Here is a 54,009-nt window from a genome sequence, read left to right as displayed (position 1 = left end):
ACCACGGCCGGTTATCTGGCGCCGACCGGCACCGTGGTGGCCGATGACGCGCTGGAGGACATCTTCACCGGCATGGTCGTCGGCATCGCCGGGATTGCGGCCGGCCTCGTGCGTCCACGCTGGCAGACCAACCCGCCACCGATCCCCGCGGCCAGCGTGAACTGGTGCGCGATCGGGATCACCACCACGACACCTGACGCCAACGCCGCCATCAGCCATTCGCCCGGGCTGGATGGCGAGGGCATCGACAACCTGCTGCGCCACGAGGACATCGAGGTGATGGCCAGCTTCTACGGCCCACAGGGCCAGGCCAACGGTCTGCGCCTGCGCGACGGCCTGCAGATCGCGCAGAACCGCGACACGCTGGCGCTGGCGGGCGTGTCGTTCGTGTCCGCCGGCATCCTGAGGAATGCGCCCGACCTCGCCAATCAGCAGTGGATCAGGCGCTACGACCTGCTGCTGACCTTCCGCCGCGCCGTCGCACGTACCTACAACATCCGCAACCTCCAGTCCGCTGACGGCAACGTTTCGGATGGAAGCACTTCCGTCGACTTCGCCGTGACAGACGGCCAACCCTAGAGGATTCACCCATGACCCTTTCCGTCAGCAGCGTCGTCAACGTCACGGTGAGCCTCTCGCCGACGGCGGCGGCAGAGCGCAACTTCGGCTCGATCCTGATTCTTGGATCGTCCGGCATCGTCACGACCGCCGAACGGCTTCGCGCCTACACGAATCTCGACGACATTGCGGTCGACTTCGGCACGACCGCGCCGGAGTACAAGGCCGCCGCGCTGTTCTTCGCGCAGAGCCCGCAGCCTTCGCTGGCCTACCTGGGCGAGTGGGCCCAGAGCGCGACCAGTGCGTCGATTCGGGGCGGCGTGCTGACGCTGGCTGATCAGGCCATCGGCCCATTCCAGGCGATCACCTCCGGTACGCTCAGCCTGTCCATCAACGGGACGGTAAAGAACCTCACCGCGCTCGACTTCAGCGACGACGACAATCTGAACGCGGTGGCTGGCACGCTGACCACTGCGTTGACCAGCGCGGGCACGGTGACCTGGAATGCCGCGGCGGCGCGTTTCGAGATCGTCAGCGCCACCACGGGCATCACCAGCACGATCACCGCAGCGGCTGACGGCGCCGTGGCCAGCCTGCTCAAGATGCAGGCCTCACAGGCGGAGGCGCCGGTCGCTGGCGTCGCGGCGGAAACCTTGGTCGATGCCGTGGCCGACCTGGCCGACAAGTCGTCGGACTGGTACGGCCTGGTGGTTGCTGCGGCGGGTGTCGATGATGACGATGTGCTGGCGGTTGCCGCCTTCATCGAAGGTGTCGGCACCTCCCGGGTGTATGGCGTCACGTCGCAGGATGCGCAGGAGCTGGTGACCGGGCAAACAACCTCGCTGGGCTACCGCCTCGCGCAGCTGAAATACCAGCGCACCTTCTGGCAGTACAGCTCCAGCAACCCGTATGCCGCCGCGTCGGCGTTCGGGCGCGCCTTCACCGTCAACTTCGACGGCTCCAACACCACGATCACGCTCAAGTTCAAGCAGGAGCCGGGCGTCGTCGCGGAAGACATTTCCGCCTCGCAGGCCGCCGCCATCAACGCGAACCACGGCAACGTGTTCGTGAAGTACAACAACGCGACAGCGATCCTGCAGCAGGGCGTGGTGGCCAATGGCTACTACTTCGACGAGGTGCACGGGCTGGCCTGGTTGCAGAACGCCGTGCAGACGGCGGTTTACAACCTGCTCTACACGAACCCGAAGATCCCGCAGACGGATGCCGGCGTGAACCAGCTGGTCACCACGATCAACCGCACGCTCGACCAGTCGGTGACGAATGGCCTGGTCGCGCCGGGCGTGTGGAATGCCGCGGGCTTCGGTTCGCTGAGCCAGGGCGACACGCTCTCGACCGGCTTCTACGTCTACGCGCCGAAGATCGCCACGCAGAGCCAGGCCGACCGCGAGGCCCGCAAGGCGCCGCCGATCCAGATTGCCCTCAAGCTCGCCGGTGCGGTTCACAGCGCCGATGTCCTCATCAACGTGAACCGATAAAAGGAGCTTCACGCCATGTCTCAGACCTACTCGTTTCTCGACGTCAACGCGACGCTTGCCGGCGTCACCGGCGTCATCGACCTGGGCGCCGGTGTCGGCAATGCCGCCGAGGGCATCACCGTGGAAATGGCCAACGACAAGAACGTCATGACCATGGGCGCCGACGGCAACGGCATGCACAACCTGATGGGCGACAAGTCCGGCCAGATCACCGTGCGGCTGCTCAAGACCTCGCCGGCCAACGCCAAGCTATCGGTGGCCTACAATGCCCAGACCATCAGCTCCCGCCTGCACGGACAGAACGTCATCACCATCACCAACCCCGTCAGCGGCGACACCATCGTCGGCCGTGGCGCCGCGTTCAAGCGCCAGCCGACCAACACCTATGCCAACGAGGGCGGCACGATGGAGTGGGTGTTCGACGTGATCAAGATCGACCAGCTGCTGGGCAGCCTCGCGGACGCCTTCTGATGAACTTCGAAATCAACGGCCACGAGTACTCCAGCCGCAAGCTCGACACGTTCAAGCAGCTGCACCTGGTCCGCCGCGCCGCGCCGGCCCTGGGCAGCATCGTCAAGGCCCAGCAGCAAGGCGCCAAGACAATCGTGGATTACGCCGGGCCGATGGCCGATGCCATTGCCGGCCTGCCCGAGGATGACTTCGACTGGGTGGTGCACACCTGTCTCGGCGTGGTGCAGCGCAAGCAGGGCAGCAATTGGACCGCGGTGGATACCAACGCCACGCTGATGTTCGATGACATCGAGTTGCCGGAGCTGCTGCAGATTCTCGGCAAGGTGATCATGGAGAACCTGGGGCGTTTTTTTCCACAGAGCGTTATCAGCGACTCGCAAGCCCCGCAGGCGCCCCAGCCGTAAGCCGTTGGCGAACCCTTCCCGGTGGCGAAGACTGGCTTCTTCGCCCCGTGATCAAGGGCATGTGCCGCTACGAAAGCTTGCTCGACTGCACCCTTGACCTCGCGGACATCGCTCTGATGAACGATGCGCTCGACGTGATGGACGACAACCGCACCCTGGCCGAAGAGGCATCGAAGTAATGGAATCGTCCGTCATCCGAGAGTTTCTCGTCAGCCTTGGCTACGAGGTAAACGGCACCCAAGAGCGCCAGTTCGTGCGCGGCGTGGAGAAATCCACCAAGGTGGTGGCCGGGCTGGGCGTGGCCCTGACTGCGCTGGTGGCCGGTACCGTGGCTGCCACCAATGCGATGGAGCGGATGTTCTTCGCCTCGCAGCGCTCGCAGGCGTCGGTGCGCGGCATCCAGGCGATGCAGTACGCCGTGGCCGATCTAGGCGGTTCCGCTGACGGTGCGTTGAACGCCATCGAGAGCATCGCGCGCTTCATGCGTGAGAAGCCGGGCGGCGAGTCGTGGATCAAGGCGCTGGGCGTGCAGACCCGTGACGCCAACGGCCAGATGCGCGACACCAGCGAGATCATGGCCGACATTGGCCAGCGGCTGGCGAAGATGCCGTATTACCGGGCGGCGCGGTATGCGCAGGTGCTGGGGATCGACGAAAAGACGCTGATCGCGTTGCGCAGCGGGGTGGGCAAGTTCTCCGACGAGTACAAGCGCATGGCCAAGGCCGTGGGCTACGACTCCGAGGGGGCGGCGAAGACCTCGCACGGCTTCATGGTGCAGCTGCGCGGCCTGGGTAGCTATGTCGACATCCTTGGCAAGAAGTTCTTCACGGCCTTCGCCGGCACGCTGACCCCTGTCATCGAGAAGGCGCGCCGATGGATTGAGCACAACGGCGGATTGATCAGCCGGGTGATCGACAAGATCGTGCAGGGCTTGGCCGCGTTCGGTCACCTCGTGACATCGATCATCACCCGTGCCGTGGAGATTTTCGGGAACCTTGCCGATGCCTACCGCCGCCTTGATCCGGAAACACAAGGGTTTCTGAAAGGGGTGATTGCCATCGTGGCGATCTGGAAGGTGATGAACGCGCTGTTCGCTGCCTCACCCATTGGCCGAGTCATCACGCTCGGGCTGGCCATCCTTGCGCTGTTCGATGACTACAAGACCTGGAAGGAGGGCGGCAAAAGCCTGATCGACTGGAAAAACTGGAAGACCGAGATCGACCTGGCCGTCGGCGCCGTGAACGTGCTGATCGAAGCGCTGAAGACCCTCAACAAGTGGCGCAAAGCCGCAGGCGACGCGGTGGGTGGATTCGCCGCGAAAAAGGCCGCCGAGATCGAGAATGGATCGACGGCGAACGACCAGCGCCAGCGTGGCAGCGCCATCCACCGCTTGCTCCAGAGCCTGGCCTACGGTGCCGGCTACGATCCGCGCACCGGGGAGAAGATTCCCGATCAGTACCTGACCGATCCGGAGGCGAGCGCCGGCCCGCGCGGCATCCGCAATAACAACCCCGGCAACCTCAACTACGCCGGTCAGCGCGGCGCCTCGCTGGAATCCGGACCCAATGCGCGCTTTGCGGCGTTCGGTACGCCGCAGGCCGGCTTGAATGCGCTGGCGCAGCAGTTGTCGCTGTACGGCAGCCGCGGCACCGACACGATCAACGCGATCGTGGCCAAGTACGCGCCGGCCAGCGAGAACGACACGGGCGCTTATGCCGCCAGCCTCGCCAAGGCGCTTGGCGTGGCGCCGGGCACCAAGCTCAACCTGCAAGACCCGTCCGTGATGCAGGGCCTGATGCGCGGCATCGTCAGCCACGAGAACGGTCAGAATCCGTATTCGTCCGACATGTACCGCCAGGCCGCGACCGGTGCCAGCGCCTCAAGCCGGACACTTCAGCAGGAGACGAACATCAACATCTACGGGGCCAAGGATGCGCAGGCCGCAGGCCAAGAAGTGGCACGCCGGCAGGATGGGGTGAACAAGCGCGCTGCCCGCAACCTGATGCCGGCGGCGTCATGAGCACGCTGTCTGGCCTGGTTAAGGCGGGCGCTGTCGGCGCGCTCGGCCAGTTGGAAGATGTGTTCCTGCATACCCGGCGGTCGATCAGTTACATCGTGCCGCAGGTGACAATTCAGGAGCATCACCGCGACGAGGTGGCGTTGACCGATCACCCGATCGACAGCGGCGCACCGGTTACCGATCACGCCTTTTCGCGTCCGTCCGAACTGCTGATGACGATCGGCTGGAGCGATGCTGCCTCGTTCTTCGATGTCGGTGGATCATCGAACAACGCCGAGGATGCCTATCCGGCCCTGTTGGAGCTGATGAACCAGCGCTCGCCGCTGGGTGTGGTTACTGGAAAACGCACCTACGACAACATGGTGATCGTGAGCCTCGATACCGTGACCGACGCCAAGACCAATAGCACGCTAGTGATCGAAGTGGGCATGCGGCAAGTGATCATCGTGGAGACCGCCACCACGACACTGGCGCCCGTGACGCAGCAGCAGGAGCCGGAGAAAACTGCCGAGTCAGTCGACCAGGGCATGAAGCAACCCGTGCAACCGAAGGAATCGGGGCTCTACCAGGTCGGCGGCTTTCTTGAGGGCTTGCTGTGAGCCAGGTACTTGAGATTCCACTGACCGCACAGAGTCAGTCGTTCCAGATCACCCTGTCCGGGCGGGCGTATCGGATGGCGGTGTCCTGGCGCGAGCCCTTCGGCTGGTTCATGGACATTGCGCTCATCGATGGAACGATGCTCGTGGCCGGCGTGCCGCTGGTGACGGGCGTCGATCTGTTGGCTCAATACGTCTATCTGGGCATTCCCGGGAAGCTTGTTGTGCTGTCCGATGGCAACCCCTTCGCGGCGCCCACCTTCGACAACCTGGGAGCGTCTGCCCATCTCTACTACGTGACCGACGATGCCTAGCCAGTTTGGACGAGCGCTGTCGCTCAAGGTGGGTACCGATGCGGGAGATGGGCTGGATCTATCGCAGCTGCGCGTCACGTTCGAGGTGCGAAACGCCACCATCAACACGCCGAAATACGCGCTGATCCGGGTCTACAACCTCGCCGCCGAGAAGATGGCCAGGATCATCAATGAGTTCACCCAGGTGGTGCTGCAAGCGGGTTACATCGATCCGGGGCCGTCGACCATCTTCGAGGGTCAGATCGTGATGACGCGGCGCGGACGCTACGACACCGACACCTTCATCGAGATCACCGCACAGGATGCGGACCAGGCGCACAATTACGGCGTGATCAGCACCACGCTGGTGGCCGGGTGGACGTGGGACGACGTGTACAACGCATTGCTGGGCGCGCTGGGAGCCTATGGTGTAACGGGCGGTAACAAGCCGTCCTTCAGCACCGAAAAGGGGCTGCGCGGCAAGCAGCTGGACGGCATGGTGAGCGCCCAGCTGACCATGCTGGCCAATAACCAGAACTGCGACTGGTACATCGAGGACAACAAGCTCACCTTCCTGGAAAAGGGCGCCACACTGCCGGGCGAGGTGCCCATGCTCAATTCTGGCAACGGCCTGTTGAGTGTGCCGGACCAGACGGTCGACGGCGTCATCATCTCCTGCCTTCTGCGCCCGCAGATCCGCGCCGGCATGATGATCAAGGTCGACAACAAGCAGCTTCTGGATGGGAGCGACGCGCAAGTGAAGGTGAGACAGGATGCTTTTCGGAGCAATGAATACGTCTACGTCCCTGACGTCAGCGCCGACGGCAGCTACAAAGCAGCTTGCGTGACCCACGTTGGTGATACCCGAGGCGACGACTGGGTGACTGAAATCATCTGCGTGAACCTGGCCTCGCCATCGCTCTCGGCGGTCACCACGGAAGCCGTCCCCGATGCTCGATAACCCGCAACGCTTCGACGATCTGCTGGCCACCCTTCAGGCATCCGCGGCCAGCGCGCTCGTGGACACGTGGACGGCGCTCCCGGGCGTCATCGTCAGCTTCGACCCGGACACCTCGCTGGCCCAGGTGCAGCCGGCCATCAAGGCCAGGATCACGGCGCCCGATGGCAGCACGTCAACCGCGGCGCGCGCGCTGCTGGTGGACGTGCCCGTATGCTTTCCCGGTGGCGGCGGCTGCACGCTGACCTTCCCGGTGACCGAGGGTGACGAATGCCTGCTGGTGTTCGCGGCGCGTGGCATCGATGCGTGGTTGGAATACGGCGGCGTGCAGGAGGCGATGCCCGATCACAGGCACGCCATGAACGACGCCTTCGCGTTCGTGGGCGTCCGATCCAAGGCGCGCAAGCTGGCGCAGCCGGCGGCCAGCACGACGCAGTTGCGCAGCGATGACGGCGCCACATACGTGGAGATCAACCCTGACGGCCAGATGGTCAACGTGGTGGCTCCTGGTGGAATCAACCTCAATGGCGTCACGATCGACGCCGCCGGCAATGTCACGTCACCGGCTACCGTCACGGCAGTAACGGATGTGCTCGCCGGTACCGTCAGCCTCAAGACTCACACCCATTCGGCTGTGATGTCGGGTGGTGGAACGTCAGGGCCGCCAGTGCCATGATGAGTGGCATCTGGGGAGGGTTGGCGAATGGAAATTGTGTTTTTGATCTGCGTGGTACTCGTGATCCTCACGCTGTTCGGATCATCGCCCACAAAGAAGATTTGCCGCTATTGCGGCCACGTCGGTAAGCCGGCGATCGCTCGCGGCGGAAGCATGGGCCTGGCGTGGTTCCTTTTCATCATCGTCAGCATGGGCCTTGGACTCATTTTCTACCTGTTTCGCGCGAGGGAGAAACGCGAGGTCTGCCAGTCATGCGGCCATGATGAGGTGATCCCGATCAACTCCCCTGTAGGTCGAGAGCTGATGCAACGATTCCACCAGTAACCGAATCCAACCCGCCCACGTGGCGGGTTTTTCATTTCCGGAGCCACCATGCGCTATCGACAGCTCGACACCTCCGGCGACTACACCCTGAATGCGTTCCTCGCCAACTCGCCACAGGCTGTGGGCCAGGCCATCAAGACCCGCCTGGCGCTGATCACTGGCGAGTGGTGGCTCAACACCAGCGAGGGCACGCCGTGGCGAACGCAGGTACTGGGCAAGTACACGCAGGGCGCCTACGACGCGGTGCTGAAGTCCCGCATCCTGAAAACCACGGGCATGCTGTCCATCGACGCCTACGACAGCCAGCTCGACCGTAACACCCGGGCACTGACCGTCACGGCAGCCGTCACCACGATCTACGGCGAAACCACCATCGAGGCCACGCTGTGACCATTACCACCGTTGCCCCCATCATCGGGCCCAATGGCGTGACCGCGCCAAGCTATGCGGACATTCTCAGCTTCATCCGCGGCCGCTATCAGCAGATTTTCGGCGCCGATGTCTATGTCGATCCAGACTCTCAGGACGGCCAGTTCCAGGCGGTTCTGGCCGAGGCGTTCTACGACATGGGGAGCGCGTGCGTCGCGGCCTACCGGAGCTTTTCGCCCTCTACGGCCGTGGGTGACGCGCTGTCGTCAAATGTCAAAATCAACGGCATCGTGCGGAACGTGTCCACCTTTTCGACGGTCGACGTGCAGATCGGCGGAACCGTCGGAACAACCATCATCAACGGTTCCGTGCAGGACGCGAACGGCAACACCTGGAACCTGCCGGCTACGGTCACGATCCCTGGCGCCGGCACCATCACGGTGACCGCGACGGCGCAGGCTGCCGGCGACATCGAGGCCAACCCCTACACGGTGACCACCATTGCCACGCCGAAGCGAGGCTGGCAGACGGTAACCAACGCCTCAAGCGCGGCGCCTGGCGCGCCGGTGCAATCGGATGCCGACTTACGTGCCGTGCAGGCGATATCAACCGCGCTGCCATCGCTGACGGTGCTTGATGGGCTGATCGGCGCCGTGGCGAACGTGCCGGGCGTCACGCGCTACCGGCCGTACGAGAACGACACCAGCAGCACGGATAGCCGCGGCATCAGCGCCAACTCCATTGCCGTTGTGGTCGAAGGCGGCGACTCGCAAACGATCGCAGCTACGATCGCGGCGAAGAAGACCCCGGGAACCGGCACCTTCGGCACCACCAGCGAGACGATCACCAACGTCTACGGAAACAGCCAGACCATTCACTTCAGCCGCCCATCTGAGGTGGTCGTCAGTTCGGTGATTTCGATCAAGGCCCTGGCTGGCTACTCAAGCACAACTGGCGCCGCCGCCGTGCAGGCGTTGATCGCCTACATCAACAGCGTGAGCATTGGCGGCGGCGACGCCGGGTCCATGGGCTGGGACAACTGCATGGAGGCAGTGAAGAGCGTGCCGGGCGCCATGACGTTTCGTGTCACGTCACTGACCTTGAGTCGAGATAGCGAAACCCCGGCGCAGGCTGATGTGGATATCGCTTACAACGAAGCGCTGACCACCGATGAAAGCCACATCACCCTCGCAGTGAGTTGACCATGGCCTACACCGACCGCATCACATCGGAGCATGCCGATAGGCCGAAGTTCATGGCGCTGGTTGAGGCGATGACGGGTTCAGCGCAGTCGCTCACCGATTTCGCTATGGCGCTTCCTCAACTATTCGATCTGGACGAGGCGTCCGGGGTCCAGCTCGATGCTGTTGGCGAATGGGTCGGGCAATCCAGGGGCCTCACATCCCCCATCGATGACGTCTATTTCTCGTGGGATACGGATGGCGTGGGCTGGGATGAGGGAGTGTGGAAGCGCGTCGGAGACCCATCGAGCGGCGTCACCGAGCTGGACGACACGACGTTTCGCCTGCTCTTGCGCGCCAAGATTGAGGCAAATCACTGGGATGGGTCGATGGAGAAAACCGTCACCATCCTGCAGAAGATTTTCGGACCCGTCGGACTCACGGCAAGCATCACCGACAATCAGAACATGACGATGACCATCACCATCGCTGGGGCAGGCCTTCCGGCTATCTACAAGGCGATTATCAACGGCGGCTATCTGCCCATCAAACCCATGGGTGTGCGCGTCATCTACGTCCTTCCTTGAACCCGTAACCAAGCCACCTTCCGCGGGCGCCATAAGGCGCCTTTTTTGTGCCCGGAGCCATCATGCCCATTCAAAACGATTTCCTGACGTTCGCGGCCGCCAGCGATGCCAACGTGCTGACGCAGGCGGAATATGCCGCGGCGTCAGCCACCGATACCGGCTACACCCAGGGCGTCGCTTCATCGGCAGCGGTAAACAAGACCTTGCGGCAAGCCACTCTCATGGCCGCCGTGATCGCTCAGTTCATCGTCGACAACACGGGTGAAGACGCCATCGACGATGGCACCACGGCAACGCTTCTTGACAACCTGAAGAAGGCCACCACGGGCCGCCTCATCGGTGTGCAGAAGTTCGCGGCAAGCGGTACATACACGCCGACACCTGGCACCAAGAGCGTCATAGTCGAACTTTCTGGTGCCGGTGGCGCCGGTGGCGGCACGGCGGCGTGCTCAGCATCGCAGGCTTCCGCAGGCGCTGGTGGTGGCGCTGGCGGCTACGCCAAGAGCCGCCTAACCACCGGCTTCTCCGGAGTGACGATCACCGTAGGCGCTGGCGGTACCGGCACCACCGGCGGCGCTGGCGGCAATGGAGGCGCATCATCATTCGGCGCGCTTCTGTCGGCACCGGGTGGCAGTGGCAGCGGCGCAACCGCCGCTCAAATCAGCTTCCCCTTCATCACGGGCTATGCCAACGGGGGTGGCGTCGGCATCGGCGGAAACATCCTCAACGCCTCCGGTGGCTTTGGCGCGACAGCATTCATGACCACGGGCGGCAATGTCATCTCCGGCTCCGGTGGTGCCTCGTTCTTCGGTGCCGGCGCTAACGCATCGATCAACGCCACCGCCAACGGCAATGCGGCCACGACACCCGGAAGCGGAGGCTCTGGCGCAACGACAGTCGCCGGTGGCGCCGCGAGGGCGGGCGGCAATGGCGCCCCGGGCATCTGCATCGTCTACGAATACGCCTAATCGGCTATCGCGACAGTCCGACGCGCGACACCTTGAGCGACAAGGCGCGCGTGTCGGGGCTGCTAGAGAATGTGCTCGGCGTGAACGAATGATCCGTTTGCAGTTCGACGAACAGTGGGGCCGTCATGCCCTGCAGCTGTTTGGGCAACACGCGGATATGGAAGAGCTCGTCACTGGTGAACGACTTTTCCGCTACCTGCTTGCCGTTGATCGTGGCGCGCAGAGAAATGGGCGCGTCTATGCCCGCCTTGCGATAGAGCGACACGGGCATCCACCCCGATATGTCAATGGACTGCCCGTCGCCCGGAAGGCTCCAGATGCGAGCGGATGCATCCGGCCCAACCCATGCAGAACCGCCATCAGCCACCCATGAACCACGCAGTATCGACGTGCTGCGCAGGCCGGCGGCAAGATAGTCGACGGATGCGTCGAAGCCGTCCGCAACGTACGGCGGCGCGAGGGTAAGGCTGAAACGCCCGATCTGCCCATCGATTCGTTCATCCGGGCGCGCTACGTCGCCACCGCCGTACCAAACGGTGAAGCTGCCGTCGTCATTGCCCAGAATCGTGCTGTCGCAAATGACCTTGTCGTTCCAGCCCTTTCTGTCGGTGAAGACACCCGCGGTGGACATTTTCTTCCAGCTGACGCCATCGCTCGATATCGCATAGCCGAGGTCGCGTGATTCGCTCGCGCTGCGTCCCGTGTAAATCATGTAGTAGAAGGGCGCGGAGAACACCACGCTGGGCTCACCCAAGCCGTTCTCGTCGAACGTGCTGGCGGCTCCCACGTCGAGGATGGGGTTGCCTGCGAACTTCGTCCAGCGCTCTCCATCGGAGGACATGGCCACGCCGAGGCGTTGGATGTTGTGCTCATCCATACCGAGGTAATACAGGTAAAGCTTGCTACCCCGCACGATCACGTACGGGTCGCCAACAGCCTTGCCGTCCCAGGCATGCGGGCGCCCCACATCCAGCACGGGGCGATTCGCCTTTGCCAGCCGCTCACCATCGCTCGTGGTGGCGAGTCCGATCCGGGTGATGCCCTGCGCGTCCTGCCCTTGGTAGAGGTACAGAATCCGCCCCTTCCAGGCGATCGCTGCGCCGTTGGCAGCGATGTACTGGCTATCCCACGAATGGCCGGGCGAGAGCACCGGGTTTCCGCCGAACTTCGCCCAATGCATACCGTCGTCTGACGTGGCCAGCCCGGTCCGCCAAGACTCGCCGTCGAAGCCCGAATAGAAATTGAGCAGCTTCCCCTTGAAGCGGATCACCGAGGGGTTAAGCACGTCGACGGAATCCCAGGCTCCCGCTGGTCCCCTGGTGAGCACCGGAGCGCCGGTCGTCTCGGAGATGCGGAAAGGTGCCTGCGTAGCCGGTTCCTGGGGCAGGGATGACAGTGTGAAAAATGCATCCCGGGGCGGTTCATTGCATCCAGCAAGCAACAGCATAGCCACGCAACCGCACGCCTTGTACCGCATCCTTTCGCTCCTCATTCCGAGGGTCAAGCGTAGCCTATTCTGACGCCGCGAGGCGTCTTCGCCTGACAGCGCTGAGGCTGACGCCGCGGGACACTGGTCACGCCCCAGCCGTCAGGCCTCATCCGGCGAGAGTCAGTTTCGGCGACCAGCGTTCAGGCGCGGGCCGATGACTGGGGCAACAAAAAGCCCGCACAAGGCGGGCCAGTTGTTCGAGAATTGCGGACCGGTTCCAGAATTGCGGACCGAAATCCGACCATCGAAAACCGCGCAAAGTGTTGGTACCGGTGATAGGACTCGAACCTACACGACATCGCTGCCAGCGGATTTTGAGTCCGCCGCGTCTACCATTCCGCCACACCGGCATGTGAGCGACGCATTATGCCGGGTTCGATGGGCGCGGTCGAGCCCCGTCAGCGGGTCAATCCGCGCCCAATCGATCGAGGAAGCCGCCGATGGCGCGGCTGTAGTTTTCGATGTCGACCAGGAACGCGTCGTGCCCCTGCGGCGAGTCCAGCGCCACGAAATCCACCGTGGCGCCGGCCGCCTCCAGGCCCTTGGCGATCTGCTCCTGCTGCTCCAGCGGAAACAGGATGTCGGTGCTGACGCCGATCACCATCGCCCGCTCGATGCGGATGCGCTGCAGCCCTTCGTGCACGCTGCCATTGCCGTATTCGGCGATGTCGAACCAGTCGCTGGCGCGCGACAGGTAGAGGTAGCAATTGGGATCGAAGTGGCGCACGAAGCGCCGCGCGTGCCCTTCAAGATAGGACTCGACCTGGAACTCGCGGCCGAACGGGTCGTCGTCCCGCTGCTCCGGATCGAGCCGGATGCGGGCGAAGCGGCCGTTCCACTCCATCGCCGAGCGATAGGTGATCACGCCCAGCTTGCGGGCGATGCTCATGCCGATGTCGGGGTAACGGTCGCCGTCCTGGGCGTGGATGTCGTAGCGGCCCTCGTCCCAGCGCGGGTCCAGCCGGATCGCCTCGCGCTGCAGCGAGCGGATGGCGATGGCGAACGGCTGCGCCTGCGGAGCGGTGTCCACGCTGATGTGCGCGCGCGCGCCGCCCGGGTGCAGCAGCATGTAGGCCAGCGCGCTCATGCCGCCCATCGAGCAGCCGATCAGGCACGCGAGTTGCTCGATGCCCAGGCTGTTGACGGTGGCGTGCGCGGCTTCGGCAACATCTTCCAATGCCAGCTCGGGGAAGTTCAGCCGGTACGGTTCGCCGCTGGCCGGATCGATCGAGGCCGGGCTGGTCGAGCCCTTGTCGCTGCCCAGCGAGTTCACGCAGATGACGAACCAGTGGGTGGTGTCGATCGCCTTGCCCGGCCCGATCATGCCTTCCCACCAGCCGGGCGCGGGATCGTCGACGGACGAGGCGGCGTGGGCGCTGGGCGACAGCCCGGTGAGAATCAGCAGCCCGTTGTCACGCGCCGCATTCAGCTCGCCCCAGGTCTCGTAGGCCACGCTGGCGCCGTGCAGTTCGCCGCCACGCTTCATGCGGAACGGCGAGGGCAGGGCGAAGTAGCGGCGCGCGTCGTGCGCGGTGCCGGGGCCGTTCATGGATGCACCTTGTCGATGACGAGGGTGACCGGCGTGCGGCGATTCACCTCGACGATGCCGGCGCTGCCTTCCAGGTCACCTTCGCGGGCAATGGGCTGGCCGTCGTGGCTGATGCGCGCGCCCACTTCCACCTTGGCCGCCGACGACAGCCGCGCGGCGGGCGTCATCGCCATGGCGTCGGTCAGGGTGACTTCGAGTGGCAGTTTGGCGGCGTCGCGCTTGACGGCAGCCAGCGGCATCGGTGGACCGCCTGCGGCGCGGGCATAGACGAACAACACGTCGCCGGGTTTCAGCTTCTTTTTCAGCGCCGGTGCCAGCGACACCTGCACCCGCAATCCGGGTTCCTGCGCGGCTGCCGCGGCGCCGACCGAAGACGCGCCGGCCGGCGATTTTCCGGCGCGGGATTGCGCTACCCCGATCTGCATGGCTACCGCTTCGGCCACCTTCGAGCCCGGCTCCAGCTGCGGCTGCAGCACGCGCCAGGTGGCGGCGGCGTTGCTGTAGTCACCTTGCTGGAATTGACCGATGCCGAGCAACCACAGGCCGCGCTGGCTGTCCGGCTGCAGCGATACGGCGTGTTTCAGCAACTCCAGCGCGCGGCCGGTGATCCGGTGATCGCTGCGCGCCATCGAGTCGGCCTCGACCCAGCCGACCATGGCCTCGGCATTGTTGGGCGCGAGCTTGAGCACGTGGTCGTAGGCGTCGCGCGCATCCGCGGGGCTGTGCAGCATGCTGTTGGTCTGCGCCAGCACCATCCAGCCCCGCACGTCATCGGGCTGCTCGGTCAGGTGCGTGCGCAATTGCACCAGTGCCTGCTCCATGCTGACCGGCGCCTGGGCCTGGATGGTATTGAGCGCTACCGGCGTTCCCACCATCAGATACAGGCTGGCAGTGCCCAGTGGCAGCGCCAGCGCGATGATCAGGGCCAGTGCGAAAACCGCGCGTGGCCTGGTGGACGTGCGGCCGTGTCGCATCAATGGCAGCAGCAATACCGCCAGCGCCACGGCGATCATCGCCGCGGCAGCAATGTAGAAAGCGATTTTCACCAATCATCCCCGTTGTCGATCGAGGGGCGCGGCCCCGACGATCCATTGGCCGGCATGCGGCCGCGTTTGCGTATCGCCACCAGCACCACGCCGGCACCGCCAAGCAGGATCAGCAGCGGACCGAACCACAGCAGCCAGGTGCCGCGTGTCAGTGGCGGGTCGTACAGCACGAACTTGGAATACCGCGCCACCAGGTATTGCTTGATCTCGTCGTCGCTCTTGCCCTGCTGCATCATCTTGAAGATCTGGTTGCGCAGGTCACGCGCGATCGGCGCGTTGGAATCGGCCAATGTCTCGTTCTGGCACATCGGGCAGCGCAGCTCATGGGTGAGGTGCTGAAAGCGCAACTCCTGCGCGTGGTTGGCGAACGGCATCGGCTCGATCGCCTGCGCGTGCAACGTGCCGGCAAACGCGAACAGGATGACCAGCAGCAGTCGCAGCAGAAACCCCTGTGGGAGCGGCTTCAGCCGCGATGCTCCTTGCGTGCTCCGACAAAAGGCATCGCGGCTGAAGCCGCTCCCACAGGACGAAAGGCGCATCACGGTGTCTCCTTGCGCAGCGCCGCGATGGCCGGCTTCAATTCCTTCGCCACCACCTCCGGCGTAAGCGGCCCGATGTGCTTGTAGCGGATGACGCCTTGCGCATCGATCAGGAAACTTTCCGGTGCGCCGTAAACGCCGAAATCGATCGCGGTCTGACCGGGTTCGTCCGCGATCACCAGGGCATACGGGCTGCCGTGTTCGGCCAGCCAACGCTTGGCATCGGCCGGGGCATCCTTGTAGTTGTAGCCCACCAGTTGCACGCCCAGCGTCGGACCTTCGGCCTGCAGCACCGGGTGCTCCACGCCGCATTCGATGCACCAGCTGGCGAACACATTGAGCAGGTAGGGCTTGCCCAGCAGGTCGGCCTTGCTCACTGTCTGCGTCGGCTCGTACAGCTTGGGCAGGTTGAACGCGGGAGCCGGCTTGTCCAGCAGCGGCGTGGGGATGGCATTCGGGTCGTGCTGGGTGTTCCACCAGATGCCGAAACCGAACAGCGCGGCCAGCAACATGAAGCCGATGAAGGGCAGCAGCCGACTCATGCGCGGGTTTCCTGCAGGCGCGTTTCGATGGCCGGCTCCGCACGGGTGACGGTGCGCTTGAGGCGGAAGCGCTTGTCGGCGGCGCAGACAAAGCCGCCCAGCATCATCAGCAAGCCGCCGGCCCAGATCCAGCGCACGAACGGCTTGTAGTACAGCCGCAGCGACCAGGCGCCTTCGATATTGCCCGCGTCCATCGGTTCACCCAGCGCCACGTACAGGTCGCGGGTGATGCCGGCATCCACCGCCGATTCGGTCTGTACCTGGCCGCGCGGATAGGTGCGCTTCTGCGGATGCATCACGGCGATGTCTTTGCCGTCGCGGGTGACCGTGACCACGCCCTGGTCGGCGCGCCAGTTCGGCCCGGTGGTGCGGTGCGCGCCATCGAAACGGAAATCGTAGCTGCCGATGTGCTGGGTCTGGCCCGGCGCCATGCGTACGTCGCTGGTGACGCTGAGCGATTCGGACAGCAGCACGCCGACCACGAACACCGCCACGCCGAAATGCGCCAGCAGCATGCCGGCCATCTCGGCCGGATAGCGGCGACCGCGCGGCACTTCGCGCCAGCGCTTGTATGCGTACAACAGCACGCCCACGCCGATCCACACCGCCGCGGCCACGCCCACGATCGCCTTCATGTGACCGTCCACGAAGAACGCCGCCACGATGGCGCAGGCCAGGGCGGCGACGGTCACGCGCAGCAGCATGCTTTTCAGCGCATCGGCATCGCCCTTGCCCCAGCGCAGGAACGGGCCGAACGGCAACAGCAGCACCACCGGCAGCATCAGCAGCGGGAACAGGAAACCGAAGTAGGGCGGGCCCACCGAGATGCGACCCATGTGCAGCGCATCGCCGATCAGCGGGAACAGCGTGCCCAGCAAGACCATCGCCGCCGCCACCGCGAACATCAGGTTGCCGATCAGCATCGCCGTTTCGCGCGACAGCAGGTTGAACGGCTTGCCCGCGGCGACCTTGGGCGCGCGCAGCGCATAGAGCAACAGCGAGCCGCCGACGATGATGGTCAGGAAGGCCAGGATGAACACGCCGCGGCGCGGGTCGGAGGCGAAGGCGTGCACCGAGGTCAGCACGCCCGAACGCACCAGGAACGTGCCCAGCAGGCTCAGCGAGAACGCGAAGATCGACAGCAGGATCGTCCACGCGCGCAGGCTGCCGCGCTTTTCGGTGATCGCCTGCGCGTGGATCAGCGCCAGCCCGACCAGCCAGGGCATGAAGCTGGCGTTTTCCACCGGATCCCAGAACCACCAACCGCCCCAGCCCAGCTCGGCATATGCCCACCAGCTGCCGGCGACGATGCCGCAGGTGAGAAAAGCCCATGCCACGTTCGTCCACGGCCGCGCCCAGCGCACCCAGGCCTGTTCCAGCTCACCACCCAGCAAGGCCGCGATCGAAAACGCGAATGCCACCGAGAAGCCCACGTAACCCATGTACAGCATCGGTGGATGGAACGTCATGCCCGGGTCCTGCAGCACTGGGTTCAGATCCGCACCGTCGCCGGGCATCGGCAACAGCCGTGCAAACGGATTCGAGGTGAAGATGATGAAGGCGAGGAAACCCACCGCGATCAGCCCCATCACCGCCAGCACGCGCGAAGCGAAAACTTCCGGCAGTTTCTGGCTGAATGCCGCCAGCGCCACGGTCCACACGTTGAGGATCATGATCCACAACAGCAGCGAACCCTCGTGCGCGCCCCACACCGCGGCGATGCGGTAATACCACGGCAATTCCAGGTTGGAGTTGTCGGCCACGTACTGCACCGAGAAATCGAAGCGAAGGAACGCCCACACCAGGATGCCGAACGCGATCGCCACGAACACCGCCTGTCCCGCCGCGGCCGGGCGCGCCACCGCCATCAAGGCGCGATTGCCGCGCCAGGCGCCGATCAGCGGCAAGATGCCCTGCGCCAGGGCCAGCAACAAGGCGAGGATGAGCGCGAGTTGGCCGAGTTCTGGGGTCATGCTTGGGGCCGGGAGTGGGGAATGGGGAATGGAAAATCGGAAGTCGCGCTGTATCGTGACCTAGCGGCAGGGATCGTGGTTTTCATGCTTCAACGATTCCCCCTTCCCGATTCCCCATTCCCCGCGTCTTCGACCTGCTTTCCTTCATGCGCTTTGGCCATGGCGTCCTTCAGCTCTTTGGGCATATAGGTCTCGTCATGCTTGGCCAGCACTTCGGTAGCGATGAAGCGGGCGCTGGACATGTGGCCGGTGGCGATGACCGACTGGTTGTCGCGGAACAGGTCGGGGAGGATGCCGGTGTATTCGACCGGCATGGCGCCGCCGGCGTCGACCACGGTGAAGGTCACCTTCAACGAATCGCTGCTGCGCTGGATCGAGCCGGCCTTGACCATGCCGCCCAGGCGGAACGTCTTGTAGCTCGCCGCCTGTCCCGACTGCACCTGGCTGGGCGTCAGCAGGTAATTCATGTTGTTTTGCAGCGCGTACACGCCAAGGCCGGCGGCCACGGCGGCGGCCACGGCAACCAGTACAACGATGGTGAGTCGGCGCTTGCGGGTGGGATTCATGAGGCTCACTGACCGTCGATGGCGGCTGGTGGAGTGGGAGAGGAACCGTTGCCGACGTGCGGCTGGCGGGCGCTTTGACGGGCAAACCGGGCGCGAAGTTCACGCAGCAGGCGCTGCCGGCGCAGGCGCGGCGCGATCGTGTCGGCAATCAGCACGATGAAGAACACCGCGTAGGCGGGCCACACATAGGCGGCATAGCCGCCCATCGCCAGAAAGCTTTGCACGGCATTCATCGCGCGTCCTCGTCCTGGGCAATTTGTCGCACCCAGTCCTTGCCGCCTTCCAGTGAAAGCAAATCGGTGCGCGCGCGCCGGAACAGGCTGGCGGCGTAATAGAACTTGGTGGCCAGCGTCATCGTCAGCAGCGGCCACAGCATGTCCCAGGACATGGTGGATTTGCCGAACACATTGACCGTGCTGCCCTGGTGCAAGGTGTTCCACCAGTTCACCGAGAAATGCACGATCGGCACGTTGATGATGCCGATGATGGCCAGGAAGGCGGCGGCGCGCGCGCCCTGGCGGCGATCCTCGAAGGCGCGGTAGAGACCGATCACGCCGAGAAACAGAAACAGCAACACCAGCTCGGAGGTGAGCCGCGCATCCCAGGTCCACCAGGTGCCCCACATCGGCTTGCCCCACAGCGAGCCGGTGACCAGGGTGATGAAGGTGAACGCCGCGCCGATCGGCGCCGACTCCATCGCCACCACTTCGGCCAGCTTGATCCGCCACACCAGCGCGATGAACGACGCCACGCCCATCACTGCGTAGATGAACATGCTCATCCACGCGCTGGGCACGTGGATGAAGATGATGCGGTAGGCGTCACCCTGCTGGTAGTCGGCGGGCGCCAGCACCAGGCCGCCATAAAGCGCGATCGCGCCCAGCAGCAGGGCCAGCGTCATCGCCCACGGCTGCAGCATTCCGGCGAAGCGATAAAAGGTTGGCGGCGAGCTGAGCCGGTGCAACCAGAGGGGGACCCAGTTAGCCATAGGGATCACGAATCCAGGGCAATGCGAAGGGCGGCGGCGCAGGCCAGCGGCGCCAGTACCACGGCCAATACGAGTGCGGCGGCAAGCCAGCTGATCGGTGCCAGCCAGGGCAGACCCTGCTGGGCGGCAGCTACCGCGCCCGCGGCGAAAATCACGGCCGGCACGCACAAAGGCAGCAACATCAAGGCGAGCAGCATACCAGAGCGTCGGGTGCCGACCGTCAGCGCAACCAGCACCGCGCCCAGCAGGCTGAGCAATGGCGTGGCCAGCAGCAAGGCCAGCAACAGCACCGGAATGACCGATGCGGGCAGGTGCAACAGCGCGGCCATCAGCGGCGAAATCACGATCAGCGGCAGGGCGATGGTGACCCAGTGCGCCAGGATCTTCATGCCCAGCATCAGCGCTAGCGGCTGCGGTGCCAGCACCAGTTGTTCCAGCGAACCGTCCTCGATGTCGCTGGCGAACATCGCATCCAGCGCCAGCAGCATCGCCAGCAACACGGTGACCAGCACCACGCCGCCGGCGATCCGCTGCAGCAAGGTGTCCTCCGGCCCCAGCGCGAACGGGAACAGCATGGTGACGATCAACGCGTACAGCACTGGCATCGCGATGTCGCCGCGGCGGCGCCAGGCGAGGGTGAGGTCGCGTCGCAGCATCGCGGCGCAGGCGGTGGTGAGGGTTGCGCGACTCATGGCTTTGCTCCCTCCCCTGCTCGCAGGGGAGGGCTGGGGAGGGGTAGAGCTTTTCCGCAAAGCTTGACCCCCTCCCAGCCTCCCCCTGCTTGCAGGGGGAGGAGCCCGCGCATGATGTGCTGTGCATTAGCCATGCATGCGGATCCGTCGCGGCTCGCCGCCGTGAAAGCTCACCGTGCCGTGGCTGGTGACCATGGCGGCGCCGCCGCCATTGGTGTGACGCTCCAGCATGTCGTTCACCAGCGCGATGCCGGCGCGATCGAGGTTCGCATAGGGTTCGTCCAGCAGCCAAAGCGTGGCGGGCAGCATCGCCAGCCGGGCCAGCGCCGCGCGCTTCTTCTGCCCGGCCGACAGGCGGCGCACGGGTTCGTCCTCATAACCACGCAGGCCGATCTCGGCGAGGAGGGACGCACTGTCCATGCCTTCGCGCGTGCCATGCAGGCCGGTGGCGACGCGCAGGTTCTCACGCGGGCTGAGGTCGGCCTTGAGGCCGAGCTGGTGGCCGAGGAACAGGATGTCGCCGGCGCAAAGGTCGCGCTGCAGCGCTTCGCCGCGCCACAGCAAATCGCCGGCGCCCAGATGGAGCAGGCCGGCGAGCATGCGCAGCAGGGTGGTCTTGCCGCTGCCGTTGTCGCCTTCCACCAGGGCCAGTTCACCCTCGTGCAGCCGGAAATCCAGCGGCGCGAACACCGGTTCGTCCTGGCGCTGGAAACTCACGGCCCGCGCTTCGAGCAGGGGCACAACGGTACGGACGGCAGTCATCCCCGTGATTGTCCGCAATGGCGTGGCCGCTTGTCCATGCGGCGCAGTGCCGCTAGCGCGACGGTAGAGCGAGGAACGGCTGTCTGGTGATCGATCCGATCCGGCCCGGCACGTCGAGGCCGGGACCGTGGCAAGCGAATCCGGCTCGATGAAAGCGAGCATCCGCGATGGTGGTGGAACGATGGCGGAACCGCCGGGGCCACCATCGCATCCAACGCAGCATGCAGCAAGCCGAGCCACCGCCCGCAAACGTCATATCGACCCATACCCCCGCGCTGGACGACGTCGCGCTGGTTGCATTGGTGAGAAGCGGTGACCGTGAGGCGTTTCGGCACGTCGTGCAGCGCTATGGCCCCCAATTGCATCGTATCGCGCACGGTGTGGTCGATGACGCTGCAGAAGCGGAGGACGTCGTGCAGGAGTCTTTCATGCGGGCCTATCACCGGCTTGATTCGTTCCGCGGTGATGCGCCCTTGCGTACCTGGCTGGTCAGTATCGTGCTCAACGAGGCGCGCAGCCATTTGCGCAAACGGCATGCTATGGTCGGGGTTGAACAGATCGACGCGTCGTCCGTGGATCCGCACTGGGTTGGCCCGTCCCGGTCCGCGCACGGCGATCCCGTTTCGCTCGCGGCCCAGGTCGAAGTTCGCCGTTTGCTGAAACGCGCGATCGATCATCTGCCAGACCCGTATCGCCAGGTTTTCACGTTGCGCGCGATCGAGGAGTGCAGCGTGGAGGAAACCGCTGCCCGGTTGTCGATCAAGCCGCAAACCGTAAAGACGCGGCTGTTCAGGGCGCGCCGGTTGCTGTGCAAATCGCTGTACAAGACGCTCGGCAACATGCTGTCGGAAACCTTTCCGTTCCTGGGTGTGCGCTGCGCCTGGTTGACGAAAGCGGTGATGGCACGGCTCGTGGGAGAAGCCACTCCTGGCTTCGGCGATCGTTTGCGTGTGGCACGGCCTGATGTCGAATCGCTCGTTCTGGCCCCGTCGGGCTCCCGTTGCCCGGGTGAGGGCTGATCCACGGTGCAAAACGGCAGTCCACGCTGAACTTGTGTGCGCGAAATGGGGGCGACCCGTACAAGGTCGCCCCCATTCCCCTCCCCGCGGTTGCACGTCGGCAGTCGTCTAGAGCGACTTCACGTATTGCGCGACATCCTCGACTTCCGGGCCGGTCAGGCCAAGCGACTGCTTGGCGTTGTACCTGTTGACCACGTCCACCAGCGTGTCGGCCGAACCATTGTGGAAGTACGGCGGATGCTGCCATGCACCCTTCAACGGGGCCGTGCGGTACATCCTGGTCGCCGTACGCGAGGCATAGCTCGTCACACCGGGCGCCTCGGGTTCGCTGGCCACTTCACTCGGACTGTGCAGGCGCTCGTTGGCGTCGGTGAATTCCGGGCCGCTGTGACAGGTGCTGCAACCGGCCTTGCCTTCGAAAAGCGCCTTGCCACGCGTGGCGGCGGCTGTATCGAAACTGCCCGCGGGCGCAGGCGGTGCTGCGATGGATAGCTGATAGGCCTGCAACGCGGGCAACTTGGCCGTTATCAGGTCGTCGGTTCCGTTGGTGATGTCTATGCCCGCGCCCACGCGCGCGTCGGTGAAGTTGCCATGGCCGCCCATCTGGGTCACGCCGACATAGCGGTTCCAGTAGGCGAGGTCGTCACCGTCGCCGGTGGCGATGATCTTGTGGATATTCTGCAAGCCATACGCCGGCGTGATCACCTGCGGGCCATTCAGCCCGTCGATGTTGAAGCGCGGATCGTAGAAGCCCGGCCCCCACGATTTGTAGACTGCCCTTTGTTCGGCGGTGAGTGCCGGCGACAGGGAGATGATGAAGCCTGGGTCCAGGTCGCGATTCGGCCAGCCGTCAAGCCGCTTGCCGATGCCGTGGTCAAATGAATTGTCGACGGTGGAGTGGCACAGCGCACAGGTGATGCCGACGCGCGTCAGCGTCATCTTGCCGTCGGCGGCGGTCGTCACCGTGCCCTTGATGCCCACCACCGCGTCGAGGCTGATCAGGGCGAGCGTGGTTTGCGGGTCGGTCAAGCTGATGCTCTTGTCCACGATGCCATCAACCACCGCTTGCGGCAGCGCCTCGGCGTCGACCTTCAGGCCGACCGCCAGCGCCGTTGTCGGGTCAACGGCAGTCTGGATGACCTCGTTCATCCTCAAGGTGTCAGTCCACGTGGTTTCATCGCCGAACGTGTCAAAGCGAAAAATCCGTTTGCCCTCATCAAGGAACGCCGTGTCCGTCACGGTGGAGAACGTCCACTCGAAGTTCGCCGCCAGCGCCGCACCGTCGGATCCCTTGACGCCAGTCGTGATGGTTGCCGTGCAGGTGACACCCGCCTGCATCGGTTCGGCCACCTCGGACTGCGGCAGATTGGTGGGTGACTCGGTAATGCGCACGAAGGTCGCCTTTCTGGTGGCGTCGTCGTAGACGACCGAGCCAAACGGTTCCGCGTCGGCCGGGCAGTTCACGCTGAAGTTTGCGTTCTTGAGTGTCGCGGTATCGATCGACTGGTCGAAGGTGGCGCTGACCTCGGCCGTGTTCAGCACGTCGGTGGCGCCGTCGGCGGGCATGGTGGAAACCACCTTGAGGGCGGGGGCTTGCGGGGCCGTGGGATCCGACGCCTGGCCGTTGTGACCGGAGCCGCCGCAACCGGCGAGGCCGACGCCGAGCGCGACGGACAAGGCCCCCGGCAACCATTTCTTTCGCATGTATCTGCTCATTTGCTTTCCCTCTCTATTGGACGCGATCAGTCAGGACGAAACATTTCTTGCGGCCGCAGCAACCCAGCCAGCCGATACCTGCTGGCCTCATGAAAAAATTTCGACGTGCGGACGAATCCGTGTGACACACGTGGCGCGACTTCCGAACGGCATTCCCCTGGCGTCGGATTTATCGCCCCCTGTTCACCAGCAGACGCAGCGGCACAGGGAAGGTTCCCGTTGTCGCGTCAGTCGACGCGGTGCGCGTTGTCTGGAGTGAATTGTTTTCGCGCTGGGTCGAGACATGTTTGCGTTTCGGGGAACCTGGGCGCGACGGCGTGCATCTCAGGACATAACCCACCGGGTCGCATCCATGCTCAACGCGATCGCGTGTCCCGGCCGTACTCCTACCGCGCATTCAGGGTGACGCCACCATGTCGATCCATGCTCCATCCCAACGTGGTTTCACGCTGCTGGAATTGATGGTGGTCGTGGTGATCCTCGGCATCCTCGCGGCGCTGGTGGTGCCCAAGGTGATGAGTCGGCCGGACGAGGCGCGCGTCACCGCATCGCGCCAGGACGTTGCCAGTTTGATGCAGGCGTTGCAGCTTTATCGGCTGGACAACCAGCGCTATCCGACGACCGAACAGGGCCTGCAGGCGCTGGTGAGCCGACCGGAATTCGATCCCGTTCCGCCCAACTGGAAACCCGAGGGCTACGTCGGTCGTTTGCCCAGCGATCCCTGGGGCCATCCCTACCAATACTTGAACCCCGGCATGCACGGGGAAATTGATGTCTACGGACTCGGCGCCGACGGTGCCCCAGGTGGTGAGGGCAACGATGCCGACCTTGGATCGTGGATGTTGTGAGGAGCGCACGCAGATGCTCAAGGCGACGGTCTGCCGTGATGCAGGCGGCTTCACTCTGGTGGAGATGCTGGTCGTGGTGCTGATCATGGGCATCCTGGCGGGCACGGTCGGTGCCCGGCTGCAGCCTGGCCATCGCGACGTGCTGCGCGTCGAAGCCGAGCGGCTGGCGCAGCTGTTCGAGCTTGCCGGGCAGGAGGCGCGCATCACCGGTGCCGCCATCGTTTGGACGTCCGATGGCTTTCGTTATGAATTCTCGCGTCTGGGCAGGAATGACGTGTGGTCGGAGATTCGCGATGACGACGTGCTGCGCGCGCGTCGACTGCCGCATGCCATGGTGATTTCGCAATTGCGCAATGAGGCCGGCGCGCCACAAGCGACCCTGCGACTGCAGTTTCCCGCCGGTGGTTCGATGTCCGCGTTCTCGATGGATCTGACGCTGGCCGACGAGCACTACGGCGTGGCGGCCTCTCCGGTGGGTGATTTGCGTATTGCGCCGGGGCTGGGGAAAACCTATGGCGACATGGCGGCGAAGTAACGCGCGCGGGTTCACCCTGATCGAAGTGCTGGTGGCCATGACCATCGTCGCGGTATCGCTGCTGGCCGCGCTGCGGGTGGCCGCGCAAGGCACGAATTACCTCGGCGAATTGCGCACCCGGCTGTTTGCCGGCTGGGTCGCAGCCGATCGCCTGGCCGAACATCACGCGCGTGGCGACTGGTTGCCGGTGGGTGAACAGTCGGGTGTCCAGCGTCAGGGCGATATCGACCTCGGCTGGAGTGAACAGGTATCCACGACGCCGAATCCGACGTTTCGGCGCGTCGACGTGTTCGTCTTCGTACCGGCACAACCGGCTCATTTTCTCGCGCATGCGGTGGGCTTCGTGACGAACCCTGCGGGAGGTGGACGGTGATCGCCGACAAAGCCCATGGATTCACCCTGATCGAGTTGCTGACGGCGCTGCTGGTGCTTTCGCTGCTCACGCTGATGGCTTACCGCGGGCTCGGTGTGGTTGTGGCATCGCGCGACCACATCCAGACGGAGTCCACGCGGTGGCGACAGACCGTGGCGTTCTTCACCCGCTTCGAAGGCGACCTGCGGCTGGCCGCACCACGTCCGGTGCGCAAGCCGTCGGGCATCATTCCGGCGTGGCTGGGTCGGGCCGATGCCGTGCGCGCGCCGCGGGTGGAGTTCAGTCGTTTCGCCGGGACCGACGGCATCGACACCCCGCGCCGCGTCGGCTATGGCATCAACGGTAACCACCAGGTCGAGTTGTGGATCTGGCCGGGGCTGGATCTTGCCGGCGCCGCGCAGCCGGCGCGTTACGTGGTGCTGGAGGACGTGCGCCGTTTCGACCTGCAATACATGGGCTCGGCGCTGATCTGGAGCCGTGTATGGCCAACGATGTCGAGCGACCCGGCGCTGCCGCTGGCGGTGCGTTTGCAAATCGAGTTCGACTCCGGCGAAACCGTGGTGCGCGTGTTCGCGCTGCACGCATGAGCCGGCATGAGCGTGGCGCGGCGTTGCTCATGGCGATGGCGATCATGACGTTTTCGGCGGTGGCGGCAGCGGCGATGCTGGTTGCCTTGAGTACCTGGTCGCGCCAGGCCGAACTGCTTGCCGACCAGGTGGAGGCACGGGAGCTGGTCGATGCCGGCGGCGACTGGGCCCGGGCGCTGCTGTATGACGATCGTCGCAGCAGCGGCGTCATCGATCATGCCGGGGAACCGTGGGCCTTGCAGCTGCCGTCGATACCGTTCGAGAACGGCGAACTCGGCGGTCGCATCGAGGACCAGCAAGGCTTGTTCAACCTCAACAACCTGATCCGCCACGGCAAGCTCGATCTCACCCAGTACGCGCGTTTCCAGCGCCTGTTGTCGATCCTCGGCCTGCCGGTGGAGCTGGCCGGCACCATGGCCGATTGGCTTGATGCCGATGATGTCCCGCAGCCGGCAGGCGGCGCGGAGGACGCGTATTACGCATCGCCTGGTCATCCCTATCTGGCCGCCAATCGGCCGCTGATCAACCTGGATGAACTGGCGCTGGTGCGCGGTTTCGACGGTGATGTGCGTGCGCGACTGGCGCCGTTTGTGACGGCGTTGCCCGGCACTACTGCGCTCAACGTCAACACGGCGCCGGCCGAGGTGCTGGCGGCGGTGGTCGACGGCCTGGACCTGGCGTCGGCGCGCATGCTGGTGGCGCGCCGCGACAGCGTTTTCTATCGCAACAACGCCGACTTCCTGAGTCAGCTCGGCAAGGACGCTGTCGTGCCGGCCGCGGACATTCGTGTTGGCAGCGACTACTTCCTGGTCAGCGTGCGGGTGAGCTACGGCAAGACCCAGGCCCGCGGCCAGTTGCTGCTGGCGCGAACCCGTGCGACGGACTGGCCTGATGTCGTCTGGCGGAAATACCCGTGAACCTGCTGCGCATCTTCTGTTCGCTGTCGGCGGTACCCGTGTCGTGCCGATGGGTGCTGTTCAACGATGCTGGTGCGCATCCTGGTGTGGGCGCGCTGGCCCAACTGCCGCAGGGTGCTGCGCGGATCGAGCTGGTGCTCGCTGCCAGCGACGTGTTGCTTGTGAGCGCGCGACTGCCGTCGACAGGCAACCGCCGATCCGCCGCGCTGCTGGCTTACGCGGTCGAGGAACGACTGGCTTCGGACCCGGATGCCGCCCAGGTGAGCATCCTGGGGCGGCGGGATGGCGAGGATGTGCTGGCGGTGGTGGATCGGTTGCGGTTGCAGGCATGGCGTGATGCGCTCGCCGCCGCCGGCATCACGGTCGACAGCGTGCATTGCGAGACGCTGATGCTGCCGCTGCAACATGGCGAGTGGAGTCTGTGCTGGAACGGTCAGGAAGGCCATGTGCGGATCGGTGAGTTCGAAGGCGGTGCCACCGATTGTGGCGACCGGCATACGCCGCCGCTGGCGCTGCAACAATGGCTGGCGGAAGCGCGGGCACACGCCATCGTGCCCACCACCATTGCGCTGTATCTGACGGCGCCCGCGGCGAAGCCCGATCTGGAGGCGTGGCAGAGCGAGCTGGGCGTGAGCCTGCGGATCGCTGTCGCACAGGATTGGCACACAACGGCGGTGCCCGTCGGGGCTCGACTCGATCAGCGGCGCCGGCGCTGGTATCCCTCCGCCGCGATGGTTGTTCGCTGGCGCCCGATCGGCTGGATGCTGCTGGTGGCGTTGTTGCTGCATTCGGCGGCATTGCTTGGCGACCGGATGCGTCTGGCCAGTGAACAACAACAGCTGCGCCAACAAATGGAAGCGCGCTTTCGCGCGCTGTTTCCCGATGCCGTTGCGGTGGCCGACCCCGTGTTGCAAATGCGCCGGCAACTGACGCGGGCGCGACACGCCGCCAACCAACCCGATGCCGGCGATTTCCCGATCATGCTCGGCAAGGTTTCGGCGGTGCTCGCCGCCGCACCGACCGCGCCATTGCACGCACTGTCCTATGAGAACGGGCGCATGACGCTGGAATGGACGGCACTCGATGACGTGCTTGCGCGCCGGACTCAGCAGCTTTTGATGGACGCCGGATTTGCCGTCGAGATGGTGCCGGCGGCACGCAGCGCCAACCGCGGCACGGTGACGTTGACGCTGAGGTCGCCATGAAAAAGCTCGCCTGGAAACACGGGTCCGGTCAGTGGTGGGCATCGCATTCGCCATCCGAACGCCGGCTGATGGTTGCGGTGGCGGTGTGCCTCGGGCTGGGCTTGTACGTGTGGTTGCTGCTGTCGGCGACGCATGCGCGGGCGAAGCTGCGGCCGGCAGTGATCGAACTGCAGGCGCAGGTCATTCGCCAGGAGCGGCAGGCAGAGGAAATCATGCAGCTTCGCGCGGCGCCAGCGCCCGCCCCGGCGCCAGCAGACCTGCGTCAGTTGGTGCAGCGGCAGGTGGACGCCGACGGGCTGAGCTCGTCGCTGGCAAGCATCGAGCGGGTGGATGCGGACCAGGTGAAGCTGGTGTTCGGCCACGTCGCCTTCGCCCAGTGGCTGGTGTGGGCAGACAACATGCGCGCGCAGCATCTGCGCTTTGCGCGGGTGCGGATTGAATCGCAGGACGCGCCAGGACAGGTAAGCGTCAGCGCCACCATCGAACGGTCGCGCCGATGAAGCGGCTGCGGACATGGCGCAACGGCATCGTCAGCGGCAGCGTGGTGCTGGCGGCGTATGGGGTGTTTCTGATCATGCTGGCGCCGGCCACGCTCGTCGATCGTGGTTTGCAGCGCGCAACGCACGGTGTGCTGCGGTTGGCACAGGCGCAGGGCACGCTGTGGTCCGGCAGTGGCCGGCTCGAGATTCGCGATCCGACCAGGCACGTCGGTATCGGCAAGGCCGTGAGCTGGGTGTTGCAGCCGCGCTCGCTGTGGCGTGGGCGGCTCGACTACCAGGTGAGCATCGACCACGCCGCCGACTTTCCGCTGCACCTTTCCGTGCAAGGCATCGACGTCGCCGGCGCGAATTTCTCGATGCCGGCGGCGGCGCTCGGGCTGGCGGTGCCGCGCATGGCGCCGCTGGGCTTGCGCGGCGATGTCGTCGTCCGGATCGCCCGGTTCAAGCGCGCGGGCGATGCTGTTTCGGCGGACGCCGTCGTGACCTGGAAAGACGCCAGCTCCGCCTTGACCACGGTGGCGCCGCTGGGCACGTACGAGCTTCGCGTTGACAGCGTGGCCGGCGCGTTGAACACGAGCTTGCGCACCCACAGCGGCCCGTTGCAACTGCGCGGTAGCGGGTCATGGCGCGGCGGGACGCCGCCGGAGTATTCCGTCACTGCACGCGTCGACACCAGCCACAAGGCGCAACTTGCGCCGTTGCTGCGGCTGATCGCCATCGAACGCGGCAACGGCGATTTCGCCCTGCAATTCGGCCCTCCGCTCGGCAACGTATCCCCACGGGGAACCTCAAAAAGCCGGTGACGGACACGCGCCACGGGAACCCGTCCGTTGCCGCCACCATCCAACCCATGTCACCAGAGGGAAGCCATCCGTGCCGTTCGGACGATCCAGACTCGCGCAAACGTCCATCGTCTTCACGATGAAGGTCGGTGCGCTGGCGTTGCCTGGTTTCGTGTGGGCGTACTGGACCTGGGCATGGTTTGCGCCGTCGCCGCTGCCGCCAGCGATGGACGTTGCCGAGCCGGCCGGCCGCCTGCTCGCCGCGGGCGATCTGTTTGGCGCGGTGCAAGGTGACGCCCATCCGAGCGCGCCGACCGCGCTGGCGATCACCTTGCTGGGCGTCATGGCGGGGGCGCCGGCGGGTTCCGGCTATGCGCTGCTGCAGCTCGGCGCGAAAGAGACCCGACTCGTGCGCGCCGGCGAGGATCTTGCCCCGGGCATCCGCGTCGAAGGCGTGCATCCCGGGCAGGTAATCCTGCGCCGCAACGGGGCGCGCGAAACGTTGGCATGGCCGCGTTCGGTCGCGACTCCCGTCATCACCACGAACCCTCCCGCCCGATGAAACATCGCAGGCCATCCATCCCGTGTCGATCCGCATGAAACATTACTGGCTGCAGATGGTTGCTGTGGCTTTGCTTGCTGCCCAGACCGCAGTGGCGGGTGCGGCCGTGCCCGCGTCGGCAAGCCCGGCGCTGACGCCGGACCAAACCGTCACGCTCAATTTCGTCAATGCGGATATCGAGGGCGTGGTCAAGGCGATGGCGGAAGTCACCGGCAAGAACTTCGTGCTCGACCCGCGCGTCAAGGGCACGGTCAACATCATCTCGGCCCAACCGGTAGCGCGTACCGCCGTGTATGACGTGTTTCTGTCGGCGTTGCGGTTGCAGGGCTTCACTGCTGTGGAAGACCACAACCTGGTGAAGATTCTGCCGGAAGCCAACGCCAAGCTGCACCGCAATGCGGTGGCCGGCCAGCCCGCCGCCCACGACGGAATACAGACGCGGGTATTCACTCTGACCCATCAATCGGCGGCACAACTGGTGCCCACGCTGCGCCCTTTGGTGGCGCCCAACAACACCATTACGGCGCTGCAGAACAGCAACACGTTGATCATCACCGATTACGCCAGCAACCTCGAACGACTGGCCGGCATCATCGCGGCGATCGATCAGCCGGAGGATGCGGGCGCGGCGATGATCGTCTTGCGCCACGCCTCCGCGCTGGATGCGGCGCGGACCATCAACCACCTGTTTGCGCCGGCCCCGCAAGCCGTTCAGACACTGCAGGGCACCGATCCCACGCAGCGCATCGCGGTCATCGCCGATGCCCGATCCAACAGCCTGTTGGTGCGCGCGGCAGATCCCGCACGGCTTGCCCAGATCCGGCAGTTCGCGGCGATGCTTGATTCGCCGACCAGCGCTGCCGGCAACGTGCACGTGGTCTACCTGAAAAATGCCGAGGCGGTGAAGCTCGCCGAAACCCTGCGCGGCATCCATACAGGTAATGCGTCATCGTCGGCACAGGCAACGGGCACGTCCACACCGGCGGACACGGCCGCAACGGGCGCGGGTGCCGGCATGAGTTTCGCCAGCGATTTGCAGACGCCGGCCGGCGGCAGCGGCATGCCGGTCATGGCCGATGCCGCGTCGCCGCCGGCGGTCAGCGCAGCGGGCATCATCCAGGCCGACGCGGCCACCAATTCGATCATCATCACGGCGCCGGATGCGATCTACAACAACCTGCGCGCCGTGGTGGAGAAGCTCGATGCGCGCCGGTTGCAGGTTTATGTCGAGGCGCTGATCGTCGAACTCACCGCGAGCAAAGCCGGGGAGTTTGGCATCCAGTGGCAGGATCTCGGTGGTATCGGTAAATCCGGCACACAAGTATTCGGTGGCACCAGTTTCGGTGGCGCCGGCCAGAACATCATCGGCATCGCGCAAAACCCGGCCAGTGCCGGTCCCGGGTTGAATATCGGCACGATGCGCGGAACCGTCACGGTCGGTGGCGTGCAGATTCTCAACCTGGGTCTGCTCGCACGCGCACTGGAAACCGACAGCAACGCCAACATCCTGTCCACGCCAACCCTGCTGACCCTCGACAACGAGGAGGCAAAGATCGTGGTCGGTCAGAATGTTCCGTTCATCACCGGCCAATACGCGGTCTCGGGGGCGGCGACGACGCCGTCGCCGTTCCAGACCATCGAGCGCAAGGACGTCGGCCTGACCCTGAAGATCCGCCCGCAGATATCCGAAGGTGGCGTCGTGCGCCTGCAGATCTACCAGGAAGTTTCGAGTGTGGCCGACACCGCCAATCCGGCCGGGGTGATCACCAATACGCGCTCGATCGAGTCCACGGTGCTCGTGGACGACGGACAGATCATCGTGCTGGGCGGCCTGATCCAGGACGCAGTCAACGGCGGCGTGTCCAAGGTACCCGTGCTGGGCAGCATCCCGTTGCTGGGTGGCCTGTTTCGCTACAACAACCATTCGCGCACCAAGACCAACCTGATGGTATTCCTGCGTCCGACCATCCTGCGTGATTCGCGGGGTGCCGACGCGTTGACCGGCGAGCGCTACGACTACATCCGCGGCGAACAACTGCGTGCCGATCCCGTGCCCGGTGCAATGCATCGCAACGATCCGCTTCCACTGCTGCCGAACCTGCCCGTCGCGGCGGGCGCTGCGGGCAACCCGCAATGAGTCGCGCATGCTGAGCAAGCCGCCCGTGTCGTATGCCTTCGCCAAGACCCATGGCGTGGCGGTCACCGCGCTTGGCGACGGCAGTGCCGCCGCGGTCATGCGCCACGGTGCGTCGGCCGGTGCGCTGGCGGAGTTGCGCCGCGCGTTGGGCGTGCCGGTTCGCGTGGAGCGCGTCAGTGTCGTCGAATTCGACGAGCGCATTGCCACTTTGTACAACGGTGCCGGCGAAGGTGCCGCCGCGCTGGCGGACGACCTGGCACAAGACCTCGACCTGTCTCGCCTGCTGCAGGAAATTCCCCGTGTCGAGGACTTGCTGGACAGCCAGAACGACGCGCCGCTGATTCGCCTGATCAACGCGTTGCTGACTCAGGCGCTGCACGAAGGCGCTTCGGACATCCACATCGAGCCGTTCGAGTCGCGTTCGGTGGTGCGCCTGCGCATCGACGGAACGCTGCACGACCTGATCGAGCCGGCGCAGGCACTGCACACGGCGATCGTGTCGCGCATAAAAATCATGGCGCAACTCGACATCGCGGAGAAGCGCCTGCCGCAGGATGGCCGCATCGCACTGCGTGCGGCGGGGAAACCGATCGACGTGCGCGTATCGACGATTCCCACCGGGCACGGCGAACGCGTGGTGTTGCGCCTGCTGGACAAGCAGACGGGGCGACTGGACCTGTCGCGGCTGGGCATGGCTCCGACCACGCTGGCGCGGATGGATGCACTGATCCGCGAGCCGCACGGCATCATCCTGATGACCGGCCCTACCGGCTCAGGCAAGACCACCACCTTGTACGCCGCGCTGTCGCGCCTGGACCCCAAGGCGCTGAACATCATGACCGTCGAGGATCCGATCGAATACGACCTCGACGGTATCAGCCAGACGCAAGTCAACAGCCGCATCGACATGAGCTTCGCCCGCGCCTTGCGCACCATCCTTCGCCAGGACCCCGACGTGATCATGATCGGCGAGATCCGCGATCTGGAGAGCGCCGAGATCGCCATCCAGGCCAGCCTCACCGGCCATTTGGTGATCACCACGCTGCACACAAACGACGCGGTGAGCGCGGTCACCCGGCTGGTCGACATGGGCGTGGAGCCCTTTCTGCTGGCCTCCAGCCTGATCGGCATTGGGGCTCAACGCCTGGTGCGCAAACTGTGTCTGGAGTGCCGCGAGCCATTGGATGACGACGCCGGGCCGTTGCGCAGCCTCGGGCTGGTATCCACGGCGGGCCATTTCCATGCGCCGCGCGGTTGCCCCGTGTGCAACCGCTCCGGCTACAAGGGGCGCACGGGCATCTATGAATTGCTGGCCGTGAACGACGAACTGCGCAAGCTCATCCACGACCGGATTGACGAACAGACGCTGCGCGAGCGCGCCGGCGCGCACGGCATGGGTTCGCTGCGCGAGGATGGCATGCGGCTGGCGGCCGAAGGCACGGTGAGCGTCGAGGAAGTGCTACGCGTCACTCGCGCGAGGTGACGCATGGAGGCGTTTCACTATCGAGCTTTCGACGTTGCTGGCCGCTCACGCTCCGGCGTGCTGCAAGCGGATTCGCCGCGTCAGGCGCGTGCCCAGTTGCGCGCGCAGGGCTTTTATCCGGAGCGCATCGATCGGGTGCGCAATCGGGAGCGTGCCGCGTCGCTGTGGTCGCGCAGCATTCCCGCCGCCGAACTGAGCTTGCTGACACGTCAGTTGGCCATGCTGCTGGCGTCAGGGCTGACCATGGAACACGCGCTGACGGCCTTGATCGAGGAAGTCACCGCGCCGCGGACGCGCGAGGTGCTCGGTGGCGTCAAGGCCGAGGTCACCGGCGGTCTTTCACTGGCCGCAGCATTGGGCATCTACGGCCGGAATTTCCCGGACTACTACCGGGCGCTGGTGCGCGGTGGCGAGGAATCCGGTGCACTGCCGGTGGTGCTGCAACATCTTGCCGATTACCTGGACGCCCGCCAGGCGCTGCATCAGAAAACCAGCCTCGCGCTGCTTTACCCGATGCTGGTCACTTTCGTCGCCATCTGCGTGGTCACCGGCTTGCTGGTCTACGTGGTGCCGCAGATCGTGCAGGTCTTTCAGCAATCGCGGCAAAGCCTGCCGCTGCTTACGCGCGGCTTGATCGCCGTTTCCGATTTCCTGCGCGGCGCGGGGCCCTGGCTTGCCGGCGCGTGCCTTTGCATGGCAATGGGCGCGCGTCTTGCGCTGCGGCTGGAGCGCTGTCAGCGTCGTTGGCATGCCCTTGTGTTGCGTCTGCCCTGGTTCGGTCCGGTGGTTCGCGGGCTGAACACCTCACGCTTTGCCAGCACGCTGGCAATTCTGGTCGGTGGTGGCGTGCCGTTGCTGGCGGCGCTCGATTACGGTGCCCGCGCGATGTCCAACCGGGTCATGCACGACGGTATCAGGGCGGCCATCGAGCGTGTGCGCGAGGGCGAAAGCCTGGCCCGTGCGCTGGCGGCGACGCACATTTTTCCACCGCTCATGCTGCACCTGGTCGGCAGCGGGGAAGCCAGCGGCAAGCTCGAGCCGATGCTCGAGCGCGCCGCACAGCTTGAAACACAAACGCTCGAACGGCGCCTGGCGGTCCTGCTGACCTTGCTCGAACCGGTGATGATCCTGGTGATGGGTGGCGTGGTGCTGATAATCGTTCTTGCCATCCTGTTGCCGATCATGGAGATCAACCAACTGGTGCATTAAGGCAACGCTGATCAAGTATCACCGCCGCCTTAAGTTAGCCGCACCATCGCCATCGGGTCATTCCAGCAATCGAAGCTGGGCGGGGCTGCCCGTCTGGCCGTGCACATACGCCAGTTGCGAGTGTTCCCGTGCCAGGCTGTCCAGCACGGTCACGTCGGGCCCGATCACGAACAGGGTCGGTTCGATCCATCCGCTGGTGCCGACCCCGATAGCGGGGTAGACGCTGGCATCGGGCTGGCCTTGCAACGCATCCAGCAATGCGTGCTGTGCGGCAAGGTTTTCTTCCGGTGAGCGACGGCGTGCCTGCGGGTTCCATGCCGTAATGAAGGCCCACGAGCGCATGCCGACCACGTCGGCCAGCGTGCCGGGCAACGGCAGGTCGACGCGTACCGTTGCCCAATTCACTGTGTCGATGCACATGTGGTAGGCGGTGGAGCGGAAAGCTTCGAGCAGGACCTCATCCATGACGCAGCTCCGGTAGCGGTGCCAGTGTGGAAACGAAGCGCTGCGCGGCGGTATCGATGTTGATCGTCGCCACGTCCGGGGTATCGCGCAGCAACTGCTCAAGCAGTTGGTCCTGCGCGCGACCACGTTCGAGTGCATAGGCATAAGGGAGATGGGTAAAGGTCACCATGCGGTATCGCGCCATGTAGTGGGAGGGAATGCGTGCGGCCAGCAGCGCGCCGAGCTCACGCTTGGCAAGATAATGCGGATCGGCCACCGAGTCGCGCATTTCGATGTAGTTTTCCAGCGCCATGTGGGCGATGGCGTCGGCGTTGGGTTGGCGTTGGCGCTGGAACTCGGCGAATGCCCCGGCGTGGTCGCCGCGTGCTTCGGCCAGCAGATTGGCCAGCACCACGGTGTCCTCGAAACCGCAATTCATGCCCTGGCCGTGGAACGGCACGATTGCGTGCGCCGCATCGCCGATCAGCAGGGCGCGACCGTCGAGATGCCAGCGTTCCAGGTACAGCGTGGACAGCGTGCCGATGGGGTTGTGTTCGAAATCCTCGGCGAAACGCGGCATCAGCGGCAGCAGGCCGGGAAATTGTTCCGAGAAGAACGCCGCGGCCGCCGCGGCATCGGGCAGGGTGGGGAAGCTTGGCGCGACACCCCGATTCGGCAGGAACAGGGTGACGGTGAAGCTGCGTTCGGTGTTCGGCAGCGCGATGCACATGTAGCTGCCGTGTGGCCAGATGTGCAATGCGTTCGGCTCCAGCGCGAAACCGTCGCGACCACCGCCGGCTTGCAGCACGGCAGCGGGCAGGTCGCTTGCGGGCGGGATTTCCAGTTCCTTGTAACCATGATCCAGCGGCTCGACCCGCTCGCCCAGCGGCGTGTGGGCGTTCATCGCGGCGCGCAAGGCCGAGCCGGCGCCATCGGCCCCGATCAGCAGGCCCGCCGACAGTTCGCGCTCGACGCCGTCGGCGTCCGCCAGCCGGATGCGCTGTCGGTCGAAGTCCGCGGTGGTGAGCGCCTGATCGAAATGGAACTTCGCGCCAGCGGCTTCCGCCGCGTCCAGCAGCAAGGTGTTCAACGCACCGCGGGAGACCGACCAGATCACTTCGCTGTCGTCGATGCCATAGCGCTGCAGGCTGTGCTGGCCATCGCGGTCGTGCACCATGCGTCCGCGCATCATCACCGCGCGCTGCAACACGTCGTCAGCCAGCCCGGTGCTGCGCAAGGCGTGCAGACCGCGTTCGGCCAGCGCCAGGTTGATCGAGCGACCACCGGCGAAGCCGGCATGGCGCGGATCGGGCCGCTTCTCGAACACATCGACCGCAAACCCGCGCTGCGCCAGTTGCTGCGCCAGCAGCGCGCCGACCAGGCCGCCGCCGATGAGGGTGATGGGGTGTTGCGACATGCTGCGATCCGTGGAGGGAATCCGCCCACTGTTCCGCAAGCGCGATCAGACTGCAATGCCGCGCTGGCCAATCCCGTTCGTACGGCCGCCCGCAGGCAGCGGCGCGGATCTCAGAAGCTCATGAAATAGCCGCCGTTCACCGGCAGGTTGGCGCCGGTGATGTAGCCGGCGTCGTCGGCGGCCAGGAAGCATACGGCGCGGGCGATGTCGGCGGGCGAACCGAGCCGGCCCACCGGGATGCCGGCGATGATCTGCGCGCGTACCTCTGCAGCCACGGCGGCCACCATCGGCGTATCGCAATAGCCGGGCGATACCGTGTTGACGGTGACGCCCTTGCGCGCCGTCTCGCGCGCCAATGCCATGCTGAAGCCGTGCACACCGGCTTTCGCGGCCGAGTAATTGGTCTGCCCGAACTGGCCGGTCTGGCCGTTGACCGAGCTGATGTTGACGATGCGGCCGAAGCCACGCGTGGTCATGCCCTCGATCGTGTTGCGGCACATGTTGAACACGCCGTCGAGATTCACCTGCATCAATTCATGCCATTGCTGCGGCGTCATCTTGCGCAGGCTGGCATCGCGGGTGATGCCGGCGGCGTTGACCAGGATGTCCACGCCGCCATGTTGTTGCTCGATGCGGGCGATCAACTGCTGGCAACTGTCGAAGTCGCTGATGTCGCCCGGCTCGAACGTGACCGTATCGGCGACGTCGGCCATTTCCTGACGGAAAGCGCCAATGCGCTCGTCGCGCGCGGCCAGGTCGACGGCGATCACCCGCCGACCCGCCTGCGCCAACTGGCGGCAGATTTCACTGCCCAGGCCACCGATGCCGCCGGTGACCAGCGCAACGCGTTTCGGGGAGGTCGCTTCGTTCATGGGGTGCTTTCCACGCGTGATCATGCCGCAAAGCAGCACGGATCATGCTGCAGTTGCGATAGGGGAAATCGGGTGCGCGGCACGCGTGGCGCGCCGCGCAGGTGACACGGATCAGCCGGCTTTCTTGCTGCCGCGGCCGGTGCTGCCGGGCGGGGTCGGGACGACCTGCGCGGCGGTGTTCATCAGGCCTTCCTGCATCGCCTTCCACGCGGCCATGTTGCGCTCGGTGAGGTCGTTCAGGGTGTTCCAGGGCGTTTGCCCCATCAGGCTGTTGAGCTGGCTGCGGAACTGCGTCTGCTGGTCGAGAAACACCTGCAGACTGCGCTCCAGGTAAGGCCCCATGAAGCCCTGCAGCGAATTGCCGTAGAAGCGGATGATCTGGCTGAGGAGCTCGGGCGACAACATCGGCTGGCCCTTGTCCTCGTGCTCGGAGATGATTTGCAGGAGTACCGAGCGGGTCAGGTCCTCGCCGCTCTTGGCGTCGCGAACCTCGAAATCCTCATTGTCGAGCACCAACTGGCGGATCTCTTCCAGCGTGATGTAGCTGGAAATTTCCGTGTCGTACAAGCGACGATTCGGATACTTCTTGATGATGCGTTTGGTTTGTGCCATGCGGGACAAGCTAACAGAAGGTATTGCATTGCACCAGTTCCAACGGGCTGGTCCATGTTGCACTTGCCGAGCGCAGCAATTGGTGGTTGGTCAATGACCTGCGGCACCGCTGGCGTTGCCGAAAGGCGGCTTGGCGAGCCACAGAAGCGGGATCATCGCCACGAACATCACGGCGCACACCAGGTACACATCGTTGACCGCCAGGGTGAGCGCTTCGCGGTTGATCAGCTGCTCGACCACGCCCAGACTTTGCGGCAGGGAGAAGCCGCCGTGCTGCAGTTGCTGCAGGAAGCTGTCGGCCGCCGGCGCGGCCGGTGAGATGTGCTCTGTCAGTACGGCGTGGTGGTAGTCGCCGCGGTGCTGCCACAGCGTCACCGTGGCCGCGGTGGACACGCTGGAGCCCAGCGTGCGGCAGAAGTTGGCCAGGCCCGACGCGCTGGCAATCTGGTCCGCCCCCAGTCCCGACAGATACATCTGGTTGAGCGGGATGAAGAAGCACGCAATGCCGATGCCCATCACGAAGCGCGGCCATACCAGGGTGGAGAACGAGGCCGAGCTGTCGAAGCTGGCGAACCAGAACGAGGTGGCCGCGAACACGATGAACGCGAACGTCACCACCGCACGCAGTTCCAGCCGCTGGATATTGGCGCCGATGATCGGCGCCATCAGAAACGCCAGCACGCCCACCGGCGCGCTGGCCAGCCCGGCCCAGGTGGCGGTATAGCCAAGCGTGATCTGCAGCCACAGCGGAAACACCACGTTGATGCCGAAGAACGCCATCATGCCCAGCGACAGCGCCACCACCGCCACGGTGAAGTTGCGGCTCTTGAACAGGGACAGCTCGATCACCGGATGCTTGGCGTACAGCTCCCACACGATCAGGAACGTCAGGCACACCAGCGCGGTGATGCCCAGCGCCAGGATCATCGGCGAGGCGAACCAGTCGTTGTCGTTGCCGTTGTCCAGCATGAACTGCAGCGCGCCCACGCCCACCACCAGCAGCACCAGCCCGATCACGTCGATCGGCATCTTGAAGGTCTTGGTCTCGCGCTTGCGCAGCAATGTCCAGGTGATGATCGCCGCCAGCGCACCCACCGGTACGTTGATGTAGAAGATCCACGGCCACGAGAAATTGTCGGTGAGCCAGCCGCCCAGGATCGGCCCGAAGATCGGCGCCACCACCACCGTCATCGCCCACAAGGCCAGCGCGATGCCCTGTTTCGCCTTCGGGTAGCTGGCCAGCAGCAGCGACAGTGACAGCGCCACCATCGGGCCGGAACCGGCGCCCTGCATCAACCGGCAGATCACCAGCATCGGCATGCTGGTGGCCAGGCCGCACAGCATCGAGAACAGCACGAACAGCAACACCGAGCCGACGAAGGTCTTCACCTCGCCGAAGCGGCGCGCCAACCAGCCGGTGAGCGGCTGCATGATCGCGCTGGCCAGCGCGTAGGAGCTGATGGTCCAGGTGCCCTCGCTGGGGCTCACGCCCAGGCTGCCCGCAATGTGCGGCACGGAGACGTTGACGATCGTCATGTCCAGCACCTCCATGAAGGTGCTGAAGGCGACGGCGATGGTCAGCAGCACCAGCGCGCCGCCCTGCAGCGGCTTCAGCGGTGGTGCGTCATCGTTGGGTGTGGCGGCCATGCGGTCGGCCCGGTTCAGTGGATGTCGTCGGGAAGATTGGCGCGGATGACCTGTTCGGCTTCCGCGTCGGCCTTGCTCGCCATCTGCTCATAGACGGTGGTTTGCGCCACCGGCTGGTTCGCCGCCGCCGCCAGCACTCGCCCATCGTCATGGGTGATGTCCACCGTAACCGTGGTGGAGAGGCCGATGCGCAGCGGGTGCTTGTCCAGTTCGTTGTTGTCCAGCGAGATGCGTACCGGCACGCGCTGCACCACCTTGATCCAGTTGCCGGTGGCATTCTGCGCCGGCAACAGCGAGAACACGCTGCCGGTGCCGGCGCCCAGGCCGACCACCTTGCCGTGGAATTCCGCGTCGCTGCCGTAGGTATCCGATTCGATGGTGGCGGGCTGCCCGATGCGGATGTGGCCCAGTTGGCTTTCCTTGAAGTTGGCCTCGATCCACAGGTTGTGCAGCGGCACCACCGTCATCAATTGCTGTCCCGGTTGCACGCTGTTGCCAAGCTGCACGCTGCGCTGGGCCACGTAGCCGGACACCGGCGCGTAGATGGCATTGCGTTGCGCCGCCACCCACGCGGCGCGGAAATTGGCGCGCGCCTGCATCACGGCGGGGTTTTTCGCCACATCGGTGCCTTCGATCGCCGCGTGCGCCGCGTCCGCCTGCGCCTGCGCTGCGGTGACGGCGGCGCGGGCCTGCTCCACGCCGTCGCGCAGGTGTTGCACGACCTCGGGCGATTCGGCGTGCGCGGCCAGCAGCGGCAGGTGGCGTTGAAGATCGGCTTCGACTTTCTTCAGGTCGATCCGGCGAGCCGCGAGCTGGGCGTCGGCGCCACTGGCCGAACTGGTCTGCTGGCGCACGCCGCGCACGGCCTGCGCCAATGCGCTGCGTGCCTGCTGCAGCCGGACTTCCGCGTCGGTGCTGTCCAGTTTCACCAGCACCTGGCCGGCTTCCACCCGCTGCGTGTCGTCGGCCAGGATCGCCACCACGGTGCCCGGCACCTGCGCCGATATCGCCACCTGGTTGCCGCCGACGTAGGCGTTGTCGGTTTTGACCCGCTTGGAAAGCACCAGCAGCCACAGCAGGAACCACGCCACGGCGGCCAGCACAAACAGGCCAGCGACGATCAGCAGCACGCGACGGCGTTTGCGCGGGTCGGTGGCCGCCATGCCGCTGTCGTCGGCCGCGGGGGACTTGTCGGACTCAGTGGCGCTCATGATCGGCGGCTCCGGTAACGGGGGAAATGGGGGCGGCATGCGAGGCGGTGGTGGGTGTGTCGGTACGCCGGTAACCACCACCCAGGGCCTTGATCAGTGCAAGGTCGTTGCTCAATGCCTGCGCCTGCAATTGCACGGCGGCATCACGCTGTTGCAGCAGTTGCGCTTCCGCGGCGAGGCTTTCGCGGGCATCGCGCACGCCCTGGCGGCGGCGGGCCTCGGCGTTGGCCAGCAGTTGCCGGTTGGCATCCACCTCGGCCTGCTGGGCCTGTCGTCGCGCGGCGATCTGTTCGGCGCTCAGGGCCTGGGTGGCCACTTCGCGCGCGGCGGCCAGCACGGTGCTGTTGTACTGCGCCACCGCGCTGTCGAGCTGGGCCTTGCTCAAGCCGTAATTGGCCTTCAACGAGCCGCCGTTGAAGATGGGCAGGTGCAGCGCCGGCGTCAGCGCAAACGTGCGGCTTCCGGCCGTGAGCAGTTTGCCCATGTCGATGCTGGACAACCCGGCCATGGCGGTAATGCCGATATCCGGAAAGAAGGCGGCACGCGCCGCATCGGTATTTTTCAGCGCCGCTTCCACCTGCCATCGGCTGGCCGCGATATCCGGTCGGCGGGCAATCAGGTCGAGGCGGGCATCGGCGGGGATGCCACGCACCACGCCGGGCAACGGGCGCGGACGCAGTTCGGGCAGTTGCTCAGGGGCGACTCCCAGCAAGGCAGCCAGGGCCACCTTGCGGATCTGCGCCGAGCCATCGATGGCAATGCGCATGCCGCGGATGGCGGCCACTTGCGCCTGCGCCCGCTGTGCTTCGTCGGGGAGATCCACGCCCTGGGTCACGCGCAATTGCGCGATCTGCGCCAGTTGCTGCTGGGTGGCGAGCAGTCGATCGATCAACTGCAGCCGGGCCTGATCGGCCTGCCAGCCGAAGTAGGTATCGGCGACGGCGTACTGGATCGCCAGCGCGGCGGCGCTGCGCTGCGCTTCCGCGGCGTGTGCCTGATCCAGCGCCGCTTCCACCGTGGCGCGCTTCTTGCCCCACCAGTCGAAATCGTATTGCAGCTGCAGCCCGATGTCGGCCTGGTTGTACCAGGTGAAACCCAGAAACTCGGCGGGAATCAACCCGTGCTCGCTCATCCGCTGGCGCGATACCTGCGCGTTGCCGTTGATCGACAAGCCCATCTGCGCGGCCGCCAGTCGCACCGATGCCTGGGCGCTCTGCACGCGGCTTTGTGCCAGGGCGATGTCCGGCGACTGCTGCAGCGCCCGATCCATCAGGCCATCCAGCTGGGGATCGTCGTAATGGCGCCACCACTGTGCCGCGGGCCAACCGGCGCGGGCGGGTGCGTTCAGGCCGGCCAGCGGTACGTCGTCGCGCAATACGGGGTGATCCAGTTTCGCGGGCGCCCGCGCACACGCGGCCAGCGCCAGCACGATCGTCGCGGTCAGCAATGGCCGGCCGCGGAGCAGGGCATGCTTCATCGAATGTCCTTCATGGATGGGAGTGCTCGCTCAACCGGTCGAGGTTGCCGGCCAGTTTGCGCAACAGGCGGTCGAGGTGGCGTTTATCGGTGGCGCTGAAGTTGTCGAACATGGTGTCGATGCGGGGAAACATCGGCGGCAGCATCTCTTTCACGAAACGCCGGCCGGCGGCGGTGATGCGGATCACCACGCGCCGTCGATCCGCCGCGCTGGCGCCGCGGGTGATCAGGCCGCGCCTGGCCAATGCGTTGGCGATGCGCGTCATGTTGGTGGCGCCCTGAGTCGCGAACTCGCACAGTTCGCCCGGCGTGGAACTGCCGTCGGGCCGGCTGTACAGGATCATCAAGGTCAGGAACTCGCTGTGGTTGAGCTTGTGCGGCTTGAGCTTGAACGCCAGCTCCTGGTCGATCCCTTCCCCCACCATCAGCAGCAGCCGGCACAACCGCGCCTCGGCGGCTGGCATCGTGGGGATGATCTGGCTGACGCGGTCGATGCCTTCGTCCATCAGATCAATGCATGTTGTCAGCTTGGCCATTTCACCAGCGGATATTTCATCGGTGAAGTAAACATAGCAAGGTGTGGCGAATCGGTGCAAACGCACCGGTCAGGCGCCGTGCCGCGCGAAGCCGAACAGCCGGCGTGCGTTGGCGGTGGTGACAGCGGCGATATCCGCTTCGGATTCGTGGCGCAGCCCGCCAATGCAGCGCAAGACGTCCGCGACCCGCGCCGGCTCGTTCCGCTGCCCCCGATGCGCCGCATCGGGTTGGTCGGGGGCGTCGCTTTCCAGCAGCAGGAACTCCAGTGGCATGTGGCTGACCATGCGGCGCAGGCGTTGTGCCCGTTCATAGGTCACCGGGCCGCCGATGCCGAGGTGGAAGCCGATGTCCCACAAGTGCCGGGCTTGCTGCTCGCTGCCCGAAAAGCTGTGCACCACGCCGCGCAGGCCGCCGACGCGACGCAGGGTGAGGATCACTTCCTCCAGCGCGCCGCGCGCGTGCACGATGACCGGCAAGTCGCGCGTGCGCGCGATGTCAAGCTGGCGCGCAAAGATGCGCCGCTGCAGATCGTGGTCGATGCCCTCGACGTGAAAATCCAGGCCGATTTCCCCCACGGCAATGGCGTGATGGTCGTCCAGCCATGAAGACAGTGCGTCCACATGCGCGGGCGCATCCTCGGTAAGAAACATGGGATGCAGGCCGTAGGCGGAGTGTGTCTGCGGGTAGTTGCTGCACAGGTCGTGGATGTGCGGCCAGCTGGTTGTGTCGGTGGCGGGTATCACGACGTGGGCAATACCGGCTTCGGTGGCCCGCGCCATGACCGCATCGAGATCGGATTTGAATCGTCCGTCATCCAGATGTGCGTGGCTGTCCACAATTTCGATCATGGTTTTATCCAGAAGGGCCCGAACTGCGAATTCGATGTGAAAATGAGGCAGGGGTGCAAGCTAGCCCCGATTCAGTTGATTCAATGTTCAATGGAAACACGGTTATGGCGACGCATGGGCGTCCCCGGGGATCGTCGTTCAGGACAGTCGTTCGAAAACAACCGTTCAAACAGAGGAGAGGGTCTGATGAAAAGTTTGACGATCAATGCACTGACTATCGGCATGGCTGCGGCGTTGTCGCTGGGCCTGTCCGCCTGCAATCGCAATGCCGACGCGGGCACGTCCGCTGACGGCGGCACGGCAGCCAGCGGCGCCGCGGCTCCGGCGGAGGCGGACAATTATGCGCGGGTGGTGAGCGTCGATCCGGTACGCAAGACCGTCAACAACCCCAAGCAGGTATGCAAGGACGAAGTGGTTACCCAAACCACGCCGCCCAAGGATGAGCATCGCATTGCGGGCACCGCGATCGGTGCCGTGGCTGGTGGCCTGCTGGGCAACCAGGTTGGTGGCGGCAAGGGCAAGACACTGGCGACGGTGGCGGGTGCGATCGGTGGTGGTTACGCCGGCAATCGCATTCAGGCCAGTCGTCAGCACGCCAACACCACGTCCACCGTGGAGCGGCACTGCGACACCGTCAACAACTCCAGCACCAAGCTGGTGGGCTATGACGTGCGCTACGAATACAAAGGTGTTACCCGCACCGTTCGCATGGATCACGATCCGGGCGATCGCGTGAAAGTGGAGGAGGGTGTGACGGCGGTTTCCGACGCCCGCTGAGTCGATCGAAATCATCGATCGGATGGCTTTTCCCTGAGGAGTGATCGACATGAATGCACTATCGAGCAAACTGGCGCTGGCAGTGGCCATGGCTGGCGGTCTCGCAATGGCTGGATGCGCCACCCCCTACAACAACAGCGGCAACTACGGTTATCAGGGGCAGCCAACCGGGCAAAGCAGAAACGCGCGCTGCAACAACTGCGGCGTGGTGCAGGAAGTGCAGCAGGTCTACACCCAGGGCAACAGCAGCGGCGGTACGCTGGGTGCCGTGATCGGTGCGGTCGCTGGCGGCGTGCTGGGCAACCAGGTCGGCAAGGGTGATGGCCGCAAGGCGGCGACGGTGGCCGGCGCAGTGGCTGGTGGCGTTGTCGGCAACCAGGTTGGCAAGCGCAATGGAAGTGGCGATGTGGCCTATCGCATCGTGGTGCGGCTGGACAATGGCCAGTACGCCACGGTTACGCAGCGGGAGAACCCGGACGTGCGCAACGGTGATTACGTACAGGTGCGTGGCGATCACGTTTACCGTCTGTAATCGTCCTGTTGTATGGACGTCCAGACGTCTGGACGTCCGAAACGCAAAAGGCCCTCATTCGAGGGCCTTTTGTTTCGGGTGCGGCTCGCAGTGTCAGTTGACGGCGTAAAAGCGATGCTCGCCGATGGTTGTGCCTGCGCGGTTGACCGACCATGTCGGCGTGATGGCGACGGTAGCGAAATGGTCGGCACGCGGCACCAGCATCTTTCGTTCGGCAACGGGCAGCTGCCAGTTCTGGATCGAGCGACCGGCAATCTGCCATGCCTTGTGGAAGGCTTCCAGGTTGGTGATGTCGAATGAACCCGGCGTCGTGGTGGTGGCGAATTGGTGAGGTGCCGTTACGACCTTGCACACGGTGTCGCCCCAGCGTCCGCGTTCGCGCCGGCGCATGGCGACTTCGGCGACCGCGAGCTGGCCGAGCGTCGGTTCGCTGCGTGCTTCCAGATAGACGGTGGTCGCCAGGCAAGCCTGGTCCGCAACGGGTTGCGGTAACAAGCTGGTGAACCACAACAGCATGGAAAGTTTCATGGATCTGCCTCCAACGTGCTGTACGCGCAGCCATTCAGGCCTGACACGCCGTTGCGGTGGACGGGCTGGCAGGCCGTTCCACCTGGATTGATCGCCAACCGGTGTATGCGGTTGAACGTTTTGCCACGGGTTTGTGGCGGGTCGAGCGGCGGGGTCATGCCGATCGGTGAGTGCTGCAATGGCGCTGCGCGTGCCGTAGGGCCGTGTTGCCTGCAACTGCCAGCTGTGGCGTCAGCTGGGTATTCCATCCGGTTTTTGGCCGGGTCGCGCCGATCCGGATTCATCCGGTTCGTCGCGTACATCGGCATCCCGTTTTCCGGATGCCGCGATAATCGATCGGCGGAGCCTAGTGGCGGATTTCACTAAAGGCAAGTGCCGGAGTGTTCCGTTCAGCGTGTCCTCACATTCCGTCTACATCGTTGAAAAATGCAAATAGACGTCTGGACGGCTGATGTTTCAGGCGGGCCAGCGTTCGATGGTTGTCATCAGTAATGAGGCGTCGCCATTCCGCAGCACGATGTTGTTGTCGGTGGCGTTATCGACGACGTCATCGCTGAGCACGACCAGTGCTTCGATGGTGTTGTCGCTGACGACGTTCAGCACGATGCCTACTTCCTGCTCGCCACGACGCAATGTTTCGCCGGGTGCGATGGCGCGCGATGCCGTGACGCTGCAGAGGTGGCGTTTGCAACCACCGCGAAAATGGAGTCGGGCCACGATTTCCTGTCCGGGGTAGCAGCCCTTGTCGACGGCGACCGCTTGCAGCCGCTGCAGCGACAACATCGGCGCGAGGCATTTGTTCAGGGCCTCATCGGGTAACCACGGCCAGCCAAGCTTCAACTGCATGGATTGCCATTGCGTGTCGCCGGCCGTAGTGGATGGCGCGATGTGCAAGGCGTGCGAGCCGCAGCCCAGCGACAGGGTCTCGCCTTCGATATGAACATCGTGCAGCGTCCGTGCTTCGCCGGTGGCCAAGGTGGCGGCAGGTGCTTCGCGAAGCGTTACGCGCGAACGGAAGACGAAGCGGCGCAGGCCATCGGCCATGTCCGCTGCCTTGCCGCCGCGCAACAGCAGAAGCAGTTTGTCGTCAGCGATGCGGGCGAGGTGAAACAGGGCGCGCACGCGTCCCTGCGGGTCGAGCCACGCACCGAACGCCCATCGGCCAACGGCCAGTTCATTCACCTTGCTGCTGAATTGCGCATGCGCAAATGCAACCGCATCAGGGCCTTCGATCAACAGGGTTTGGGCGTCGCGGGTATTGGATGGCATAGGTCGTCGATGTGTGGGCGTACGGTGCGCGGCACAAGCGTTCGCCCGTGATGCGGGGCAGAGGTCCAGGTTGTGCTGGTTTTGCGCAAGTATTAACCTTCGCTGGCTAACAAGACGACCATGTCCGAAACCCATTCCCCAGCACCGTCCTCACCTGCATCCGCTCCGGCGGAGGCAACCGTGCCGGCGAAACCGGATGCGGACAAGGCCCCGCCGGAACCGCCGGCACCGGATCCCACCCGCTACGGCGATTGGGAAAAGAACGGGCGCTGCATCGACTTCTGAATTCCGCTGTGGCGTTGTCGCCGCTGGCAGCGGCGGTACGGCACGGACATCAGCGATTCCACACAGGATAGCCGCCATGGCAGATATGCAACGACCGCTCTCTCCCCATATCCAGGTCTATCGATGGCAAGTGCAGATGGTCAGCTCCATCCTGCATCGCGCCACCGGCATCGCCTTGTCCGTTGGCAGCTTGCTGGTGGTCTGGGGGTTGCTGGCGCTGGCCGGGGGTGAGCAGAGCTTCGACCAGTTCAAGAGTTGCGCCGGCAGTCCGCTCGGCCTGGTGTTGCTGGTGGGCTGGAGCTGGTCGCTGTTCTATCACCTGTGCAACGGCATTCGTCACCTGCTGCAGGATGCGGGCGCCGGCTACGAGATCGTGCAGTTCGTGCGCTCGAGCTGGTTGTCGGCGGTGGGCAGCATCGTGTTGACCGTGCTGGTCTGGGCTTATGTGCTGACGGCCGGAGGTGCGGCATGAACGCGAAGAGTGACGTCGTGAAGGATCGCCGCCATCCGCTGAAGGCTGCACGCGGTCTGGGCTCGGCCAAGTACGGCGTGGGTCACTGGTGGACCCAGCGGGTGACCGCTGCGGCGCTGGTGGGGCTGGGCATCTGGTTCGTGATCCTGGTACTCGGCCTGCTGCATGCCGATTACGCCAGCGCGCGGGCGGCGGTGGCGCAGCCCTGGAATGCGCTGCTGCTGATCGCGTTCGTGCTCACCATGTTCTGGCATGCGGTGCTGGGCCTGCAGGTGGTGGTGGAAGATTACGTGCACACCCGCTGGAAGGAAGTGGTGCTGCTGGTGGCGATCAAGTTCCTCGCCGCGCTCGGCGCGCTCGCCAGCGTGCTGGCCGTACTGCGCATTGCGCTGACCCCTTAAGACGAATACGCGAGGCCACCATTTCATGGAAAGCTACAAGATCCAGCAACACCTTTATGACGTGATCGTGGTCGGCGCCGGCGGTGCGGGCCTGCGCGCCACCTTCGGTCTGGCCGAGAAGGGCCTCAAGGCCGCCTGCATCACCAAGGTGTTTCCCACCCGCTCGCACACGGTAGCCGCGCAGGGCGGCATTTCCGCCGCGCTGGGCAACATGGGCGAGGACGACTGGCGTTTCCATTTCTACGACACCGTCAAGGGCGGCGACTGGCTGGGCGACCAGGACGCGATCGAATACATGTGCAAGCACGCGCCCGAGGCGGTGATCGAGCTTGAGCATTACGGCGTGCCGTTCTCGCGCACCGAGGAAGGCAAGATCTACCAGCGCCCGTTTGGCGGCATGACCACGCATTACGGCAAGGGCACCGCGCAGCGCACCTGCGCCGCGGCGGACCGTACCGGCCACGCCATTCTGCATACGCTGTACCAGCAGGCGCTGGCACACGACGCCACGTTCTTCGTCGAGTATTTCGCGATCGACCTGATCTTCGACGAAGAGGGCGTCTGCCGCGGCGTGCTGGCGCTGGACTTGAATGAAGGCACCCTGCATTTCTTCCGCGGCCAGGCCGTGGTGCTGGCCACGGGTGGTTACGGTCGCGCGTATTTCAGCGCCACCTCGGCGCATACCTGCACCGGCGACGGCGGCGGCATGGTGCTGCGCGCGGGTCTGGCGCTGCAGGACATGGAGTTCGTGCAATTCCATCCCACCGGCATCTACGGCGCCGGCTGCCTGATCACCGAAGGCGTGCGTGGCGAAGGCGGCTTCCTCACCAACTCCGACGGTGAGCGCTTCATGGAGCGCTACGCGCCCAATGCCAAGGATCTGGCCTCGCGCGACGTGGTGAGCCGCGCCATGACGATCGAGATTCGCGAAGGTCGCGGCGTGGGCGAGCACAAGGACCACATCTTCCTCAACCTGATGCACCTCGGCCCCGAGGTCATCCACGAACGCCTGCCGGGCATCGCCGAATCGGCGCGCATCTTCGCCGGCGTGGATGTGACCAAGGAGCCGATCCCGGTGCTGCCCACCGTGCACTACAACATGGGCGGCATCCCCACCAACTACCACGGCGAAGTGGTGCAGAAGCGCGGCGACGACGTTGATGCGATCGTGCCGGGCCTGTTCGCGATCGGCGAGGCGGCCTGCGTCTCCGTGCATGGCGGCAACCGGCTGGGCTCCAACTCGTTGCTGGACCTGGTGGTGTTCGGTCGCGCGGTGGCACATCGCTGCGCCGAACTGATCGAGCCCGGCGCCGCGCACAAGGATCTGCCCACCAACGTGCTGGACAAGTCGCTGGCGCGCTTCGACGCGCTGCGCAACGCCGATGGCGGCACGCCGACGGCGCAGATCCGCATGGCCATGCAGCGCACGATGCAGAAGGATGCGGCGGTGTTCCGTACCGGCGAAACGCTGGCCGAAGGCAAGCAGAAGATCTCCGAAGTGTTCGACATGTTCCAGGACGTGAAGGTCAGCGATCGCTCGCTGGTGTGGAACTCCGACCTGGTCGAGACGCTGGAGCTTTCCAACCTGCTGGCGCAGGCGGTGGCCACCATGCATTCGGCCGAGCAGCGACCGGAAAGCCGCGGCGCGCATGCGCGCGAGGATTTCCCCGAGCGCGACGACGCCAACTGGATGAAGCACACGCTGGTGTGGGTCGACGAGGCGGGCAAATCGCGCTTCGATTTCCGCCCGGTGCACATGAACCCGATGACCGACGAGGTCAAGGCCGTGCCGCCGGCGAAACGCGTTTACTGATCCTGCGCTTGCAGGTGGCACCACATCACACGTTGCGCAGCCCGATAATCGTTGCGGCTGCCGAATGGAAGGGTCGAGGACATGGCTGAATTCGCGCTACCGAAGAACTCAAAGATCCAGCCGGGCAAACATTACCCGGCCAAGGATGCCAAGAAGCCGCGCACCTTCCGCGTCTACCGCTGGTCGCCGGATGACGGGGAGAACCCGCGCATCGACACCTACGAGGTCGATCTGGCCGCGTGCGGTCCGATGGTTCTGGACGCGCTGCTGAAGATCAAGAACGAGATCGATCCCACGCTGACCCTGCGCCGCTCGTGCCGCGAAGGCATCTGCGGCAGTTGCGCGATGAACATCGACGGCACCAATACGCTGGCCTGCACCTGCGCCATCGCCGATGCGGGCAAGGGCGGCGGCGACGTGAAGATCTACCCGCTGCCGCACATGCCGGTGGTGAAAGACCTGGTGCCCGACCTCACGCATTTCTACGCCCAGTTCGCCTCGATCAAGCCGTGGATCCGCACGCAGAGTCCGGCCCCCGATCGCGAGCGCCTGCAGTCGCCCGAAGAGCGCAAGAAGCTCGACGGCCTGTACGAATGCATCCTGTGCGCCTGCTGCTCCACCAGCTGCCCGAGCTACTGGTGGAACGGCGACAAGTACCTGGGCCCGGCCATCCTGTTGCAGGCCTACCGCTGGATCGTCGACAGCCGCGATGAAGCCACCGGCGAACGCCTGGACGACCTGGAAGACCCGTTCAAGCTCTACCGCTGCCACACCATCATGAACTGCACGCGCACCTGCCCCAAGGGTTTGAACCCGGCCAAGGCGATCGCGGAGATCAAGAAGCTGATGGTGGAGCGGCGCAGCGCTTGATCGGCAGATAGTCCCTTCTCCCCTCTGGGGAAGGTGCCCGGATGGCGGATGAGGGGCGGGTGCTCGCGGGGAAGGTGATCACAGGGAGTTTTTGATGATGGCTCGGCGCAAGGTTGTCCCCCTCTCCTTAATCCTCTCCCCGGTGGGGAGAGGAGGCGATGGTGGCTTCGCTGAGTATCTTCATTGAAGCGCCCTCTCCTCAATCCTCTCCCCGGTGGGGAGAGGAGGCAAACGAGGCGCTGCGCGCGGAGTTGGTATGAATAAGGGCAGACTCCAATGGCGCGCCCGTCGCGGCACCCGCGAGCTGGATGCGTTGTTGGGCGGTTGGCTGGACGAACGCTTCGACAGCGCCAGCGAGGCCGAACAGCAGGCGTTCGACGAACTGCTCGACGTGCAGGATCCGGACCTGTGGGATTGGGTGATGGGCCATGCCCGGCCCGAGCGGGCGGACTGGCAGGCGATCATCGATGACATCCGCGCCCGCCATCGGCTTTGAATACGCACCATCGCGGCTGCTGCGACGCTGCCTGATGGTGGTGGCGGCACTGGCGGCGGTCGCCGTGGCGCTTTCGGGTCTGGCCATCGGCCTGAAGCTGGTGTTGATCGCCGCAGTGGCGGTCGCGACCTGGGAAAACCTGCGCCGCGCGGCGCAATCGCCGCTGGCAGCTGCAGGCTGGGACGCCGAGGGCGGCTGGACCTTGCGCACCGCCGACCACGAGGACATCGCCGCCACGCTGGCGTCGTTCCGCGTGCTCGGTGGCTTCATCCTGCTGCGTTTGCGGGCAGAGGAACGCGGCATGCAGATCCTGCTGCTGGCGCCGGACAACACCGATCGCGACATTCGCCGTCGGCTGCGGATGCGTCTGGCCACCGTACAGCCTGGCGAAGCACTGCCGCGAATCTGACTGGCGCGCAACGTGTCGCAGCGCCGGGTTTCGGCGCCCCTGCCGCCGCTGCGCGCCATGCGCTAACGTATACCGTTCCGGCGGCCGTCCGTATCGGCTTTCCCTGCCGCTCCCACGAATCAGGTTGCCATGTTCCGACCGCTCGAACTCTTCATCGGCCTGCGCTATACGCGTGCCAAGCGACGCAACCAGTTCATCTCCTTCATCTCCACCGTGTCGATCGTATGCATCGCGATCAGCGTGATCGCGTTGATCACGGTGATGTCGGTGATGAACGGCTTCGACTACCAGATGCGCGCGCGCATCCTGGGCGCTATCTCGCACGCCACCGTGTCCGGTGTGAACCAGAGCATGGAGGACTGGCCGCGCGCACTGAAAGTCGCCACCGCCAATCCGCATGTGTTGGGCGCTGCACCCTACGTGGAAAGCGAGGCCATGTTGCTGGCCCGGCGTTCCAGCGGCGCGCTGGTGCGCGGCATCGAGCCCGCGCTGGAACCCAAGGTGGTCGATATCGACAAGCACATGGTGGAAGGCTCGCTCGATGCGCTGAAGCCGGGCAGCTGGAACATCGTGCTGGGCAAGGAGCTGGCGATGACGCTGGGCGTCAACGTGGGCGACCGCGTCACCATGGCGGTGCCGGAATTGCGCGCCACGCCGATGGGCGGCGTGCCGCGCATGCGCGGTTTCCATGTCGCAGGCGTGTTCGAGCTGGGCATGGAGCAGTTCGATTCCGGCCTGGCGCTGGTCAACATGAGCGACGCGGAAAAGCTCAACAGCCTCACCGGCCCCACCGGTATCCGGCTGCGGCTGGACGATCTTTTCAATGCCCGGCCGGTGGCACGCGAACTGGCCGATCAACTGGGCCAGGTGTACCGGGTGCAAACCTGGATGGATACCAACGCGAACCTGTTCGCCGCGCTGTCGATGGAGAAGATGGTGATGTTCATCATCCTGTCGCTGATCATCCTGGTGGCGGTGATCAACCTGATCTCGATGCTGATGATGCTGGTCACCGACAAGCAGGCCGACATCGCGATCCTGCGTACGCTGGGCGCCACGCCGCGCAGCATCATGGGTATGTTCATGGTGCAGGGCGTGTTGGTGGGTTTCGTGGGGATCGGTTTTGGCGTGGGGTTGGGCTCGCTGCTGTCGTGGAAGCTGCCCGGCATCATCAAGTGGATCGAGCACACTTTCCACGTGACCTTCCTGTCGCCCGACGTTTATTACATCAGCGAAGTCCCCAGCCGGCTGGACTGGCACGACGTGGGCTGGGTCGCCCTGCTCACGTTTACGTTCTCGCTGCTGGCCACCTTGTATCCCGCGTGGCGCGCTTCGCGCACGCAACCGGCGCAGGCGCTGCGCTATGAATAAGGCCGTCATGAATTCCACGACTGAAAACGTGCTGCGCGCCAGCCACGTCGCCAAGACCTATGAGGAAGGCGGCTTGCGCACCGACGTGCTGAGCGACGTCAGCTTTGAACTGAAACGCGGCCAGACCATGGCGATCGTGGGCGCATCCGGTTCGGGCAAGAGCACGCTGCTGCACATCATCGGCGGGCTCGATACCTCGAGCGCAGGCGAGGTGGAAGTGGAAGGCCGCCTGCTGTCCACGCTGTCCGATGCCGAGCGTGGCCGCGTACGCAACCGCTCGCTGGGCTTCATCTATCAATTCCATCATCTGCTGCCCGAGTTCACCGCGCTGGAAAACGTCTGCATGCCGCTGCTGATTCGCGGCACCGCGATTGCCGATGCGCAACGCCAGTCGGCCGCGCTGCTGGAGCGGGTGGGGCTGGGCAAGCGCCTGCAGCACAAACCCTCCGAGCTTTCCGGTGGCGAACGCCAGCGTTGCGCGGTGGCGCGCGCACTGGTGACACGACCGGCCTGCGTGCTGGGCGACGAGCCCACCGGCAACCTCGACGAAGACAACGCGGCGCAGGTCTACGGCTTGATGCTGGAGCTCAACCAGGAGATCGGCACCAGCTTCATCCTGGTCACCCACGACACGCGCCTGGCCGCGCGGATGGATCGCACGCTGGTGCTGCACAACGGCGTGTTGGTGGAGAAGGGAATCGGGAATCGGGAATAGGGAATGGCAACGGCAGGTCGCGACCGGAGTGCGCGACACGCTTCCGCAGAAGCCACGACTGCGCCGAATCCCTAATCCCTAATCCCT

Annotated in this window: 62 protein-coding genes and 1 tRNA gene (1 of these 63 only partly in view); 39 read left to right on the top strand and 24 right to left on the bottom strand. The window is 65.0% G+C overall.

Annotation, left to right across the window (positions count from 1 at the left end):
* The 15 genes from UU9_RS12360 to UU9_RS17965 all read left to right on the top strand — a co-directional run.
* Positions 1-579: the 3' portion of a phage neck terminator protein gene (locus tag UU9_RS12360; protein WP_040670966.1), read on the top strand. Its footprint begins 15 nt before the window's first position; 579 of the gene's 594 nt are visible here — the last part of the coding sequence; the start codon falls outside the window, past its left edge; its stop codon occupies positions 577-579.
* 11 nt (positions 580-590) lie between these two features.
* Entirely contained in the window at positions 591-2,054 is a 1,464-nt protein-coding gene (locus UU9_RS12355; RefSeq protein ID WP_007082090.1) for a DUF3383 domain-containing protein, read from the top strand.
* 15 nt (positions 2,055-2,069) lie between these two features.
* Positions 2,070-2,525, top strand: a complete 456-nt coding sequence (locus UU9_RS12350; RefSeq protein WP_007082089.1) for a phage structural protein — start codon at positions 2,070-2,072, stop codon at positions 2,523-2,525.
* A complete protein-coding gene (locus tag UU9_RS12345; RefSeq protein ID WP_007082088.1) occupies positions 2,525-2,929 on the top strand; it encodes a phage tail assembly chaperone in 405 nt (134 codons plus the stop codon). The genes UU9_RS12350 and UU9_RS12345 overlap by 1 nt, the downstream gene beginning before the upstream one ends.
* A 47-nt stretch (positions 2,930-2,976) precedes the next feature.
* A complete protein-coding gene (locus UU9_RS18525) occupies positions 2,977-3,108 on the top strand; it encodes a DUF6889 family protein (protein WP_007082087.1) in 132 nt (43 codons plus the stop codon).
* Positions 3,108-4,949, top strand: coding sequence for a phage tail tape measure protein (locus UU9_RS12340; protein WP_007082086.1), 1,842 nt, complete (start codon positions 3,108-3,110; stop codon positions 4,947-4,949). Before UU9_RS18525 ends, UU9_RS12340 begins: the two co-directional genes overlap by 1 nt.
* Positions 4,946-5,548 (top strand): phage baseplate protein, encoded by a 603-nt coding sequence (locus UU9_RS12335; RefSeq protein ID WP_007082085.1) that lies wholly within the window; start codon positions 4,946-4,948, stop codon positions 5,546-5,548. Before UU9_RS12340 ends, UU9_RS12335 begins: the two co-directional genes overlap by 4 nt.
* Positions 5,545-5,859, top strand: coding sequence for a phage baseplate plug family protein (locus tag UU9_RS12330; protein WP_040670948.1), 315 nt, complete (start codon positions 5,545-5,547; stop codon positions 5,857-5,859). The genes UU9_RS12335 and UU9_RS12330 overlap by 4 nt, the downstream gene beginning before the upstream one ends.
* Positions 5,852-6,799 (top strand): phage protein, encoded by a 948-nt coding sequence (locus UU9_RS12325; protein ID WP_040670946.1) that lies wholly within the window; start codon positions 5,852-5,854, stop codon positions 6,797-6,799. Before UU9_RS12330 ends, UU9_RS12325 begins: the two co-directional genes overlap by 8 nt.
* Positions 6,789-7,472 carry a Gp138 family membrane-puncturing spike protein gene (locus UU9_RS12320; RefSeq protein ID WP_007082082.1) on the top strand — a complete coding sequence of 228 codons (684 nt, stop codon included), beginning with the start codon at positions 6,789-6,791 and terminating at the stop codon, positions 7,470-7,472. Before UU9_RS12325 ends, UU9_RS12320 begins: the two co-directional genes overlap by 11 nt.
* Before the next feature lie 27 nt (positions 7,473-7,499).
* Complete coding sequence (locus tag UU9_RS12315) at positions 7,500-7,796, top strand: hypothetical protein (protein ID WP_007082081.1); 297 nt, start codon at positions 7,500-7,502, stop codon at positions 7,794-7,796.
* A 48-nt stretch (positions 7,797-7,844) separates the two neighbouring features.
* Positions 7,845-8,186, top strand: a complete 342-nt coding sequence (locus UU9_RS12310; RefSeq protein WP_007082080.1) for a contractile injection system sheath initiator — start codon at positions 7,845-7,847, stop codon at positions 8,184-8,186.
* A complete protein-coding gene (locus tag UU9_RS12305) occupies positions 8,183-9,367 on the top strand; it encodes a baseplate J/gp47 family protein (RefSeq protein WP_007082079.1) in 1,185 nt (394 codons plus the stop codon). The genes UU9_RS12310 and UU9_RS12305 overlap by 4 nt, the downstream gene beginning before the upstream one ends.
* 2 nt (positions 9,368-9,369) lie before the next feature.
* On the top strand, positions 9,370-9,933 hold the full coding sequence (locus UU9_RS12300; protein WP_007082078.1) for a DUF2612 domain-containing protein: 564 nt from the start codon (positions 9,370-9,372) through the stop codon (positions 9,931-9,933).
* 62 nt (positions 9,934-9,995) lie between these two features.
* Positions 9,996-10,901: a glycine-rich domain-containing protein gene (locus UU9_RS17965; RefSeq protein ID WP_007082077.1), complete on the top strand. Its 906-nt coding sequence runs from the start codon at positions 9,996-9,998 to the stop codon at positions 10,899-10,901.
* Between the two features lie 4 nt (positions 10,902-10,905).
* Here the strand turns inward: UU9_RS17965 and UU9_RS12290 are convergent, their stop codons facing one another.
* The 12 genes from UU9_RS12290 to ccmA form a co-directional block, all read right to left on the bottom strand.
* Positions 10,906-12,348, bottom strand: a complete 1,443-nt coding sequence (locus tag UU9_RS12290; protein WP_237710281.1) for a glycoside hydrolase family protein — start codon at positions 12,346-12,348, stop codon at positions 10,906-10,908.
* A gap of 306 nt (positions 12,349-12,654) precedes the next feature.
* Positions 12,655-12,740: transfer RNA gene (locus UU9_RS12285), tRNA-Leu, on the bottom strand.
* Between the two features lie 56 nt (positions 12,741-12,796).
* Positions 12,797-13,939, bottom strand: a complete 1,143-nt coding sequence (metX, locus tag UU9_RS12280; RefSeq protein WP_007082075.1) for a homoserine O-acetyltransferase MetX — start codon at positions 13,937-13,939, stop codon at positions 12,797-12,799.
* A complete protein-coding gene (locus UU9_RS12275; protein WP_007082074.1) occupies positions 13,936-14,985 on the bottom strand; it encodes a tetratricopeptide repeat protein in 1,050 nt (349 codons plus the stop codon). Before UU9_RS12275 ends, metX begins: the two co-directional genes overlap by 4 nt.
* Complete coding sequence (locus tag UU9_RS12270; RefSeq protein ID WP_007082073.1) at positions 14,982-15,524, bottom strand: cytochrome c-type biogenesis protein; 543 nt, start codon at positions 15,522-15,524, stop codon at positions 14,982-14,984. Before UU9_RS12270 ends, UU9_RS12275 begins: the two co-directional genes overlap by 4 nt.
* Positions 15,524-16,066: a DsbE family thiol:disulfide interchange protein gene (locus UU9_RS12265; RefSeq protein WP_007082072.1), complete on the bottom strand. Its 543-nt coding sequence runs from the start codon at positions 16,064-16,066 to the stop codon at positions 15,524-15,526. Before UU9_RS12265 ends, UU9_RS12270 begins: the two co-directional genes overlap by 1 nt.
* Positions 16,063-18,039: a heme lyase CcmF/NrfE family subunit gene (locus tag UU9_RS12260; RefSeq protein ID WP_007082071.1), complete on the bottom strand. Its 1,977-nt coding sequence runs from the start codon at positions 18,037-18,039 to the stop codon at positions 16,063-16,065. The genes UU9_RS12265 and UU9_RS12260 overlap by 4 nt, the downstream gene beginning before the upstream one ends.
* An 89-nt stretch (positions 18,040-18,128) precedes the next feature.
* Complete coding sequence (gene ccmE / locus UU9_RS12255) at positions 18,129-18,605, bottom strand: cytochrome c maturation protein CcmE (RefSeq protein ID WP_007082070.1); 477 nt, start codon at positions 18,603-18,605, stop codon at positions 18,129-18,131.
* 5 nt (positions 18,606-18,610) lie between these two features.
* A complete protein-coding gene (ccmD, locus tag UU9_RS12250) occupies positions 18,611-18,838 on the bottom strand; it encodes a heme exporter protein CcmD (RefSeq protein ID WP_007082069.1) in 228 nt (75 codons plus the stop codon).
* On the bottom strand, positions 18,835-19,593 hold the full coding sequence (locus UU9_RS12245) for a heme ABC transporter permease (protein ID WP_040670943.1): 759 nt from the start codon (positions 19,591-19,593) through the stop codon (positions 18,835-18,837). Before UU9_RS12245 ends, ccmD begins: the two co-directional genes overlap by 4 nt.
* Before the next feature lie 5 nt (positions 19,594-19,598).
* Positions 19,599-20,285, bottom strand: coding sequence for a heme exporter protein CcmB (ccmB, locus tag UU9_RS12240; protein ID WP_007082067.1), 687 nt, complete (start codon positions 20,283-20,285; stop codon positions 19,599-19,601).
* 126 nt (positions 20,286-20,411) lie between these two features.
* A complete protein-coding gene (gene ccmA / locus UU9_RS12235) occupies positions 20,412-21,047 on the bottom strand; it encodes a cytochrome c biogenesis heme-transporting ATPase CcmA (RefSeq protein WP_007082066.1) in 636 nt (211 codons plus the stop codon).
* Positions 21,048-21,268: 221 nt separating this feature from the next.
* On the opposite strand from ccmA, the gene UU9_RS12230 reads away from it, so the two are divergent.
* Positions 21,269-22,066 carry an RNA polymerase sigma factor gene (locus tag UU9_RS12230; RefSeq protein WP_083838983.1) on the top strand — a complete coding sequence of 266 codons (798 nt, stop codon included), beginning with the start codon at positions 21,269-21,271 and terminating at the stop codon, positions 22,064-22,066.
* Between the two features lie 108 nt (positions 22,067-22,174).
* Here UU9_RS12230 and UU9_RS12225 read toward each other — a convergent pair whose 3' ends face one another.
* Complete coding sequence (locus UU9_RS12225; RefSeq protein WP_007082064.1) at positions 22,175-23,770, bottom strand: Ig-like domain-containing protein; 1,596 nt, start codon at positions 23,768-23,770, stop codon at positions 22,175-22,177.
* Positions 23,771-24,195: 425 nt separating this feature from the next.
* On the opposite strand from UU9_RS12225, the gene gspG reads away from it, so the two are divergent.
* The 12 genes from gspG to gspF all read left to right on the top strand — a co-directional run bounded on the left by gspG (position 24,196) and on the right by gspF (position 34,920).
* Positions 24,196-24,630 carry a type II secretion system major pseudopilin GspG gene (gspG, locus tag UU9_RS12220; RefSeq protein WP_007082063.1) on the top strand — a complete coding sequence of 145 codons (435 nt, stop codon included), beginning with the start codon at positions 24,196-24,198 and terminating at the stop codon, positions 24,628-24,630.
* A gap of 13 nt (positions 24,631-24,643) precedes the next feature.
* On the top strand, positions 24,644-25,165 hold the full coding sequence (locus UU9_RS12215; protein ID WP_007082062.1) for a GspH/FimT family pseudopilin: 522 nt from the start codon (positions 24,644-24,646) through the stop codon (positions 25,163-25,165).
* A complete protein-coding gene (gspI, locus tag UU9_RS12210) occupies positions 25,143-25,538 on the top strand; it encodes a type II secretion system minor pseudopilin GspI (RefSeq protein ID WP_007082061.1) in 396 nt (131 codons plus the stop codon). Before UU9_RS12215 ends, gspI begins: the two co-directional genes overlap by 23 nt.
* Entirely contained in the window at positions 25,535-26,125 is a 591-nt protein-coding gene (locus UU9_RS12205) for a type II secretion system protein GspJ (protein ID WP_007082060.1), read from the top strand. The genes gspI and UU9_RS12205 overlap by 4 nt, the downstream gene beginning before the upstream one ends.
* Positions 26,122-27,042, top strand: coding sequence for a type II secretion system minor pseudopilin GspK (gene gspK / locus UU9_RS12200; RefSeq protein ID WP_007082059.1), 921 nt, complete (start codon positions 26,122-26,124; stop codon positions 27,040-27,042). The genes UU9_RS12205 and gspK overlap by 4 nt, the downstream gene beginning before the upstream one ends.
* Complete coding sequence (gspL, locus tag UU9_RS12195; RefSeq protein WP_007082058.1) at positions 27,039-28,247, top strand: type II secretion system protein GspL; 1,209 nt, start codon at positions 27,039-27,041, stop codon at positions 28,245-28,247. Before gspK ends, gspL begins: the two co-directional genes overlap by 4 nt.
* Complete coding sequence (gene gspM, locus UU9_RS12190) at positions 28,244-28,747, top strand: type II secretion system protein GspM (protein WP_007082057.1); 504 nt, start codon at positions 28,244-28,246, stop codon at positions 28,745-28,747. Before gspL ends, gspM begins: the two co-directional genes overlap by 4 nt.
* The gene (gene gspN / locus UU9_RS12185) at positions 28,744-29,550 is read left to right on the top strand and encodes a type II secretion system protein N (RefSeq protein ID WP_007082056.1); all 807 of its coding nucleotides are present in this window, start codon (positions 28,744-28,746) and stop codon (positions 29,548-29,550) included. Before gspM ends, gspN begins: the two co-directional genes overlap by 4 nt.
* Before the next feature lie 70 nt (positions 29,551-29,620).
* On the top strand, positions 29,621-30,091 hold the full coding sequence (locus UU9_RS12180; protein ID WP_040670939.1) for a type II secretion system protein N: 471 nt from the start codon (positions 29,621-29,623) through the stop codon (positions 30,089-30,091).
* 34 nt (positions 30,092-30,125) lie between these two features.
* Positions 30,126-32,228: a type II secretion system secretin GspD gene (gspD, locus tag UU9_RS12175; protein WP_156804275.1), complete on the top strand. Its 2,103-nt coding sequence runs from the start codon at positions 30,126-30,128 to the stop codon at positions 32,226-32,228.
* A gap of 7 nt (positions 32,229-32,235) precedes the next feature.
* Positions 32,236-33,711 (top strand): type II secretion system ATPase GspE, encoded by a 1,476-nt coding sequence (gene gspE, locus UU9_RS12170; RefSeq protein WP_007082053.1) that lies wholly within the window; start codon positions 32,236-32,238, stop codon positions 33,709-33,711.
* Between the two features lie 3 nt (positions 33,712-33,714).
* Positions 33,715-34,920, top strand: coding sequence for a type II secretion system inner membrane protein GspF (gspF, locus tag UU9_RS12165; protein WP_007082052.1), 1,206 nt, complete (start codon positions 33,715-33,717; stop codon positions 34,918-34,920).
* 57 nt (positions 34,921-34,977) lie between these two features.
* On the opposite strand, the gene UU9_RS12160 is transcribed toward gspF, so the two are convergent.
* From UU9_RS12160 to UU9_RS12120, 9 genes are all read right to left on the bottom strand, one after another.
* Complete coding sequence (locus UU9_RS12160) at positions 34,978-35,385, bottom strand: DUF3293 domain-containing protein (RefSeq protein WP_007082051.1); 408 nt, start codon at positions 35,383-35,385, stop codon at positions 34,978-34,980.
* Positions 35,378-36,781 carry an FAD-dependent oxidoreductase gene (locus UU9_RS12155; RefSeq protein WP_007082050.1) on the bottom strand — a complete coding sequence of 468 codons (1,404 nt, stop codon included), beginning with the start codon at positions 36,779-36,781 and terminating at the stop codon, positions 35,378-35,380. The genes UU9_RS12160 and UU9_RS12155 overlap by 8 nt, the downstream gene beginning before the upstream one ends.
* 110 nt (positions 36,782-36,891) lie before the next feature.
* Complete coding sequence (gene phbB / locus UU9_RS12150) at positions 36,892-37,653, bottom strand: acetoacetyl-CoA reductase (RefSeq protein ID WP_007082049.1); 762 nt, start codon at positions 37,651-37,653, stop codon at positions 36,892-36,894.
* Between the two features lie 111 nt (positions 37,654-37,764).
* Entirely contained in the window at positions 37,765-38,265 is a 501-nt protein-coding gene (gene phaR / locus UU9_RS12145; RefSeq protein WP_007082048.1) for a polyhydroxyalkanoate synthesis repressor PhaR, read from the bottom strand.
* Positions 38,266-38,355: 90 nt separating this feature from the next.
* A complete protein-coding gene (locus UU9_RS12140; protein WP_007082047.1) occupies positions 38,356-39,912 on the bottom strand; it encodes a DHA2 family efflux MFS transporter permease subunit in 1,557 nt (518 codons plus the stop codon).
* A 14-nt stretch (positions 39,913-39,926) separates the two neighbouring features.
* A complete protein-coding gene (locus UU9_RS12135; RefSeq protein ID WP_007082046.1) occupies positions 39,927-41,123 on the bottom strand; it encodes an HlyD/EmrA/EmrK family protein in 1,197 nt (398 codons plus the stop codon).
* Positions 41,110-42,600 carry an efflux transporter outer membrane subunit gene (locus UU9_RS12130; protein WP_007082045.1) on the bottom strand — a complete coding sequence of 497 codons (1,491 nt, stop codon included), beginning with the start codon at positions 42,598-42,600 and terminating at the stop codon, positions 41,110-41,112. The genes UU9_RS12135 and UU9_RS12130 overlap by 14 nt, the downstream gene beginning before the upstream one ends.
* Before the next feature lie 10 nt (positions 42,601-42,610).
* Positions 42,611-43,135 (bottom strand): MarR family winged helix-turn-helix transcriptional regulator, encoded by a 525-nt coding sequence (locus tag UU9_RS12125; RefSeq protein WP_007082044.1) that lies wholly within the window; start codon positions 43,133-43,135, stop codon positions 42,611-42,613.
* A 69-nt stretch (positions 43,136-43,204) separates the two neighbouring features.
* Positions 43,205-43,984, bottom strand: a complete 780-nt coding sequence (locus UU9_RS12120; protein ID WP_007082043.1) for a TatD family hydrolase — start codon at positions 43,982-43,984, stop codon at positions 43,205-43,207.
* A gap of 186 nt (positions 43,985-44,170) precedes the next feature.
* Here UU9_RS12120 and UU9_RS12115 point away from each other — a divergent pair, with 186 nt between their 5' ends.
* Both UU9_RS12115 and UU9_RS12110 read left to right on the top strand, forming a co-directional pair.
* A complete protein-coding gene (locus UU9_RS12115; RefSeq protein ID WP_007082042.1) occupies positions 44,171-44,761 on the top strand; it encodes a glycine zipper 2TM domain-containing protein in 591 nt (196 codons plus the stop codon).
* A gap of 49 nt (positions 44,762-44,810) precedes the next feature.
* The gene (locus UU9_RS12110; protein ID WP_007082041.1) at positions 44,811-45,293 is read left to right on the top strand and encodes an outer membrane lipoprotein; all 483 of its coding nucleotides are present in this window, start codon (positions 44,811-44,813) and stop codon (positions 45,291-45,293) included.
* Between the two features lie 93 nt (positions 45,294-45,386).
* Here the strand turns inward: UU9_RS12110 and UU9_RS12105 are convergent, their stop codons facing one another.
* Both UU9_RS12105 and ygfZ read right to left on the bottom strand, forming a co-directional pair.
* On the bottom strand, positions 45,387-45,809 hold the full coding sequence (locus UU9_RS12105; RefSeq protein ID WP_040670938.1) for a cell wall hydrolase: 423 nt from the start codon (positions 45,807-45,809) through the stop codon (positions 45,387-45,389).
* Between the two features lie 468 nt (positions 45,810-46,277).
* Positions 46,278-47,090 (bottom strand): CAF17-like 4Fe-4S cluster assembly/insertion protein YgfZ, encoded by an 813-nt coding sequence (ygfZ, locus tag UU9_RS12100; protein ID WP_007082039.1) that lies wholly within the window; start codon positions 47,088-47,090, stop codon positions 46,278-46,280.
* A 180-nt stretch (positions 47,091-47,270) separates the two neighbouring features.
* Here ygfZ and UU9_RS18410 point away from each other — a divergent pair, with 180 nt between their 5' ends.
* The 9 genes from UU9_RS18410 (at position 47,271) to lolD (ending at position 53,922) form a co-directional block, all read left to right on the top strand.
* A complete protein-coding gene (locus tag UU9_RS18410) occupies positions 47,271-47,375 on the top strand; it encodes a DUF1674 domain-containing protein (RefSeq protein ID WP_007082038.1) in 105 nt (34 codons plus the stop codon).
* A 76-nt stretch (positions 47,376-47,451) separates the two neighbouring features.
* Complete coding sequence (sdhC, locus tag UU9_RS12095; RefSeq protein WP_040670937.1) at positions 47,452-47,847, top strand: succinate dehydrogenase, cytochrome b556 subunit; 396 nt, start codon at positions 47,452-47,454, stop codon at positions 47,845-47,847.
* A complete protein-coding gene (sdhD, locus tag UU9_RS12090) occupies positions 47,844-48,248 on the top strand; it encodes a succinate dehydrogenase, hydrophobic membrane anchor protein (RefSeq protein WP_007082036.1) in 405 nt (134 codons plus the stop codon). Before sdhC ends, sdhD begins: the two co-directional genes overlap by 4 nt.
* Positions 48,249-48,273: 25 nt before the next feature.
* Positions 48,274-50,061: a succinate dehydrogenase flavoprotein subunit gene (gene sdhA, locus UU9_RS12085; RefSeq protein ID WP_007082035.1), complete on the top strand. Its 1,788-nt coding sequence runs from the start codon at positions 48,274-48,276 to the stop codon at positions 50,059-50,061.
* 81 nt (positions 50,062-50,142) lie between these two features.
* The gene (locus UU9_RS12080) at positions 50,143-50,931 is read left to right on the top strand and encodes a succinate dehydrogenase iron-sulfur subunit (RefSeq protein ID WP_007082034.1); all 789 of its coding nucleotides are present in this window, start codon (positions 50,143-50,145) and stop codon (positions 50,929-50,931) included.
* A 256-nt stretch (positions 50,932-51,187) separates the two neighbouring features.
* Positions 51,188-51,427: an FAD assembly factor SdhE gene (locus tag UU9_RS12075; RefSeq protein ID WP_007082033.1), complete on the top strand. Its 240-nt coding sequence runs from the start codon at positions 51,188-51,190 to the stop codon at positions 51,425-51,427.
* Entirely contained in the window at positions 51,399-51,836 is a 438-nt protein-coding gene (locus UU9_RS12070) for a protein YgfX (RefSeq protein WP_007082032.1), read from the top strand. Before UU9_RS12075 ends, UU9_RS12070 begins: the two co-directional genes overlap by 29 nt.
* A 129-nt stretch (positions 51,837-51,965) precedes the next feature.
* Positions 51,966-53,207, top strand: a complete 1,242-nt coding sequence (locus UU9_RS12065) for a lipoprotein-releasing ABC transporter permease subunit (protein ID WP_007082031.1) — start codon at positions 51,966-51,968, stop codon at positions 53,205-53,207.
* Between the two features lie 7 nt (positions 53,208-53,214).
* Positions 53,215-53,922: a lipoprotein-releasing ABC transporter ATP-binding protein LolD gene (gene lolD / locus UU9_RS12060; protein ID WP_007082030.1), complete on the top strand. Its 708-nt coding sequence runs from the start codon at positions 53,215-53,217 to the stop codon at positions 53,920-53,922.
* Positions 53,923-54,009 lie beyond the last annotated feature (87 nt).

This window comes from Rhodanobacter fulvus Jip2, assembly GCF_000264315.1.
GTDB classification, from domain to species: Bacteria; Pseudomonadota; Gammaproteobacteria; order Xanthomonadales; family Rhodanobacteraceae; genus Rhodanobacter; species Rhodanobacter fulvus.
Note: the sequence above shows the minus strand (reverse complement) of the source record. Positions and strands in the feature narration are given on the sequence as shown.

What these genes read in the sequence shown, in the direction of transcription:
- UU9_RS12355 (WP_007082090.1), top strand. Translation starts at nt 591, where the DNA reads ATGACCCTTTCCGTCAGCAGCGTCGTCAACGTCACGGTGAGCCTCTCG.
- UU9_RS12350 (WP_007082089.1), top strand. Translation starts at nt 2,070, where the DNA reads ATGTCTCAGACCTACTCGTTTCTCGACGTCAACGCGACGCTTGCCGGC.
- UU9_RS12345 (WP_007082088.1), top strand. Translation starts at nt 2,525, where the DNA reads ATGAACTTCGAAATCAACGGCCACGAGTACTCCAGCCGCAAGCTCGAC.
- UU9_RS12340 (WP_007082086.1), top strand. Translation starts at nt 3,108, where the DNA reads ATGGAATCGTCCGTCATCCGAGAGTTTCTCGTCAGCCTTGGCTACGAG.
- UU9_RS12335 (WP_007082085.1), top strand. Translation starts at nt 4,946, where the DNA reads ATGAGCACGCTGTCTGGCCTGGTTAAGGCGGGCGCTGTCGGCGCGCTC.
- UU9_RS12325 (WP_040670946.1), top strand. Translation starts at nt 5,852, where the DNA reads ATGCCTAGCCAGTTTGGACGAGCGCTGTCGCTCAAGGTGGGTACCGAT.
- UU9_RS12320 (WP_007082082.1), top strand. Translation starts at nt 6,789, where the DNA reads ATGCTCGATAACCCGCAACGCTTCGACGATCTGCTGGCCACCCTTCAG.
- UU9_RS12315 (WP_007082081.1), top strand. Translation starts at nt 7,500, where the DNA reads ATGGAAATTGTGTTTTTGATCTGCGTGGTACTCGTGATCCTCACGCTG.
- UU9_RS12310 (WP_007082080.1), top strand. Translation starts at nt 7,845, where the DNA reads ATGCGCTATCGACAGCTCGACACCTCCGGCGACTACACCCTGAATGCG.
- UU9_RS12300 (WP_007082078.1), top strand. Translation starts at nt 9,370, where the DNA reads ATGGCCTACACCGACCGCATCACATCGGAGCATGCCGATAGGCCGAAG.
- UU9_RS17965 (WP_007082077.1), top strand. Translation starts at nt 9,996, where the DNA reads ATGCCCATTCAAAACGATTTCCTGACGTTCGCGGCCGCCAGCGATGCC.
- UU9_RS12290 (WP_237710281.1), bottom strand. Translation starts at nt 12,348, where the DNA reads ATGCTGTTGCTTGCTGGATGCAATGAACCGCCCCGGGATGCATTTTTC.
- metX (WP_007082075.1), bottom strand. Translation starts at nt 13,939, where the DNA reads ATGAACGGCCCCGGCACCGCGCACGACGCGCGCCGCTACTTCGCCCTG.
- UU9_RS12270 (WP_007082073.1), bottom strand. Translation starts at nt 15,524, where the DNA reads ATGCGCCTTTCGTCCTGTGGGAGCGGCTTCAGCCGCGATGCCTTTTGT.
- UU9_RS12265 (WP_007082072.1), bottom strand. Translation starts at nt 16,066, where the DNA reads ATGAGTCGGCTGCTGCCCTTCATCGGCTTCATGTTGCTGGCCGCGCTG.
- UU9_RS12260 (WP_007082071.1), bottom strand. Translation starts at nt 18,039, where the DNA reads ATGACCCCAGAACTCGGCCAACTCGCGCTCATCCTCGCCTTGTTGCTG.
- ccmE (WP_007082070.1), bottom strand. Translation starts at nt 18,605, where the DNA reads ATGAATCCCACCCGCAAGCGCCGACTCACCATCGTTGTACTGGTTGCC.
- ccmD (WP_007082069.1), bottom strand. Translation starts at nt 18,838, where the DNA reads ATGAATGCCGTGCAAAGCTTTCTGGCGATGGGCGGCTATGCCGCCTAT.
- UU9_RS12245 (WP_040670943.1), bottom strand. Translation starts at nt 19,593, where the DNA reads ATGGCTAACTGGGTCCCCCTCTGGTTGCACCGGCTCAGCTCGCCGCCA.
- ccmB (WP_007082067.1), bottom strand. Translation starts at nt 20,285, where the DNA reads ATGAGTCGCGCAACCCTCACCACCGCCTGCGCCGCGATGCTGCGACGC.
- ccmA (WP_007082066.1), bottom strand. Translation starts at nt 21,047, where the DNA reads ATGACTGCCGTCCGTACCGTTGTGCCCCTGCTCGAAGCGCGGGCCGTG.
- UU9_RS12230 (WP_083838983.1), top strand. Translation starts at nt 21,269, where the DNA reads ATGCAGCAAGCCGAGCCACCGCCCGCAAACGTCATATCGACCCATACC.
- UU9_RS12225 (WP_007082064.1), bottom strand. Translation starts at nt 23,770, where the DNA reads ATGCGAAAGAAATGGTTGCCGGGGGCCTTGTCCGTCGCGCTCGGCGTC.
- gspG (WP_007082063.1), top strand. Translation starts at nt 24,196, where the DNA reads ATGTCGATCCATGCTCCATCCCAACGTGGTTTCACGCTGCTGGAATTG.
- UU9_RS12215 (WP_007082062.1), top strand. Translation starts at nt 24,644, where the DNA reads ATGCTCAAGGCGACGGTCTGCCGTGATGCAGGCGGCTTCACTCTGGTG.
- gspI (WP_007082061.1), top strand. Translation starts at nt 25,143, where the DNA reads ATGGCGACATGGCGGCGAAGTAACGCGCGCGGGTTCACCCTGATCGAA.
- gspK (WP_007082059.1), top strand. Translation starts at nt 26,122, where the DNA reads ATGAGCCGGCATGAGCGTGGCGCGGCGTTGCTCATGGCGATGGCGATC.
- gspM (WP_007082057.1), top strand. Translation starts at nt 28,244, where the DNA reads ATGAAAAAGCTCGCCTGGAAACACGGGTCCGGTCAGTGGTGGGCATCG.
- gspN (WP_007082056.1), top strand. Translation starts at nt 28,744, where the DNA reads ATGAAGCGGCTGCGGACATGGCGCAACGGCATCGTCAGCGGCAGCGTG.
- gspD (WP_156804275.1), top strand. Translation starts at nt 30,126, where the DNA reads ATGAAACATTACTGGCTGCAGATGGTTGCTGTGGCTTTGCTTGCTGCC.
- gspE (WP_007082053.1), top strand. Translation starts at nt 32,236, where the DNA reads ATGCTGAGCAAGCCGCCCGTGTCGTATGCCTTCGCCAAGACCCATGGC.
- gspF (WP_007082052.1), top strand. Translation starts at nt 33,715, where the DNA reads ATGGAGGCGTTTCACTATCGAGCTTTCGACGTTGCTGGCCGCTCACGC.
- UU9_RS12160 (WP_007082051.1), bottom strand. Translation starts at nt 35,385, where the DNA reads ATGGATGAGGTCCTGCTCGAAGCTTTCCGCTCCACCGCCTACCACATG.
- UU9_RS12155 (WP_007082050.1), bottom strand. Translation starts at nt 36,781, where the DNA reads ATGTCGCAACACCCCATCACCCTCATCGGCGGCGGCCTGGTCGGCGCG.
- phbB (WP_007082049.1), bottom strand. Translation starts at nt 37,653, where the DNA reads ATGAACGAAGCGACCTCCCCGAAACGCGTTGCGCTGGTCACCGGCGGC.
- phaR (WP_007082048.1), bottom strand. Translation starts at nt 38,265, where the DNA reads ATGGCACAAACCAAACGCATCATCAAGAAGTATCCGAATCGTCGCTTG.
- UU9_RS12140 (WP_007082047.1), bottom strand. Translation starts at nt 39,912, where the DNA reads ATGGCCGCCACACCCAACGATGACGCACCACCGCTGAAGCCGCTGCAG.
- UU9_RS12135 (WP_007082046.1), bottom strand. Translation starts at nt 41,123, where the DNA reads ATGAGCGCCACTGAGTCCGACAAGTCCCCCGCGGCCGACGACAGCGGC.
- UU9_RS12130 (WP_007082045.1), bottom strand. Translation starts at nt 42,600, where the DNA reads ATGAAGCATGCCCTGCTCCGCGGCCGGCCATTGCTGACCGCGACGATC.
- UU9_RS12125 (WP_007082044.1), bottom strand. Translation starts at nt 43,135, where the DNA reads ATGGCCAAGCTGACAACATGCATTGATCTGATGGACGAAGGCATCGAC.
- UU9_RS12120 (WP_007082043.1), bottom strand. Translation starts at nt 43,984, where the DNA reads ATGATCGAAATTGTGGACAGCCACGCACATCTGGATGACGGACGATTC.
- UU9_RS12115 (WP_007082042.1), top strand. Translation starts at nt 44,171, where the DNA reads ATGAAAAGTTTGACGATCAATGCACTGACTATCGGCATGGCTGCGGCG.
- UU9_RS12110 (WP_007082041.1), top strand. Translation starts at nt 44,811, where the DNA reads ATGAATGCACTATCGAGCAAACTGGCGCTGGCAGTGGCCATGGCTGGC.
- UU9_RS12105 (WP_040670938.1), bottom strand. Translation starts at nt 45,809, where the DNA reads ATGCTGTTGTGGTTCACCAGCTTGTTACCGCAACCCGTTGCGGACCAG.
- ygfZ (WP_007082039.1), bottom strand. Translation starts at nt 47,090, where the DNA reads ATGCCATCCAATACCCGCGACGCCCAAACCCTGTTGATCGAAGGCCCT.
- sdhC (WP_040670937.1), top strand. Translation starts at nt 47,452, where the DNA reads ATGGCAGATATGCAACGACCGCTCTCTCCCCATATCCAGGTCTATCGA.
- sdhD (WP_007082036.1), top strand. Translation starts at nt 47,844, where the DNA reads ATGAACGCGAAGAGTGACGTCGTGAAGGATCGCCGCCATCCGCTGAAG.
- sdhA (WP_007082035.1), top strand. Translation starts at nt 48,274, where the DNA reads ATGGAAAGCTACAAGATCCAGCAACACCTTTATGACGTGATCGTGGTC.
- UU9_RS12080 (WP_007082034.1), top strand. Translation starts at nt 50,143, where the DNA reads ATGGCTGAATTCGCGCTACCGAAGAACTCAAAGATCCAGCCGGGCAAA.
- UU9_RS12075 (WP_007082033.1), top strand. Translation starts at nt 51,188, where the DNA reads ATGAATAAGGGCAGACTCCAATGGCGCGCCCGTCGCGGCACCCGCGAG.
- UU9_RS12070 (WP_007082032.1), top strand. Translation starts at nt 51,399, where the DNA reads ATGACATCCGCGCCCGCCATCGGCTTTGAATACGCACCATCGCGGCTG.
- UU9_RS12065 (WP_007082031.1), top strand. Translation starts at nt 51,966, where the DNA reads ATGTTCCGACCGCTCGAACTCTTCATCGGCCTGCGCTATACGCGTGCC.
- lolD (WP_007082030.1), top strand. Translation starts at nt 53,215, where the DNA reads ATGAATTCCACGACTGAAAACGTGCTGCGCGCCAGCCACGTCGCCAAG.